The sequence below is a fragment of the Escherichia sp. Marseille-Q3837 genome (genome assembly GCF_916618735.1).
GTDB classification, from domain to species: domain Bacteria; phylum Pseudomonadota; class Gammaproteobacteria; order Enterobacterales; family Enterobacteriaceae; genus Escherichia; species Escherichia ruysiae.
The window spans coordinates 3,334,676-3,392,346 of sequence record NZ_CAKAKC010000001.1 but is presented as its reverse complement, the minus strand read 5'-3'; the positions used below and the strand labels follow the sequence as shown (position 1 = coordinate 3,392,346).

The 57,671-nt window shown below is 50.0% G+C and carries 53 protein-coding genes, 2 tRNA genes, 1 other RNA gene and 2 pseudogenes (2 of these 58 running past the window's edge); 27 read left to right on the top strand and 31 right to left on the bottom strand.

Annotated features, from left to right (window positions below; all coding sequences use genetic code 11):
• The 3 genes in view from LG381_RS16295 to LG381_RS16285 are tightly spaced (at most 54 nt apart) and all read right to left on the bottom strand, a layout consistent with a single transcriptional unit that may run on beyond the window.
• Positions 1–174: the beginning of an FAD-dependent oxidoreductase gene (locus tag LG381_RS16295; RefSeq protein ID WP_225762646.1), read on the bottom strand. 1,116 nt of this gene lie to the left of the window's left edge; 174 of the gene's 1,290 nt are visible here — the first part of the coding sequence; its start codon is at positions 172–174; the stop codon falls past the left edge of the window.
• 54 nt (positions 175–228) lie between these two features.
• Positions 229–1,167, bottom strand: a complete 939-nt coding sequence (locus tag LG381_RS16290; protein WP_222680533.1) for an electron transfer flavoprotein subunit alpha — start codon at positions 1,165–1,167, stop codon at positions 229–231.
• A 19-nt stretch (positions 1,168–1,186) separates the two neighbouring features.
• Entirely contained in the window at positions 1,187–1,951 is a 765-nt protein-coding gene (locus tag LG381_RS16285; protein ID WP_000692164.1) for an electron transfer flavoprotein, read from the bottom strand.
• Between the two features lie 315 nt (positions 1,952–2,266).
• Here LG381_RS16285 and LG381_RS16280 point away from each other — a divergent pair, with 315 nt between their 5' ends.
• Entirely contained in the window at positions 2,267–3,178 is a 912-nt protein-coding gene (locus tag LG381_RS16280) for an AraC family transcriptional regulator (RefSeq protein ID WP_000284824.1), read from the top strand.
• A 42-nt stretch (positions 3,179–3,220) separates the two neighbouring features.
• On the opposite strand, the gene LG381_RS16275 is transcribed toward LG381_RS16280, so the two are convergent.
• The 9 genes and pseudogenes from LG381_RS16275 to ydiK all read right to left on the bottom strand — a co-directional run bounded on the left by LG381_RS16275 (position 3,221) and on the right by ydiK (position 12,486).
• Complete coding sequence (locus LG381_RS16275; RefSeq protein WP_000347836.1) at positions 3,221–4,372, bottom strand: acyl-CoA dehydrogenase; 1,152 nt, start codon at positions 4,370–4,372, stop codon at positions 3,221–3,223.
• A gap of 13 nt (positions 4,373–4,385) precedes the next feature.
• A complete protein-coding gene (locus tag LG381_RS16270) occupies positions 4,386–5,981 on the bottom strand; it encodes an acyl CoA:acetate/3-ketoacid CoA transferase (protein ID WP_222680534.1) in 1,596 nt (531 codons plus the stop codon).
• Positions 5,982–6,125: 144 nt separating this feature from the next.
• Entirely contained in the window at positions 6,126–6,884 is a 759-nt protein-coding gene (gene aroD / locus LG381_RS16265) for a type I 3-dehydroquinate dehydratase (protein ID WP_000860207.1), read from the bottom strand.
• Positions 6,885–6,914: 30 nt separating this feature from the next.
• Positions 6,915–7,781 (bottom strand): quinate/shikimate dehydrogenase, encoded by an 867-nt coding sequence (gene ydiB / locus LG381_RS16260; protein WP_000383455.1) that lies wholly within the window; start codon positions 7,779–7,781, stop codon positions 6,915–6,917.
• An 11-nt stretch (positions 7,782–7,792) separates the two neighbouring features.
• A pseudogene (locus tag LG381_RS16255) lies at positions 7,793–9,047 on the bottom strand (MFS transporter).
• Positions 9,048–9,273: 226 nt separating this feature from the next.
• Positions 9,274–10,488 (bottom strand): MFS transporter, encoded by a 1,215-nt coding sequence (locus LG381_RS16250; RefSeq protein ID WP_222680538.1) that lies wholly within the window; start codon positions 10,486–10,488, stop codon positions 9,274–9,276.
• 99 nt (positions 10,489–10,587) lie between these two features.
• The gene (locus LG381_RS16245; RefSeq protein ID WP_105280476.1) at positions 10,588–10,944 is read right to left on the bottom strand and encodes a YdiL family protein; all 357 of its coding nucleotides are present in this window, start codon (positions 10,942–10,944) and stop codon (positions 10,588–10,590) included.
• Positions 10,945–11,079: 135 nt separating this feature from the next.
• Positions 11,080–11,187: antisense sRNA RprA (gene rprA / locus LG381_RS16240), an RNA gene on the bottom strand.
• Between the two features lie 186 nt (positions 11,188–11,373).
• A complete protein-coding gene (ydiK, locus tag LG381_RS16235; protein WP_135405841.1) occupies positions 11,374–12,486 on the bottom strand; it encodes an AI-2E family transporter YdiK in 1,113 nt (370 codons plus the stop codon).
• A gap of 388 nt (positions 12,487–12,874) precedes the next feature.
• On the opposite strand from ydiK, the gene LG381_RS16230 reads away from it, so the two are divergent.
• The 10 genes from LG381_RS16230 to ldtE all read left to right on the top strand — a co-directional run bounded on the left by LG381_RS16230 (position 12,875) and on the right by ldtE (position 23,841).
• Positions 12,875–15,931, top strand: a complete 3,057-nt coding sequence (locus tag LG381_RS16230; protein ID WP_225762645.1) for an FAD-binding and (Fe-S)-binding domain-containing protein — start codon at positions 12,875–12,877, stop codon at positions 15,929–15,931.
• Complete coding sequence (menI, locus tag LG381_RS16225) at positions 15,928–16,338, top strand: 1,4-dihydroxy-2-naphthoyl-CoA hydrolase (protein ID WP_085460677.1); 411 nt, start codon at positions 15,928–15,930, stop codon at positions 16,336–16,338. Before LG381_RS16230 ends, menI begins: the two co-directional genes overlap by 4 nt.
• Positions 16,339–16,437: 99 nt before the next feature.
• On the top strand, positions 16,438–16,626 hold the full coding sequence (locus LG381_RS16220; protein WP_001296104.1) for a YdiH family protein: 189 nt from the start codon (positions 16,438–16,440) through the stop codon (positions 16,624–16,626).
• 552 nt (positions 16,627–17,178) lie between these two features.
• Positions 17,179–17,547, top strand: coding sequence for a Fe-S cluster assembly scaffold SufA (sufA, locus tag LG381_RS16215; protein ID WP_225762644.1), 369 nt, complete (start codon positions 17,179–17,181; stop codon positions 17,545–17,547).
• A gap of 8 nt (positions 17,548–17,555) precedes the next feature.
• Complete coding sequence (gene sufB / locus LG381_RS16210; RefSeq protein ID WP_225762643.1) at positions 17,556–19,043, top strand: Fe-S cluster assembly protein SufB; 1,488 nt, start codon at positions 17,556–17,558, stop codon at positions 19,041–19,043.
• A gap of 9 nt (positions 19,044–19,052) precedes the next feature.
• The gene (gene sufC, locus LG381_RS16205; RefSeq protein ID WP_000948866.1) at positions 19,053–19,799 is read left to right on the top strand and encodes a Fe-S cluster assembly ATPase SufC; all 747 of its coding nucleotides are present in this window, start codon (positions 19,053–19,055) and stop codon (positions 19,797–19,799) included.
• On the top strand, positions 19,774–21,045 hold the full coding sequence (sufD, locus tag LG381_RS16200) for a Fe-S cluster assembly protein SufD (protein ID WP_225762642.1): 1,272 nt from the start codon (positions 19,774–19,776) through the stop codon (positions 21,043–21,045). The genes sufC and sufD overlap by 26 nt, the downstream gene beginning before the upstream one ends.
• Positions 21,042–22,262 carry a cysteine desulfurase SufS gene (sufS, locus tag LG381_RS16195; protein ID WP_000144611.1) on the top strand — a complete coding sequence of 407 codons (1,221 nt, stop codon included), beginning with the start codon at positions 21,042–21,044 and terminating at the stop codon, positions 22,260–22,262. The genes sufD and sufS overlap by 4 nt, the downstream gene beginning before the upstream one ends.
• Positions 22,263–22,274: 12 nt before the next feature.
• Positions 22,275–22,691, top strand: a complete 417-nt coding sequence (gene sufE / locus LG381_RS16190; RefSeq protein ID WP_000279732.1) for a cysteine desulfuration protein SufE — start codon at positions 22,275–22,277, stop codon at positions 22,689–22,691.
• Between the two features lie 148 nt (positions 22,692–22,839).
• Positions 22,840–23,841 (top strand): L,D-transpeptidase LdtE, encoded by a 1,002-nt coding sequence (ldtE, locus tag LG381_RS16185; protein ID WP_225762641.1) that lies wholly within the window; start codon positions 22,840–22,842, stop codon positions 23,839–23,841.
• A gap of 63 nt (positions 23,842–23,904) precedes the next feature.
• Here the strand turns inward: ldtE and lpp are convergent, their stop codons facing one another.
• The 3 genes from lpp to LG381_RS22390 all read right to left on the bottom strand — a co-directional run bounded on the left by lpp (position 23,905) and on the right by LG381_RS22390 (position 26,066).
• Entirely contained in the window at positions 23,905–24,141 is a 237-nt protein-coding gene (lpp, locus tag LG381_RS16180) for a murein lipoprotein Lpp (protein ID WP_000648420.1), read from the bottom strand.
• A gap of 310 nt (positions 24,142–24,451) precedes the next feature.
• Positions 24,452–25,864, bottom strand: a complete 1,413-nt coding sequence (pykF, locus tag LG381_RS16175; RefSeq protein ID WP_010346010.1) for a pyruvate kinase PykF — start codon at positions 25,862–25,864, stop codon at positions 24,452–24,454.
• Positions 25,865–25,871: 7 nt separating this feature from the next.
• Positions 25,872–26,066 (bottom strand): hypothetical protein, encoded by a 195-nt coding sequence (locus tag LG381_RS22390; protein ID WP_242664678.1) that lies wholly within the window; start codon positions 26,064–26,066, stop codon positions 25,872–25,874.
• 355 nt (positions 26,067–26,421) lie between these two features.
• Here LG381_RS22390 and fumD point away from each other — a divergent pair, with 355 nt between their 5' ends.
• From fumD to ydhT, 7 genes and pseudogenes are all read left to right on the top strand, one after another.
• A complete protein-coding gene (fumD, locus tag LG381_RS16170; RefSeq protein ID WP_000528337.1) occupies positions 26,422–26,631 on the top strand; it encodes a fumarate hydratase FumD in 210 nt (69 codons plus the stop codon).
• Positions 26,632–27,086: 455 nt separating this feature from the next.
• Positions 27,087–27,713 (top strand): annotated as a pseudogene (locus LG381_RS16165) (ferredoxin-like protein).
• A 20-nt stretch (positions 27,714–27,733) separates the two neighbouring features.
• Positions 27,734–29,836, top strand: coding sequence for an aldehyde ferredoxin oxidoreductase (locus LG381_RS16160; RefSeq protein WP_225762640.1), 2,103 nt, complete (start codon positions 27,734–27,736; stop codon positions 29,834–29,836).
• A gap of 12 nt (positions 29,837–29,848) precedes the next feature.
• Positions 29,849–30,499, top strand: coding sequence for a YdhW family putative oxidoreductase system protein (locus tag LG381_RS16155; RefSeq protein WP_032225272.1), 651 nt, complete (start codon positions 29,849–29,851; stop codon positions 30,497–30,499).
• A gap of 63 nt (positions 30,500–30,562) precedes the next feature.
• Positions 30,563–31,231: a 4Fe-4S dicluster domain-containing protein gene (locus tag LG381_RS16150; RefSeq protein WP_050545344.1), complete on the top strand. Its 669-nt coding sequence runs from the start codon at positions 30,563–30,565 to the stop codon at positions 31,229–31,231.
• Positions 31,228–32,013 (top strand): thiosulfate reductase cytochrome B subunit, encoded by a 786-nt coding sequence (gene phsC / locus LG381_RS16145; protein ID WP_225762639.1) that lies wholly within the window; start codon positions 31,228–31,230, stop codon positions 32,011–32,013. Before LG381_RS16150 ends, phsC begins: the two co-directional genes overlap by 4 nt.
• Positions 32,014–32,016: 3 nt before the next feature.
• On the top strand, positions 32,017–32,829 hold the full coding sequence (gene ydhT / locus LG381_RS16140; protein ID WP_225762638.1) for a protein YdhT: 813 nt from the start codon (positions 32,017–32,019) through the stop codon (positions 32,827–32,829).
• Here the strand turns inward: ydhT and LG381_RS16135 are convergent, their stop codons facing one another.
• The 4 genes from LG381_RS16135 to LG381_RS16120 all read right to left on the bottom strand — a co-directional run bounded on the left by LG381_RS16135 (position 32,830) and on the right by LG381_RS16120 (position 35,129).
• Positions 32,830–34,434 (bottom strand): FAD-NAD(P)-binding protein, encoded by a 1,605-nt coding sequence (locus LG381_RS16135; RefSeq protein ID WP_225762637.1) that lies wholly within the window; start codon positions 34,432–34,434, stop codon positions 32,830–32,832.
• A 125-nt stretch (positions 34,435–34,559) separates the two neighbouring features.
• Positions 34,560–34,865: a monooxygenase gene (locus tag LG381_RS16130; RefSeq protein ID WP_000212666.1), complete on the bottom strand. Its 306-nt coding sequence runs from the start codon at positions 34,863–34,865 to the stop codon at positions 34,560–34,562.
• A gap of 106 nt (positions 34,866–34,971) precedes the next feature.
• Positions 34,972–35,048: transfer RNA gene (locus LG381_RS16125), tRNA-Val, on the bottom strand.
• A gap of 4 nt (positions 35,049–35,052) precedes the next feature.
• A tRNA-Val gene (locus LG381_RS16120) sits at positions 35,053–35,129 on the bottom strand.
• A gap of 307 nt (positions 35,130–35,436) precedes the next feature.
• On the opposite strand from LG381_RS16120, the gene LG381_RS16115 reads away from it, so the two are divergent.
• Complete coding sequence (locus LG381_RS16115) at positions 35,437–36,693, top strand: AIDA repeat-containing protein (protein WP_105289735.1); 1,257 nt, start codon at positions 35,437–35,439, stop codon at positions 36,691–36,693.
• A 38-nt stretch (positions 36,694–36,731) separates the two neighbouring features.
• Here the strand turns inward: LG381_RS16115 and mdtK are convergent, their stop codons facing one another.
• Positions 36,732–38,105, bottom strand: coding sequence for a multidrug efflux MATE transporter MdtK (gene mdtK / locus LG381_RS16110; protein ID WP_225762636.1), 1,374 nt, complete (start codon positions 38,103–38,105; stop codon positions 36,732–36,734).
• A 215-nt stretch (positions 38,106–38,320) separates the two neighbouring features.
• On the opposite strand from mdtK, the gene LG381_RS16105 reads away from it, so the two are divergent.
• Entirely contained in the window at positions 38,321–38,947 is a 627-nt protein-coding gene (locus tag LG381_RS16105) for a riboflavin synthase (protein ID WP_000493959.1), read from the top strand.
• A 48-nt stretch (positions 38,948–38,995) separates the two neighbouring features.
• Here the strand turns inward: LG381_RS16105 and cfa are convergent, their stop codons facing one another.
• Positions 38,996–40,144, bottom strand: a complete 1,149-nt coding sequence (cfa, locus tag LG381_RS16100) for a cyclopropane fatty acyl phospholipid synthase (protein WP_000098889.1) — start codon at positions 40,142–40,144, stop codon at positions 38,996–38,998.
• 289 nt (positions 40,145–40,433) lie between these two features.
• The gene (punC, locus tag LG381_RS16095) at positions 40,434–41,645 is read right to left on the bottom strand and encodes a purine nucleoside transporter PunC (RefSeq protein WP_001182342.1); all 1,212 of its coding nucleotides are present in this window, start codon (positions 41,643–41,645) and stop codon (positions 40,434–40,436) included.
• 112 nt (positions 41,646–41,757) lie between these two features.
• Here punC and punR point away from each other — a divergent pair, with 112 nt between their 5' ends.
• Positions 41,758–42,690, top strand: coding sequence for a DNA-binding transcriptional activator PunR (gene punR, locus LG381_RS16090; protein WP_000269487.1), 933 nt, complete (start codon positions 41,758–41,760; stop codon positions 42,688–42,690).
• On the opposite strand, the gene purR is transcribed toward punR, so the two are convergent.
• A complete protein-coding gene (gene purR / locus LG381_RS16085) occupies positions 42,687–43,712 on the bottom strand; it encodes an HTH-type transcriptional repressor PurR (protein WP_000190978.1) in 1,026 nt (341 codons plus the stop codon). The two genes, punR and purR, sit on opposite strands and share 4 nt — an antisense overlap.
• A 297-nt stretch (positions 43,713–44,009) precedes the next feature.
• Here purR and cydH point away from each other — a divergent pair, with 297 nt between their 5' ends.
• Together cydH and LG381_RS16075 are read left to right on the top strand one after the other, a co-directional pair.
• A complete protein-coding gene (cydH, locus tag LG381_RS16080; protein WP_000102278.1) occupies positions 44,010–44,099 on the top strand; it encodes a cytochrome bd-I accessory subunit CydH in 90 nt (29 codons plus the stop codon).
• A gap of 165 nt (positions 44,100–44,264) precedes the next feature.
• Positions 44,265–45,434: an MFS transporter gene (locus tag LG381_RS16075; RefSeq protein ID WP_225762635.1), complete on the top strand. Its 1,170-nt coding sequence runs from the start codon at positions 44,265–44,267 to the stop codon at positions 45,432–45,434.
• Between the two features lie 145 nt (positions 45,435–45,579).
• On the opposite strand, the gene sodB is transcribed toward LG381_RS16075, so the two are convergent.
• Positions 45,580–46,161 (bottom strand): superoxide dismutase [Fe], encoded by a 582-nt coding sequence (sodB, locus tag LG381_RS16070; protein ID WP_000007278.1) that lies wholly within the window; start codon positions 46,159–46,161, stop codon positions 45,580–45,582.
• Between the two features lie 127 nt (positions 46,162–46,288).
• Positions 46,289–47,116 (bottom strand): peptidoglycan DD-endopeptidase MepH, encoded by an 828-nt coding sequence (gene mepH, locus LG381_RS16065; RefSeq protein ID WP_000101173.1) that lies wholly within the window; start codon positions 47,114–47,116, stop codon positions 46,289–46,291.
• A 334-nt stretch (positions 47,117–47,450) separates the two neighbouring features.
• On the opposite strand from mepH, the gene grxD reads away from it, so the two are divergent.
• A complete protein-coding gene (grxD, locus tag LG381_RS16060) occupies positions 47,451–47,798 on the top strand; it encodes a monothiol glutaredoxin 4 (RefSeq protein WP_000108172.1) in 348 nt (115 codons plus the stop codon).
• A 50-nt stretch (positions 47,799–47,848) separates the two neighbouring features.
• Here grxD and LG381_RS16055 read toward each other — a convergent pair whose 3' ends face one another.
• The 5 genes from LG381_RS16055 to nemR all read right to left on the bottom strand — a co-directional run bounded on the left by LG381_RS16055 (position 47,849) and on the right by nemR (position 55,531).
• On the bottom strand, positions 47,849–52,465 hold the full coding sequence (locus LG381_RS16055; RefSeq protein WP_225762634.1) for an ATP-dependent helicase: 4,617 nt from the start codon (positions 52,463–52,465) through the stop codon (positions 47,849–47,851).
• Between the two features lie 92 nt (positions 52,466–52,557).
• Positions 52,558–53,205 (bottom strand): ribonuclease T, encoded by a 648-nt coding sequence (rnt, locus tag LG381_RS16050; protein WP_225762633.1) that lies wholly within the window; start codon positions 53,203–53,205, stop codon positions 52,558–52,560.
• 102 nt (positions 53,206–53,307) lie between these two features.
• The gene (gene gloA / locus LG381_RS16045; protein WP_001237802.1) at positions 53,308–53,715 is read right to left on the bottom strand and encodes a lactoylglutathione lyase; all 408 of its coding nucleotides are present in this window, start codon (positions 53,713–53,715) and stop codon (positions 53,308–53,310) included.
• A gap of 80 nt (positions 53,716–53,795) precedes the next feature.
• Positions 53,796–54,893 carry an N-ethylmaleimide reductase gene (gene nemA, locus LG381_RS16040; RefSeq protein WP_000093630.1) on the bottom strand — a complete coding sequence of 366 codons (1,098 nt, stop codon included), beginning with the start codon at positions 54,891–54,893 and terminating at the stop codon, positions 53,796–53,798.
• 38 nt (positions 54,894–54,931) lie between these two features.
• Positions 54,932–55,531, bottom strand: a complete 600-nt coding sequence (nemR, locus tag LG381_RS16035) for a DNA-binding transcriptional regulator NemR (protein ID WP_032225259.1) — start codon at positions 55,529–55,531, stop codon at positions 54,932–54,934.
• Positions 55,532–55,633: 102 nt separating this feature from the next.
• Between nemR and LG381_RS16030 the strand changes: the two genes are divergently transcribed.
• The 3 genes from LG381_RS16030 to sodC all read left to right on the top strand — a co-directional run bounded on the left by LG381_RS16030 (position 55,634) and on the right by sodC (position 57,419).
• Positions 55,634–55,873 carry a DUF1289 domain-containing protein gene (locus tag LG381_RS16030; RefSeq protein ID WP_032225257.1) on the top strand — a complete coding sequence of 80 codons (240 nt, stop codon included), beginning with the start codon at positions 55,634–55,636 and terminating at the stop codon, positions 55,871–55,873.
• A 48-nt stretch (positions 55,874–55,921) separates the two neighbouring features.
• On the top strand, positions 55,922–56,818 hold the full coding sequence (locus LG381_RS16025; protein ID WP_225762632.1) for an aldo/keto reductase family oxidoreductase: 897 nt from the start codon (positions 55,922–55,924) through the stop codon (positions 56,816–56,818).
• 79 nt (positions 56,819–56,897) lie between these two features.
• Positions 56,898–57,419: a superoxide dismutase [Cu-Zn] SodC gene (gene sodC, locus LG381_RS16020; RefSeq protein WP_032225254.1), complete on the top strand. Its 522-nt coding sequence runs from the start codon at positions 56,898–56,900 to the stop codon at positions 57,417–57,419.
• Here the strand turns inward: sodC and LG381_RS16015 are convergent, their stop codons facing one another.
• Positions 57,420–57,671, bottom strand: the 3' end of a protein-coding gene (locus LG381_RS16015) for an FUSC family protein (RefSeq protein ID WP_225762631.1). The gene runs 1,761 nt beyond the window's last position; 252 of the gene's 2,013 nt are visible here — the last part of the coding sequence; the start codon falls outside the window, past its right edge; it ends in the stop codon at positions 57,420–57,422.

Genomic DNA, 57,671 nt, shown 5'->3' with positions numbered 1-57,671 from the left:
AATAGCCTCAAGCGTGTGGGCATAAAGACGCCCGCCAGTCATATTTTTGCATCCGGCGCTATCGCCACGTTCTATTACCAGGACATCCAGCCCGGCTCGCGCCATCACCAGTGCGGCGACGCTACCGGCAACGCCCGCACCGACCACAATGGTATCAAATTTGTCATCCGACATGCGTTATGCTCCCTTCCCGCTGCGTTTACAGCGGGAGATGTGGTTGAAAAGAAATTAGCGGCTCAACTGGCTAATCAGGGCGGGGACGACTTTGTAGATATCGCCCACCAGACCGTAGTCGGCATAGTTGAAGATTGGCGCGTTTTTATCTTTATTGATGGCGACAATCACTTTTGCGCCGTTGCCGCCGACCATATGCTGGATCTGCCCGGAAATCCCCAGCGTCAGGTAGAGTTCGGATTTCAGCAACACCCCGGAGACACCGATATAACGTTCACGTTCCATCCAATTCTCGCCTTCGGCAATCGGGCGTGAGCAGCCGACTTCAGCATTCAGTGCCGCCGCCAGTTCGTGAACCATTTTCAGGTCATCCTGCGCTGCCAGACCGCGACCGACGCCGACCACGCGTTTTGCTTTACTCAGATCCACACTGCTTGCCGCTTTCGCACGGCGTTCGCGACAGAGAATTTCATGACGCGGGGCAACGTAAGGCACCGTTTCAATCGGGCATTGATGAGAAGCATTGCTCGTGCACGGTTCCTGAACACCGGGCGCAAGGGTAATTATCGCCAGCGGGCTGGTGATCTTTTCCTGAGCGAACGCTAGCCCGCCATACATACGGTGTTCGGCGCAAATGTGACCATCGACAATATCCACCGCCGTGGCATCGTTCACCAGCGCCGCATTCAGTTGCACACTTAACCGTGCTGCCAGAGCTTTACCGCGTTTCGTCGCGGCCATCAGCAACATAGCGGGGTGTTTATCTTTAAGCAGGGCAGCAATGCTTTCAGCGTAATTTTCAGTGCGTTGCAGCGCATCGTTTTGCTCAAGAACATAAATACATTTTGGGCCATAAGGCATAACCGCCTGCGCCTGGTCGGCATTTTGCACAATGGCATACACCTGTTGCCCCCATTGCTGCGCACCGCCAAACAGTTCAGCATAACGATCAGGGTTATCGCTAAAGACCCAGACGCTGTTTAATTGACTCATCGTTTCTTCTCCGTTGGCTTTAGTTCAGGGCTTTCTTCAGGTGTTCCGCCAGCTCGGCAATCGCTTCCGGCGAATCGTTATCGAGAATGATGTGTTTACGTTCTGTTTGCGGCGGTACGCGAATGCCGGTTAGTTCAGCAAGTGGCGTGGTCTGGCTCCAGCCGATGTCACTCGCCTGCCACTGGTTCACCGGTTTTTTGCCTGCACCGAGAATGGCTTTCATGGAGGGGATACGTGGAACGTTGATATCAGACGTGACGCAAAGTACGGCGGGAAGCGAGAGTTCAATAACTTCAACTTCCTCTTCGAGTGTGCGTTCAACCACCAATGTATCGCCCTGACGCGCAATGGCACTCACTGCATTAATCACCGGAAGTTGCAAGATTTCCCCTACCAGCAGACCAACCTGCTGGGCATAGAGATCGCCGGAACCTTCGCCAAAGATCAGTAAATCAAAGCCGATTTTTTCTGCTGCGGTTGCCAGCGCCTTTGCGGTATCGACGGGCAGCGCGTGTTCAAGTTGGGCATCCTGCACCATATACAGGCTGTGTGGCCCGCGTGATAACACGTCTTTGCGCACCTTCGAGTTCTGCAATAACGAACCGCCAACGGTCAGCGCGGCTATCTCATCGTCATCTGTTGCAAGCTGGCTTGCAGCTTCAATGGCATTGAGATCGAACTGGCTGATTTTGGCGTCGGCATTGTCGAAATTAAGGGTGTATTCGGGAGTGACAACAATGTCCTGTTCTTCAGGCACCAGCTTAAAGCAGGTTATTATTTTCATGATTTCTCCTGTGGGTCGCATACGGAACCATCTCCGATGGAAGGTAAAAATGGCCTGAAAATAGTGTGCGATAGCAGGAAGGTGTTTTCGACGGAGCAAGCTGTTTTCCTTGCCAACAATCTTGCAAAAAAAATGCGATCGCTAAAACAAAAGTGCAGTGAGCGGCAATATTGTTATGCCGTGACCGTACAATCTTGCATTCGGTGTAAATAATCTTGTTTAGCTCTCGCTAAACGCGGTTGTATAACCGTAATACACGCCGTATTTTATCCGGCATATATTGCTTTTGCTTGCTCATGGAATAGGGAGGTTGTCATGTATCAACGCTGTTTTGATAATGTCAGCGAAACGCTGTTTGTCGCTGGAAAAACGCCACGGCTTTCACGTTTTGCATTTAGCGATGATCCAAAATGGGAGTCTGGACATCACGTTCATGACAATGAAACTGAGCTGATTTATGTCAAGAAAGGCGTGGCAAGGTTTACCATTGACTCCTCGTTGTATGTAGCCCATGCCGATGACATTGTGGTGATAGAACGCGGCAGACTTCATGCGGTGGCTTCTGATGTCAACGATCCTGCTACGACCTGTACCTGTGCACTGTATGGCTTTCAGTTTCAGGGGGCAGAGGAAAACCAGCTTCTGCAACCGCATTCTTGCCCGGTAATTGCCGCAGGGCAGGGAAAAGAGGTCATTAAAACCTTATTTAATGAGCTAAGCGTTATTTTGCCGCAAAGTAAAAATAATCAGACATCTTCATTATGGGACGCTTTTGCCTATACATTAGCAATTCTCTACTACGAAAATTTTAAAAATGCGTATCGTTCGGAGCAAGGATATATTAAAAAAGATGTGCTGATTAAAGATATTCTTTTCTATCTGAATAATAATTATCGCGAAAAAATCACTTTGGAACAGTTATCGAAAAAATTTCGTGCCAGCGTCAGTTATATTTGCCATGAATTTACCAAAGAGTATCGCATTTCCCCTATTAACTATGTTATTCAACGGCGTATGACGGAAGCGAAATGGTCACTCACCAATACTGAATTATCACAGGCAGAGATCTCCTGGCGTGTGGGTTATGAAAATGTCGATCACTTTGCCAAACTGTTTTTGCGCCATGTCGGCTGTTCGCCCAGCGATTACCGCAGGCAATTTAAAAACTGTTTTGCGGAACAAGAAATCTTATCTGAATTTCCTCAACCCGTAAGTCTTGCCGGATAAATCAGGCGGCGCAGTTTTGTAAGAAGCTGCGCCGCCTGGAGATTATTTATTCTGGTAATCTTTCAGAATCTGCCGACCTGCAACGTAAATCATAATTTCGTCTGTACCGCCGCCGATACGTTCACAGCGAACATCGCGCCAGAAGCGGGAGACGCGCGCCTCATCGGTATAGCCCAGACCACCCATGATTTGAATCGCATCATCAATGACTTCCATCGCGGTACGTGCGCAGTACAATTTTGCCAGCGCCGCGCTGGTGCGCAATGACTGATGCTGGTCAGCTTGCCATGCCACTTTCAGCACCATATTGCGCATGTTGTCGATCTTAATCGCCATCAGTGCCAGTTTTTCCTGGATCATCTGGTTATGCCCAATCGGCTTACCAAAAGCGATACGCTGGTTGGCATAGCGGGCGGCATCTTCAAAGGCACACTCGGCAAAGCCGGTGCTGCGCGCGGCGTTGATCAGGCGTTCCATCTCAAAGTTGTACATCACATTGAGGAACCCCATTCCTTCTTCGCCCACCATGTCGCTCTCTTCAACTTCCACGTTGTCGAGATAGACTTCGCAGGTGCTGAGCATATGCCAGCCGATTTTATGCAGCGGGTTAATCTTAATGCCGGGCTTACTGGAGTCGACCCACCACAGGGTGAAGGCCTTTTTCGGATCTTTCGGTTCTGGATCGCGCGCCAGCACCAGCATATACGGGTACTCTTTCGCACCGGTAATAAAGGTTTTCTGTCCGTTGATATAAACCTTGCCATTTTTACGCGTGTAAGTGGTAGTGGCACTGTTGTTGTCTGAGCCTGCGCCTGGCTCCGTCAACGCCAGGGCATAGGCGGGATCACCCGTTTCCAGTGTGCTTTCTGCCGTTTTGCGTAACTGCTCCGCAGAACCGAAACGGCGCATACTGTGAATACACTGACCGTTGGTAATCAAAAACGCCGGAGCACCGCATTTTGACACTTCCATCAGCGCCAGCATTTGGGTGACGTAATCCGCAGGGATACCACCAAATTCTTCCGGCACGCCAAGCATGGAAATACCGTTATCCGCCAGCGCCCGCATAAACTCACGCGGATATGTACCGTTTTGATCGCAGGTGCGGAAATACTCTTCCGGAAAGTTAGTCGTAATCAGTTCGCGAATACTGGCCAGCAGCAGTTCTTGTTCTTCAGTTAAAGAAAAATCCATCATTATACTCCTGTTAATGAGCCGCTTCAGGCAGGACAAAACCCATCGCTGCATCGATAAATAATCTCTCATCCATCAGTTTGAGTTCTGGTGAAATCACTGGGGTGAAATCCATTTTGTCGAGAATATCTTTTTGTAAATCGACGCCAGGAGCGATTTCGATTAAATGCAGTCCGTCTTCTTTCAGCGTGAATACTGCGCGCTCAGTGATATAACGAACATCTAGCCCTCGCTCGAGAGCGATTTTTCCGCTAAAAGTAATTTCCGGTAGTTCCCGAATAAATTTCTTCACCCGTCCTTCCTGGATAATATTTAATTTGCCGTTGGCAATTTCTGTTTTTAAACTTCCTGCGGTTAACGTGCCACAGAAAATAATTTTCTTCGAGGTGGCGCTGATATCAATAAATCCGCCGGTGCCCATGATTTTGCCATTGAATTTATGCACACCGACGTTGCCGTGCTGGTCGACTTCGGCAAAACTCAAATAACAAACATCCAGACCACCGCCGTGATAAAAATCGAACTGGGACGTCATATCCAGAATGGCGCGGGTATTAACATTTGCGCCAAAGGCGATACCTTGCGAGGTAATACCGCCAATCGGACCCGTTTCCACCGTCAGAATAAAGTCATCAGCACATCCTTCTTCACGGGCGACCAGGCCAATGCCGTCGGCAATACCGACACCGACATTTCCCACCGCGCCTTTGCGCATTTCGAATAATGCACGCCGCGCAACTAATTTACGTTGGTTTAGGGGCAGACTAAGTTTGGTGCTGTCATCAAGGGTGAAGTCACCAGAAATAAAGCGGTTAACCGGCGCACCGCCATACAGTTGGGTTTGATCCGGATCGACCACCACAATATCCACCAGATAACCCGGAATACGGACAGATTTAGGATGCAGCGTGGCTTTCTTAACCATTTTCTGCACCTGCATCATCACAATACCGCCGTTATTGTGTACCGCCTGGGCAATAACCAATGCGTCGAGATACATCACCTCATCTTCAAAAGTGGCGTAGCCTTCGCTGTCGCAGGTGGTAGCGCGAATAAAAGCGATATCCGGCGCAATCGCTTTGTAATAGAGATATTCTTTATTATCAAACTCGACCAGTTTAATCAGCTCTTCTTTGGTCACTTCATTCAGTTTTCCGCCTTGTTGGCGAGGGTCAACAAATGTACCGATACCAATATCGCTAATAATTCCCGGCTGGTGGGCAGCGGCGGCGCGCAATGTTTGGGTGAGTACACCTTGTGGATAGTTATAGGCAACAATTTTATTTTGTTCTGCGAGATCAGAAATACGCGGCGATTGTCCCCAGTGACCGCATAATGCCCATTTCACCAGACCTTCTTGCGCCAGCGGACTAATACCGCGATCGGCGCGATCGCCAAGCCCTGTTGGACTAATAATCGATAAATTACGTGGCGTTTGAGTCTGTTTATATTTATCAGCAAGAGCAGTAATTAACGTGGTGGCTTCCAGAATACCGCCGCCAGCGCCTAACACACAAAGTGTTGCTTCGTCGGGAATATAATTCACCGCTTCCTGTGCCGACAGGACCGGCACTCGTCCATTAATACGAGGTGGTTTTACAGGTTTCATTGTTAATTCCTGATTCAGGTGTGATTTTCCCTACACCAGATGGAGAATTAGCGCACAGAGACTCACGAAATATTTTTATTAAATACGGTTAAATATATTTTTTTAGTTCGGCGGGGGAGGATATTCCCGCCGAAATATTATTGCTTATGCCTGATGTAAAATAGTTAATACTGTGCGCAAATCATTTACCGAGATTTGCCCTGGTGCAGAGGCTTTTTTTACCGCACCAAAAGTTGCCGCCGAGCCAAATACTTCACCAGCCAGACGAGAAATTACGCCAGTTTTTGCCATTGACATCGTGATGATTGGACGATCGGCATACTGCTCCTGCATCTCCAGGGTCGCAGCAAGCAACGTCAGCACATCGCTGGTACTTTGCGGCATCAGCGCAATCTTAGGAATATCGGCATCGAAGGACTGCATTTTGCGCAGACGGGCAATGATTTCTTCGGCTTCAGGCGTTTTATGGAAGTCATGGTTGGACATGACAACTTTCACATCATGCGCGTGGGCGTAGGCGACGGTTTCTTTAACCTGATCATCGCCGGTAAATAACTCCAGATCGATCATATCAACCAGGCCGCTGTCGATGGCTGCACGATTGAGTGCAATATAAGCCTCGGTGGAAATCGCCTGCTCGCCGCCTTCTTTGGCACTGCGGAAGGTAAACAGCAGCGGTTTTTCTGGCATGGTCTCACGGAGAATTTTTGCCGCCGCCATGACCGACTCCACACAGGTGAGGTCGGCAAAGTGATCCACGCGCCATTCCAGAATATCAAAGTCCGCTTCACGATAGACAAGAGCTTCAGATTTCACGCTGGCGATATCTTTCGCCATCAGCGAGACGATGATTTTTGGTGCACCCGTGCCAATGACGAGATCTTTTACAGTTACGGTTTTCATTTCTTACCCTTTCTGCACGCGGTCAGCCTGTCAGGCGCCGAACCCCATGACCTGTTTAACGTATTCCAGAGGGAAATTTTTGCCAGTCCATAACGTGAACTGTTCAGCCCCTTGCCACAACAACATGCCGTATCCATCAATCGTTTTGCAACCTGCTTGTTGCGCCTGCTGCAATAACTTCGTCATATGCGGGTTATATACGCATTCGGTGACCAGAAGTCCTGGATGTAACAGACTGATATCATTAACCAATGATTCATTTTCAAGGGGTTTCATACCCACTTTAGTGCCGTTGGTTAAAATGTCGGCAGAAGCCAGCGCCTCGGCAAAGGCCTGCTGATCGGCGAGATCCGTCACTGTGACGACGCAATCGGTGTTTTCGTTGACCCGTTGCGCGAAGGCGAGGGCTTTATCGAAAAACTCATCCCGACGGTTAAAGAGTTTAATTTCTTTTAACCCTTCAATCGCACCCTGCGCGCCAATCGCCGTTGAGGCGCCACCGGCACCTAACAGCACCATCGTTTTTCCTTTGATATCAAAACCGCTCTCTTTTATGGCGCGAATATGGCCTGTGCCGTCGGTGTTATAACCACGCAGGTAGCCGTTATCATTAACGATGGTATTGATGGCGCCCACCAGTTTCGCCGCAGGCGTTAATTCATCAACATATTCACACGCCAGTTGTTTGTTCGGCATCGACACACCGGTGCCGCGCATTTTGAGGGCTTTTAATCCTTCAATTGCTCCGGCAAAGCTATCGTTATCCACTTCAAAGGCCATATAGGTAAATGGCAATCCCGCTTTTTCTAAGGCTTTATTCTGCATTTCAGGCGATAAACTGTGGCGGATAGGATAGGCCATCAACCCAATCAATTCGTATTTTGCGGTAACATCCATAATTCACTCCTTTAACCTCTGTGCTTAATTGTGTTTAAAATAACGTTCGCCTAACCGGATATCATTTTTGGGAATAATGAATACGCGGTAATAGCGAATGAAAACAATAATCGCGGTAATCAGAGCCAGCAACGCGAAAGTAAAATCGAGAACGATGATATATTGCAGGCCGATATTTGACAGATAACCGGTAATCAGTGGAATAATAAAGTTTGCCAGACCGCCCATCATCATATAAATACTGGTGACTTTGGCCTTGCTTTTGGGGAAAAACTCTGACATGACCGAAACACCGAGTTGTAAAATGCCGCCAGCCGCTGAGAAACCGATAACAAAGGCTCCGGCATTACACACCAATGGGGAAGGATACAAGTAGATAATGGCGGCGGTTACCGTTGCCAGTGCAGAGTTAAATACGTTAGCCCAGATGGGGCGTACTATTTTTTTCAGTAACGCGGCAAATATAAAGACACAGACCAGCGAACCCATACTGTAATAAGAGATGGTTTTTAATGCTTCGGCTTCCGACATACCAGCAAATGCCATTGCATATTTGGGCATCCACACCACAATCACATAAAAGGTCGAGAATGCGGCAACACCGAACAGTACCGACGAAACACCTTCCAGCCAGACTAACGGTTTACTGTTCATTATCGGCAATTCATTGGCAACACTGGCGTCCACCAACTGGCTGGGGAATTTGCTTTTCAACAGCATCAGCGTGATCAGTACAAACAGGATGCCAGGAATAATCAGCCCATAGCCGTACCAGATGTTATTCAGCAGCATATAACTCACCAGCATTGGATAGAACATTTGCCCGAATGACACCATTGCTTTAACCAGTATTACCGCCGACCCGGAGGCTTTCGGAAAGCATTCCATCAACGCCGGGTAACCACCGGTATCCAGCGCCGAGTTAGCGATACCTACGCACACTGCCAGACAGTAAGCGAGCGTTAAATTCGGGCAAGCGGGAATACCAAAGAAGAACAGTAGATACATTATTACTGCCATTAATATGACTGCGCGCCGTCCAAATTTGTCGGAGATTACACCGAAGAATAAAATACTGATCAGGCGACCCAGGCCAATACCGGAAATTAAATAAGCAATACCCGCGTTGTCCGTTGAAAATTTTTCTGCCAGAGATGACATGTTCTGTGCAAGTGTAATAACACTAATGCCGTGCAGGAAATAGCTGAAGTATATACAAAGAACAGCCAGGATAAATGGCGTGCTGAAAGCCTTATTTTGAGACATTTTCACAGCTCCTTGCTGAAAGATAATTTTGTTACTGTACGTATTGTTCTTCGACGGTTTACATAATCACTATACTGAAGATGATTTTCTCCGGATACATGGCATAAAGTTTATGTTTCCAGGTATATTGCATGAGATAGTTTGTTTTGGATCGTGATTTCCCTTAATTAGCGCAGAAAGATTAATTTATCCGTAAGATCTTGCATGTCCTGAAAAGAATATTGCATTACCCGCCCGTGGCGACATTTCCCTTTAGCGATGGATGTTGTGTTTCCTTGTGGCTGCGTAAGCCAATAAACAGCGCCAGTAAAAAACCGACGGCAGCGATGCCAGTATCGAACCACATAATATCGGCAATACTTCTTTGTGATAGATGAGCCGTAATCAACGGAATGGTAAAGGTCGCAATACTTCCCGCACTGTAATAAATCCCGGTTGCTTTACCTTTAGCGTAGGGAAAACGTTCAGCCATTAACGTCAGGCCAATTTGTACAACGCCTCCAGCGGAGGTAAAACCAATAACGAAAGCGAATGTTATTACCACATAAAATATGGGATACAGGCAAACGGTGAGCAGGGCAATAAATGAGATAAACGTGTACAGCATCAACAATGTTGTCGGGTGAATCGCTTTACGAATGAGCGGTGCACTAATAAATACGCAAAGCAGCGATCCCACGGTGTAGATGCTGAGTAATTTGATCGACATTGTGTATGACATGCCAGCGACAAATTGTCCGTATTGTGCCAGCCACTGGCTGACCAGATAAAACGTTGCCATTGATATATAGCCATATAAGGTATAACTGGCTAAATCGATTATTGAGCAGCGATGCCCCGCAGAAGTGGTTGTTTTATTTACTGCCGGTAAGCGACGACCCGGATGCGGTGGAAAGGTACTGCGGTATAAAAACAGACCGTTAATAATCATAATGCCTGCGGCAATCATAAAAGACCAACCAAACCACAGTTCGGCCCATACCAATAAACTAATGATTAACGGCAATAAAAATTGTCCGCAGGAAACAAACGCTTTAATTAAAATATTGGCTGTACCCGGTGAATGAGGAAAGGCTTCCATCAGGCTGGGATAAGTACCTGCATCGAGAAAACTGTTTGCCATTCCGGCCAGAAAGCCAAAAACATAAGCGATAATGATGTTATTGGTGTGCAGGATGCCAAAAAAGAAGGCGATATAGCAGCACATACCGAGAATGATAAACGGTCGGCGACCTAATCTATCGGATAATAAGCCAGAAAGAAACAGGACGCTTAGTCGACCAATGCCTAATGATGAGATAACAATCGAGACACCTGCCGCATTGGTATGCCAAAGTGTCTCCAGCGAGGCCATATTCAGGGTCATCAAAATGACGCCCATACCATGCACCAGGTAATTGAAATACAACCCCAGCGCGGTAGGGAGATAGGGATTTTTCATAAGATCCACTTAGCAACTGTGCTTTAAAAAATGTGGCGATATTGCGTCAATATCCGTTCATTATTTTTGTAATGATGACTGTTGATTCCCGTTAAAATATCAACAAAGGCGTTCAAGATCGTGCGCATATAACTCAGCGGCTACTGATTGATAAATCTTCCAGTCAATAAAATCGCCGTCAGGGTAGACACGTTGAAACGCGGTTAAGTCAGGGAAAAAACGCATGGTGTTATTGCCGATGCGGTTATTTATTTTCTCTATGATGGCGTGAAGATGTTTTTTTCTTTGCTGACGCATAGCCAGCAATTTTTCAACGACGCTATCAGGAATGGCGCTTTTGCCATTTTCCCACCGCCGCCAGCTTTCGCTGTCATCTGTCTGGGCAATCCAGGTCGCGCATTCATCAACAGTCATGGCAAAAATATGGCGTAGTGCCTGGAGTTCATAAGCGTTCATAGGTAATGGCTGCATCAAAAAATAGAATAAAATATAAATAACATTATCAGCCTGCTAACGGCTTGAAGAGAGTCACAGTATCTTGTGCAACATTATTGGAAAGAATGAATGGCGAGGTAAGGAAACGGAAAAATGTTAAAAAAAAGCCCATCGTGGGAGATGGGCAAAGACTACACACAGCAATTCGTTGTTTCACTCAGGGGATTTCCATGCTTATAAATCAATATGTTGATTTATAACCGTGAGCTAATAGTAGGCATACGGACTTTTTGCGTCGATCAGATTCGTCTCATTAGTTTAAAAACTGTAAAGAATTTGCGACAGGTACTACCAGCTGAATGGAGGTAAGCAGGGAAATACGAGGTTGAGAAATGAAATATCAATTAGCGATGGTTAACAATCAGGCGGCAGAGCCGCCTGATGAGAGAGTTACTTATTCGGCTTTTCAATTTCGCCCAGTTCTTCGAGAATTTCTTCCGGCTGGTCAGTCGGTGGCGGGACTTCTTCCACCCACGCAGCAAACAGACGCCAGGAAACGGCTAACAGAACCGGACCAATAAACAGACCAATCATCCCGAAGGCAATCAAACCACCGATAACCCCGGAGAGGATCAGGATCAGCGGTAAATCGGCGCCCATGCGAATTAACATCGGGCGAATCACGTTATCCAGTGTGCCAACCACACCACTCCACACCAGCAATACCGTGCCCCAGGTGGTATCACCGGTCCAGTAGAGCCAGATAATCGCCGGAATCAACACCGGCAGCGGGCCAAGCTGGACAAGGCAGGAGAGGATCATTAACACCGTCAGCAGCGTTGCGTAAGGAACGCCGGATACCGCCAGACCGATACCGCCAAGTACCGCCTGCACCAACGCTGTTACCACCACGCCCAGCGCCACCGCACGGATAGCCTGCGCCGCCAGCAGGACTGCGGCATCACCGCGAGCGCCTGCCAGACGAGTGGCAAAATGGCGAATGCCTTGCGCTACCTGTTCACCGCGCCAGTACAGCAGGGCGCTGAAGAGAAGCATTAATGCACAATGCACCATAAAGCGCCCGATATGCGCCGCCTGCCCAACAAACCAGGTGGTGGTGGTGCCAATATAAGGACGGACTTTCGCCATGATCGCCGTACCCCCCATATCCAGCAAATTGTGCCAGCCTGCATACAGCTTCGCACCAATCACCGGAATGGTATTAAGCCACGCCAGATCGGGTAACGTCATGTCGCCGCTGGAAATGGCTTTAATCAACGGCCCACTGCCATCGACGATACTGTTAACCAATAAGGCGATAGGGATGATAAACACCATCACTAATAACAGCGTCATCACCAGAACGGCGAGCGAACGGCGACCAAACATGATCTTTTGCAAGCGTAACAATACCGGCCAGGTAGCGATAACCACCGTACCGGCCCACGCAAAGCCGAGAATGAAGGGTTGAACAATCCACAGACATGCCACAATCATGATGGCTAAAAACAGCACCGAAAGCAGAATTTGTGCGACATCCCTGGGCTGACGAACATTTACCATAACTACTTTTCACCTTTTTTGTGCGTCAAATCGTCGACGCGACGTGAACACGCGAAACTCACCTGCATAATGATGAGCAATTTCAGCGGTTTTTAACAGGCCGATTCTGCCCTTAATTCTGATGGGCGTGTAAGAAAAAAATGTGGTACAACAATTCAGGCAACACGCAAACGGTTTACTCGTCGTATTTCAAGTTGCATGTGCTGCGGCTACGTTCGTTCACCCCAGTCACTTACTTTTGTAAGCTCCTGGCGTTCACTCGCTTGCCGCCTTCCCGCAACTCGAAATCCATAGAGTAAACATACATCACCTTTCAGTGCGCTATTGCAGTAGCCTGAAAGAACTGTGTATCGACCTACATCACAGACCGCAGGAAAGGGTCAATATAATGATTCCACAGATTTCCCAGGCACCCGGCGTCGTTCAACTGGTGCTTAATTTTTTGCAAGAGCTGGAGCAACAGGGTTTTACCGGCGATACGGCGACAAGTTATGCCGATCGTCTGACAATGTCGACCGACAACAGTATTTACCAACTTCTCCCCGACGCAGTGGTATTTCCGCGTTCGACCGCAGATGTGGCATTAATCGCCCGTCTGGCTGCGCAGGAACGCTATTCATCGTTGATCTTCACCCCGCGCGGTGGCGGCACCGGCACTAACGGTCAGGCGCTCAACCAGGGGATTATTGTTGATATGTCCCGTCATATGAACCGCATCATCGAAATTAACCCTGAAGAGGGCTGGGTGCGCGTTGAAGCGGGGGTTATTAAAGATCAGCTTAACCAGTACCTGAAACCGTTCGGCTACTTTTTTGCACCAGAACTTTCGACCAGCAACCGGGCAACGCTCGGCGGGATGATCAATACCGATGCTTCCGGTCAGGGCTCGCTGGTCTATGGCAAAACGTCAGATCACGTGCTCGGCGTGCGGGCAGTGTTGTTGGGGGGCGATATTCTCGATACGCAACCTTTACCCGTCGAGCTGGCGGAAACGCTGGGCAAAACCAATACAGCTATCGGGCGTATCTATAAAACGGTTTATCAACGCAGCCGTCAGCAACGGCAGTTAATCATCGACAAATTTCCCAAACTTAACCGCTTTCTTACCGGTTACGATCTGCGTCATGTCTTTAACGATGAGATGACCGAGTTCGACCTGACGCGCATTCTGACGGGTTCAGAAGGGACGCTGGCCTTTATTACCGAAGCGCGACTGGATATTACTCGCTTGCCGAAAGTGCGCCGTCTGGTGAACGTCAAATATGACTCTTTTGACTCCGCGCTGCGTAACGCGCCGTTTATGGTTGAGGCGCGCGCGCTTTCAGTTGAGACGGTGGATTCTAAAGTGCTGAACCTTGCGCGGGAAGATATCGTCTGGCATTCCGTCAGTGAGTTGATTACCGATGTGCCCGACAAAGAGATGCTCGGACTGAACATTGTGGAATTTGCTGGTGATGATGAGGCGCTGATTGACGAGCGGGTAAATGCACTCTGTACGCGGCTGGACGAACTTATCGCTAGTCAGCAAGCAGGTGTCATTGGCTGGCAGGTGTGCCGCGAGCTGGCGGGTGTTGAACGTATCTATGCGATGCGCAAAAAAGCTGTTGGCCTGCTTGGCAATGCTAAAGGCGCCGCTAAGCCAATTCCGTTTGCCGAAGATACCTGCGTGCCGCCAGAACACCTGGCGGATTATATTGCTGAATTTCGCGCGCTGCTCGACAGTCACGGCTTAAGCTACGGTATGTTTGGTCACGTCGATGCGGGGGTTTTGCACGTTCGTCCGGCGCTGGATATGTGCGATCCGCAACAAGAGATGTTGATGAAGCAAATTTCTGATGACGTGGTGGCGCTGACTGCGAAATACGGTGGTTTGTTGTGGGGCGAGCACGGCAAAGGTTTTCGCGCCGAATACAGCCCGGCGTTTTTCGGTGAGGAACTTTTTGCAGAACTGCGCAAAGTGAAAGCGGCATTTGACCCGCATAACCGACTCAACCCAGGAAAGATTTGCCCGCCAGAAGGTCTCGACGCGCCGATGATGAAAGTGGACGCGGTAAAGCGCGGTACATTTGATCGGCAGATCCCCATCGCGGTACGCCAGCAGTGGCGCGGTGCGATGGAGTGTAACGGCAACGGTTTATGCTTCAACTTTGATGCCCGCAGCCCCATGTGCCCGTCGATGAAGATCACCCAGAACCGGATTCATTCACCGAAAGGGCGCGCAACGCTGGTGCGTGAATGGCTACGTTTGCTGGCTGACCGTGGTGTTGATCCTCTAAAACTGGAACAAGAACTGCCGGAATCGCGAGCCAGTTTGCGGACGTTAATTGCCCGCACGCGCAATAGCTGGCACGCAAATAAAGGCGAATATGACTTCTCCCACGAAGTGAAAGAGGCGATGTCAGGCTGTCTGGCCTGTAAAGCCTGTTCGACCCAGTGCCCTATCAAAATAGATGTGCCAGAGTTCCGCTCTCGTTTCCTGCAACTCTATCACACCCGTTATTTACGCCCGCTGCGCGACCATCTTGTGGCGACGGTCGAAAGTTATGCGCCGCTGATGGCGCGAGCGCCGAAGACGTTTAACTTCTTCATTAACCAGCCTCTGGTTCGCAAACTGTCGAAAAAACATATCGGCATGGTCGACTTGCCGCTGCTTTCGGTGCCGTCGCTGCAACAACAAATGGTGGGGCATCGCTCGGCAAACATGACGCTGGAACAGCTTGAAGCTCTCAATGTTGAGCAGAAAGCGCGCACGGTGTTGGTGGTGCAAGACCCTTTCACCAGCTATTACGATGCGCAAGTGGTGGCGGATTTTGTGCGTCTGGTCGAAAAATTAGGTTTCCAGCCTGTGTTACTGCCATTCTCGCCGAATGGTAAAGCCCAGCACATCAAAGGGTTCCTCAATCGTTTTGTGAAGACGGCGAAAAAGACGGCGGATTTCCTCAACCGTATGGCGAAGCTGGGAATGCCAATGGTGGGTGTCGATCCGGCGCTGGTACTTTGTTATCGCGACGAATACAAACTCACTCTCGGCGAGGAACGCGGCGAGTTTAACGTTCTGCTGGCGAATGAATGGCTGGCAAGCGTACTTGAGTCACAGCCAGTGGCTGCGGTCAGCGGTGAACCGTGGTATTTCTTTGGTCACTGTACCGAAGTCACCGCCTTGCCGGGCGCGCCAGCACAATGGGCCGCGATATTTGCCCGTTTTGGCGCGAAGCTGGAAAATGTCAGTGTGGGTTGCTGCGGTATGGCGGGGACTTACGGACATGAAGCGAAAAATCATAAAAACTCGCTTGGGATCTATGAGTTATCCTGGCATCAGGCGATGCAGCGTCTGCCGCGAAATCGCTGTCTGGCGACCGGATATTCCTGCCGTAGTCAGGTAAAACGGGTTGAAGGTACGGGGGTACGCCATCCTGTGCAGGCATTACTGGAGATTATTAAATGATATGGAAACGTAAAATCACCCTGGAAGCACTGAATGCCATGGGTGATGGAAACATGGTGGGATTGCTGGATATTCGCTTTGAACATATTGGTGATGACACTCTGGAAGCGACAATGCCGGTAGATTCGCGGACAAAGCAACCTTTCGGGCTGCTGCATGGCGGTGCGTCCGTGGTGCTGGCCGAAAGTATTGGCTCCGTTGCCGGTTATTTATGTACCGAAGGTGATCAAAAAGTCGTTGGTCTGGAAATCAATGCTAACCATGTTCGATCAGCGCGAGAAGGGCGAGTTCGCGGCGTTTGCAAGCCGCTGCATCTTGGTTCACGTCATCAGGTCTGGCAGATTGAAATATTCGATGAGAAAGAGCGTTTGTGCTGTTCGTCACGATTGACGACCGCTATTTTGTGACGTTGTCACCAGAAAAGTGTGACGCATATTGCCTTTGGTTATTATCTGCACAGTAAACGGTGGTATACTGTGCAGGTCTTGTCTAAAAGCGAGGATGCTATGTCTACTCAACTTGATCCCACCCAACTGGCCATTGAATTTTTACGCCGTGACCAGAGCAATCTTTCACCTGCCCAATATCTCAAACGTCTGAAACAACTAGAACTTGAATTCGCTGATCTGCTTACTCTCTCTTCTGCTGAATTAAAAGAAGAAATCTACTTTGCCTGGCGTTTGGGCGTGCATTGATTCTGGCTGAACGCAGTTAGTGTGCCCCATCGACCTGGATTAACTCCAGTCCAGGTCTGACGACTTTCTTCTGACTTCTCCCATTTTTACCCGCTTGATTTTGTTCAAAAAGAATACAAATCGCAGGTTGTGTTAAAACGCTGGCTTAGCTTTATGAGATTATTCTTATCGTCCCTTCAAGAGCTAAGCCACTGTGAGTGCCGGAGATAAGCGCCGGATGGGGTAGAAACCCTTAAGCCTGTGTAGCACAGACTTAAGGGTTTTCTTATTTCTGAACGAGCCACTTTTTTACCTATCTCTTAAATAGTCATTTTCAATACAACTTTTTCTTTTCCATCACAGTCTTAAATGTCCTCCGGTAATAATCATTAACTAACAATGAGATACCTAATTCTTAGCGTGCCTGTTAAGCCGCACATCAGGGTCTATGCTTATTAAATGCAGGTAAAAAGCATGTTTTACGGTAAAGCCCCTGCGTTTGTCGGGTTGAACTGATAATCATTATCACTAACATGCTGTTATACGCTGAAAGCGATGAAGTGAGGTAAATCGATGGACATGCATTCAGGAATCTTTAATCCACAGGATTTCGCCTGGCAAGGCTTAACGCTGACACCCGCAGCGGCGGTGCACATCCGCGAGCTGGTGGCAAAGCAGCCAGGTATGGTCGGCGTGCGCTTAGGCGTGAAGCAAACGGGTTGCGCGGGCTTTGGCTATGTACTCGACAGTGTTAGCGAGCCGGACAAAGACGATCTGCTGTTTGAACACGACGGCGCGAAGCTGTATGTCCCGCTACAAGCAATGCCGTTTATTGATGGCACGGAAGTCGATTTCGTTCGCGAAGGACTCAATCAGATATTCAAATTTCACAACCCGAAAGCCCAGAATGAATGTGGCTGTGGCGAAAGCTTCGGGGTATAGGCGGTACTATGTCTCGTAATACTGAAGCAACTGACGATGTCAAAACCTGGACTGGCGGCTCGCTGAATTATAAAGAAGGATTCTTCACCCAGTTAGCCACTGATGAGCTGGCTAAGGGCATAAACGAAGAGGTGGTGCGCGCAATCTCGGCGAAGCGTAATGAACCGGAGTGGATGCTGGCGTTTCGTCTCAACGCCTTTCACGCATGGCTGGAGATGGAAGAGCCGCACTGGTTGAAGGCGCACTACGATAAGCTGAATTATCAGGATTATAGCTATTACTCCGCGCCTTCATGTGGTAACTGCGATGACACCTGTGTTTCTGAACCGGGCGCGGTGCAACAAACCGGCGCAAACGCTTTTTTAAGTAAAGAGGTTGAAGCGGCATTTGAGCAGTTGGGCGTACCGGTGCGGGAAGGCAAAGAGGTGGCGGTGGATGCCATTTTCGATTCTGTTTCGGTTGCCACCACTTATCGCGAAAAACTGGCGGAGCAGGGGATCATTTTCTGTTCCTTTGGCGAAGCGATTCATGAGCACCCGGAGCTGGTGAAGAAATATCTCGGCACCGTGGTGCCTGGGAATGACAACTTTTTTGCCGCGCTCAATGCGGCGGTGGCTTCCGATGGTACGTTTATTTATGTACCTAAAGGCGTGCGCTGCCCGATGGAACTTTCCACCTATTTTCGCATTAACGCAGAAAAAACCGGGCAGTTTGAGCGCACCATTCTGGTAGCCGACGAAGACAGCTACGTCAGCTACATTGAAGGCTGCTCCGCACCAGTGCGTGATAGCTACCAGCTACACGCGGCGGTGGTGGAAGTCATCATCCATAAAAACGCCGAGGTGAAATATTCCACGGTGCAAAACTGGTTCCCTGGCGATAACAACACCGGCGGTATTCTCAACTTCGTCACCAAGCGTGCTCTGTGCGAAGGCGAAAACAGCAAAATGTCGTGGACGCAATCGGAAACCGGTTCAGCCATTACCTGGAAATACCCAAGCTGCATTCTGCGCGGCGATAACTCTATCGGTGAGTTCTACTCGGTGGCGCTGACCAGCGGTCATCAGCAGGCTGATACCGGCACCAAGATGATCCACATCGGTAAGAACACCAAATCGACCATTATCTCGAAAGGGATCTCTGCCGGACACAGCCAGAACAGCTATCGCGGCCTGGTGAAAATCATGCCGACGGCAACCAATGCGCGCAACTTCACTCAGTGCGACTCAATGCTGATTGGCGCTAATTGCGGGGCGCATACCTTCCCGTATGTCGAATGTCGCAATAACAGCGCACAACTGGAGCACGAGGCAACGACATCGCGTATTGGTGAAGATCAGCTCTTTTACTGCCTGCAACGCGGGATCAGCGAAGAAGACGCCATCTCGATGATTGTTAACGGTTTCTGCAAAGACGTGTTCTCGGAACTGCCGCTGGAATTTGCCGTTGAAGCACAAAAACTCCTCGCCATCAGTCTTGAACACAGCGTCGGATAAGGAATAAACATGTTAAGTATTAAAGATTTACACGTCAGCGTGGAAGATAAAGCTATCCTGCGCGGATTAAGCCTCGACGTTCGTCCCGGCGAAGTTCACGCCATTATGGGGCCAAACGGTTCGGGCAAAAGTACCTTATCGGCAACGCTTGCCGGGCGAGAAGATTATGAAGTGACGGGCGGCTCGGTGGAGTTTAAAGGCAAAGATTTGCTAGAGCTGTCGCCGGAAGATCGTGCAGGCGAAGGGATCTTTATGGCTTTTCAGTATCCAGTGGAAATCCCTGGCGTCAGTAACCAGTTTTTCCTGCAAACGGCGCTCAATGCGGTGCGTAGTTATCGCGGTCAGGAAACCCTCGACCGCTTCGATTTTCAGGATTTGATGGAAGAGAAAATCGCCCTGTTGAAGATGCCGGAAGATTTATTAACCCGTTCGGTTAACGTTGGTTTTTCCGGTGGCGAGAAAAAGCGCAACGATATTTTGCAAATGGCAGTGCTGGAACCGGAGTTATGCATTCTTGATGAGTCGGACTCCGGGCTGGATATCGACGCATTAAAAGTGGTTGCCGATGGTGTGAACTCGCTGCGTGATGGCAAGCGTTCATTCATCATCGTGACGCACTACCAACGCATTCTTGACTACATCAAGCCTGATTACGTCCACGTGCTGTATCAGGGGCGAATTGTGAAATCCGGCGATTTCACGTTGGTCAAACAACTGGAGGAGCAGGGTTATGGCTGGCTTAGTGAACAGCAGTAACGTGCTGCAACAGTGGCATCACTTGTTTGAGGCTGAAGGGGCAAAACGCTCCCCGCAAGCGCAGCAGCATTTACAACAATTGCTGCGTACCGGTCTGCCGACGCGTAAACATGAGCACTGGAAATATACGCCGCTGGAAGGGCTGACCAATAGCCAGTTTGTCAGCATTGCGGGGGAGATATCCCCACAGCAGCGTGATGCCTTAGCCATAACGTTAGACGCCGTGCGACTGGTGTTTGTCGATGGACGTTACATGCCAGCACTTAGCGATGCAACTGAAGGCAGCGGATATGACGTGAGCATAAACGACGAACGCCAGGGGCTGCCCGATGCTATTCAGCCAGAAGTGTTTCTGCATCTGACGGAAAGCCTGGCGCAAAGCGTTACGCATATTGCGGTGAAGCGCGGTCAACGGCCTGCAAAGCCATTGCTGTTAATGCATATTACCCAGGGCGTGGTAGGTGAAGAGGTGAACACTGCCCATTACCGCCATCATCTGGATCTGGCGGAAGGCGCGGAAGCGACGGTGATTGAACATTTTGTCAGCCTTAATGATGCCCGCCATTTTACAGGCGCTCGCTTTACTATCAACGTCGCAGCGAACGCCCACTTGCAGCATATCAAGCTGGCGTTTGAAAACCCGGTCAGTCACCACTTTGCCCATAACGATTTGCTGCTGGCAGACGATGCCACCGCATCTAGCCACAGTTTTCTGCTTGGTGGCGCCGTGTTACGGCACAACACCAGTACGCAACTTAATGGCGAAAACAGTACGCTGCGGATTAATAGCCTGGCGATGCCGGTGAAAAATGAAGTGTGCGATACCCGCACCTGGCTGGAACACAATAAAGGTTTTTGTAACAGCCGCCAGTTGCACAAAACTATCGTCAGCGACAAAGGGCGCGCGGTATTTAATGGTTTGATTAATGTCGCGCAGTATGCCATCAAGACTGACGGCCAGATGACCAATAATAATCTGCTGATGGGCAAGCTGGCGGAAGTGGATACCAAACCGCAACTGGAAATTTATGCCGATGATGTGAAATGCAGCCACGGCGCAACGGTCGGGCGTATTGATGATGAGCAAATGTTCTATCTGCGTTCTCGCGGGATCAATCAGCAGGATGCCCAGCAGATGATCATCTATGCCTTTGCCGCCGAACTGACGGAAGCCTTGCGCGATGAGGGTCTTAAACAGCAGGTGCTGGCTCGAATCGGCCAACGGCTGCCGGGAGGTGCAAGATGACTTTTTCCGTTGAGAAGGTGCGGGCCGATTTTCCGGTGCTCTCGCGTGAGGTGAACGGTTTGCCGCTGGCTTATCTCGACAGCGCCGCCAGTGCGCAGAAACCGAGCCAGGTGATTGACGCCGAGGCTGAGTTTTATCGTCACGGCTACGCGGCGGTGCATCGCGGTATTCATACGTTAAGCGCCCAGGCGACCGAGAAAATGGAGAACGTGCGTAAGCGTGCATCGCTGTTTATCAATGCCCGTTCGGCGGAAGAGCTGGTGTTCGTCCGTGGCACGACGGAAGGGATCAATCTGGTCGCCAATAGCTGGGGCAATAGCAACGTGCGGGCAGGCGATAACATCATCATCAGTCAGATGGAACACCACGCTAACATTGTTCCCTGGCAGATGCTTTGCGCGCGCGTTGGCGCAGAGCTGCGGGTGATCCCGCTTAATCCGGACGGCACGCTGCAACTTGAGACGTTGCCTAATCTGTTTGATGAGAAAACCCGCCTGCTGGCGATTACTCACGTGTCTAATGTGCTGGGGACGGAAAATCCGCTGCCGGAAATGATCGCACTTGCGCACCAGCATGGCGCAAAAGTGCTGGTGGATGGCGCTCAGGCAGTGATGCATCATCCGGTGGATGTGCAGGCGCTGGATTGCGACTTCTACGTTTTTTCCGGGCATAAACTGTATGGCCCCACCGGCATTGGCATTCTTTATGTTAAAGAAGCCTTGTTGCAGGAGATGCCGCCGTGGGAAGGGGGCGGGTCTATGATTGCCACCGTCAGCCTTAGCGAAGGTACTACCTGGACCAAAGCACCGTGGCGGTTTGAGGCCGGCACACCCAATACGGGGGGGATTATTGGTCTTGGTGCGGCGCTGGAGTATGTATCAGCTCTGGGGCTTAACAACATTGCTGAGTACGAACAGAATCTGATGCATTACGCGCTGTCACAACTGACAGCAGTGCCGGATCTTACTCTGTATGGGCCACCGGACAGACTTGGCGTTATCGCCTTTAATCTCGGTAAACATCATGCCTATGATGTTGGCAGTTTTCTTGATAACTACGGTATCGCTGTGCGTACCGGCCATCACTGCGCGATGCCGTTGATGGCGTTTTATAACGTTCCGGCTATGTGTCGGGCGTCGTTGGCTATGTATAACACCCATGAAGAAGTGGATCGTCTGGTGACAGGATTGCAACGCATTCATCGTCTGCTGGGATAACAGGGAGGCTCTATGGCTGTATTGCCGGATAAAGAAAAATTGCTGCGTAATTTTTTACGCTGCGCCAACTGGGAAGAGAAATATCTCTACATTATTGAACTGGGTCAGCGTCTGCCGGAATTACGCGATGAAGACAGAAACCCGCAAAATAGTATTCAGGGCTGTCAGAGTCAGGTATGGATTGTAATGCGCCAGAATGCGCAGGGAATTATTGAATTGCAGGGCGACAGCGATGCCGCCATTGTGAAAGGGCTTATTGCGGTTGTTTTTATTCTCTATGACCAGATGACGCCGCAGGATATTGTTAATTTTGACGTGCGCCCGTGGTTTGAAAAAATGGCGCTTGCTCAGCATCTCACCCCATCTCGTTCACAAGGTCTGGAAGCGATGATTCGTGCAATCCGCGCTAAAGCCGCTGCACTTAGCTAAACTAAAGGAACAGCTTTCATCTGGATGACTCACATTGCCGGATGGTCGATGTTTACTCTGACCAGCACAGGAGTGTTTCGGCTTCAGGTAAGCAAAAGCACCATCCGACGTCTTAGCGTGAGTCTCCGGCAAATACAGGAGGTTTACAATGAAACGCGCGTCTCTGCTTACACTGACCCTTATTGGCGCGTTTAGCGCCATACACGCTACCTGGGCGGTAGATTATCCGCTCCCACCAACCGGCAGCCGACTGGTTGGGCAAAATCAAACGTATACGGTGCAAGAGGGGGATAAAAACCTTCAGGCCATCGCCCGACGTTTTGATACTGCGGCAATGTTGATTCTGGAAGCCAATAACACCATCGCCCCGGTGCCAAAACCAGGCACGACGATAACGATTCCTTCGCAACTGTTATTACCTGATGCGCCGCGTCAGGGGATTATCGTTAACCTTGCCGAGCTGCGTCTTTATTATTATCCGCCAGGAGAAAATATCGTGCAGGTCTACCCGATAGGCATTGGCTTGCAGGGGCTGGAAACGCCAGTGATGGAAACGCGGGTTGGGCAGAAAATCCCTAACCCTACCTGGACACCGACCGCTGGTATTCGGCAGCGTTCGCTGGAGCGTGGCATAAAATTACCGCCAGTCGTTCCCGCAGGGCCTAATAACCCACTAGGACACTACGCAATGCGCCTGGCGCACGGCAATGGCGAATATCTCATTCATGGCACCAGTGCGCCGGACAGCGTCGGTTTGCGCGTCAGTTCGGGCTGTATTCGTATGAACGCACCGGATATTAAAGCCTTGTTCTCCAGCGTGCGGACGGGGACGCCGGTGAAAGTGATCAACGAACCGGTGAAATACTCTGTAGAACCGAACGGAATGCGTTATGTGGAAGTACATCGCCCCCTGTCGGCAGAGGAACAGCAGAACGTTCAGACGATGCCGTACAAACTGCCTGTTGGCTTTACGCAATTCAAAGATAATCAGGCTGTTGATAAGAAGCTGGTGGATAAAGCTTTATATCGTCGGGCGGGATATCCGGTCGCGGTAGGCAATGGAACGGCACATGTCAGCAACTCGCCCGCAGTTGAGTCAGCTCAAAATGGCGAGCCTGAGCAGGGAAATATGTTACGCGCGACGCAATAACAGTAATTAGCAGGCAAAAAAAATGGCGCACAATGTGCGCCATTTTTCACTTCACAGGTACTATTACTTGCGGTATTTAGTAGCCATGTTGTCCAGACGCTGGTTAGCACGAGCTGCGTCATCTTTAGCAGCCTGAACGTCGGAACGCATTGCGTTCACGTCGTTGCTCAGCTGGTCAACTTTAGCGTTCAGAGTCTGAACGTCAGAAGACAGCTGATCGATTTTAGCGTTGCTGGAGCAACCTGCCAGCAGAGTAGAACCCAGGATTACCGCGCCCAGTACCAGTTTAGTAGCTTTCATTATTAATACCCTCTAGATTGAGTTAATCTCCATGTAGCGTTACAAGTATTACACAAAGTTTTTTATGTTGAGAATATTTTTTTGATGGGAAGGCACTTATTTTTGATCGTTCGCTCAAAGAAACATCGAACGCTGGGTTTTAGATAAAAAAATTGAGAGAAAACAGGATGCTTCCATCGGATTCATCTTAGATAAAGTGAGATTATATAGTGAAATCCGATTTGATTTTTTATTGCTTCTGGTTATCGATTAAATAAAAAAAGCGCCCATCAGGGCGCTTGGATATACAAATTAATTCACAAAAGCAATATTACAGGACGTGAACAGATGCGGTGTTGGTAGTGCCGCTCGGTACAAGTGCACCGGAAACCATTACTACAACGTCACCTTTGTGCGCCAGACCGCTCTGCAGAGCCAGTTCTTTACCCAGGCGGTAGAAATCATCAGTAGAAGTGATCTCTTTAACCAGCTGTGGCACAACGCCTTTGCTCAGCACTAGCTGATGTGCAGTTTTTTCGTTAGTGGTCAGCGCCAGGATGGTTGCATCCGGGAAGTATTTACGCACTGCACGAGCAGATTTACCGCCCTGAGTTGCTACGACGATCAGCGGAGCATCCAGTTTTTCAGCAGTTTCAACCGCACCACGGCAAACAGCTTCGGTAATGCGCAGTTTACGGTTGTCGTTGTTGAACTCGAGACGGCTGTTCATCACGCGGTCGGTACGTTCGCAAATGGTTGCCATGATAGAAACAGCTTCCAGCGGGTATTTACCTTTTGCGGATTCACCAGACAACATTACTGCGTCAGTACCGTCGAGGATGGCGTTCGCAACGTCACCGGCTTCTGCGCGGGTCGGACGTGGGTTTTTGATCATGGAATCCAGCATCTGGGTCGCAGTGATAACGACTTTACGTGCGCGGATACATTTTTCGATCATCATCTTCTGGGCGAAGATAACTTCTTCAACCGGAATTTCTACACCCAGGTCGCCACGTGCAACCATGATGCCGTCAGAAGCTTCGAGGATTTCGTCGAAGTTGTTGAGGCCTTCCTGGTTTTCGATTTTGGAGATGATTTGGATGTTTTCGCCGCCGTGCGCTTTCAGGTGCTCACGGATTTCGATAACGTCAGAACGCTTACGGATAAAGGAAGCAGCAACAAAGTCTACGCCTTGTTCGCAACCAAAGATGAGATCCTGTTTGTCTTTTTCAGCCAGTGCCGGCAGGGCAATAGAAACGCCTGGCAGGTTCACACCTTTGTTTTCGCCCAGGTCACCGTTGTTCAGTACCTTACAGATAACTTTGTTACCTTCAATGGCGGTAACTTCCATACCGATCAGACCATCGTCAACCAGTACGGTGTTGCCGACGGACAGGTCAGAAGTGAAACCTTCATAAGTTACCGCAACCATTTCGCTGTTGCCGATAACAGATTTGTCAGTGGTGAAAGTAAAGGTCTGGCCTGCTTTCAGAGAAACGTCATTACCGCCTTCCAGTTTCATGGTGCGGATTTCCGGACCTTTGGTATCGAGCAGGATAGCGGCAGTTTTACCTGTTTTGCTCATCACGTTGCGCAGGTTCTGAATGCGCTGACCGTGTTCTGCATAGTCACCATGAGAGAAGTTCAGACGCATGACGTTCATGCCCGCGTCCAGCATTTTAGCTAACATCTCTTCAGATTCGGTTTTTGGTCCGATGGTGCAAACAATTTTGGTCTTTTTCATGACAGTATTAGTCTTTAAGTTGAGAAGGATAGGAGAAACTTGCTTTCTGGGCGCACTGCCGGAAAGCGAATCCGGTATTACGAAAGTGATGGTGCCTCGCTCTAAGGATAGGTGACATCGAAAAAGCGTGCAGAGGAATGTGTGCTTGTGTCTCAGCCCAACGTGAGTGCCTGTTTTTGAGTCGTTGAGTTCTACAGTCCAAAGTGCTGAAACCATTCAAGAGTCAATTGGCGCGCATTATACGCTGAAATTAATCCAAAAGGAAAACAAAAACAGCGTTTCAAAAAAATATACAAGTCGCCAGACAATAAATTGTTATCAAAGATTTAACGTTCCTGGGAAAAGATTACGCAAAAACTTCGTTGTTTGCGCAACATCTGGAGGTGAGGTCGCCAGAGTGGGGAGGAGTGTATGTTCATCAGGTGTATAAATACACCATCGCTCAATCGCTACAGTCAAAATAATTTATCGCGTTATTTATATGATTTTATTTGGTTTTTGTTTAATTGATTAGATTGATATATGCTGATAGTTGGCATGATAAATAGGTATAAAGAATGGGAAATCGAACAAAAGATGACGAACTGTACCGCGAGATGTGCAGGGTAGTCGGTAAAGTTGTGCTGGAAATGCGCGATTTGGGACAGGAACCAAAACATATTGTCATCGCTGGCGTATTACGCACGGCTTTAGCCAATAAACGCATTCAACGTAGTGAACTGGAAAAACAGGCGATGGAAACCGTCATTAACGCGCTGGTAAAATGATCGTTCAGGATGAAGTGCAACGCTTCATCCTGATACGTTTCTTTCAATCGCAGTCACAGCTAATTTTCATAAATAGCAACTGATGAAATTATATCAGTTGCGATATGTATTAAAGTGTATAACGATAATGTTATTTTTATTTTCTGGAATGAATATCACAAATAATTGTCGCTTAAATGAAATTAATTTCAGATGATAATAAATATCAGTCCACTTTTAATTTTTCACTTTGTGATTTTAATTGATAACGATCAATGTTAAGAGCTCAGAATAATCACATTATTTTTTCTCCTAACCATAAAGGATTAGTTTATCAGCGTTAAATCTTTCTCATACACTATCGGGTTAGGGAAAATATCTGGTGTTGGGGACAGAGTCAGCAGCGTATTAGTTGAATGCTTAATATCAGGCTGCTGAATTGTCAGCACTGTGTTTGCGAAGAGGATGCGAAATAAATGAACCCGGTTGGACGTCCACTATTAGATATTGGCTTAACGCGATTAGAATTCTTGCGTATATCAGGAAAAGGCCTTGCTGGTTTAACAATTGCCCCTGCGTTACTGTCACTTTTGGGTTGCAAACAGGAAGATATTGATAGCGGCACGGTTGGGTTGATAAATACCCCCAAAGGGGTGCTGGTGACTCAGCGAGCGAGATGCACAGGCTGTCATCGCTGTGAAATCTCTTGTACTAACTTCAATGATGGCTCAGTGGGCACTTTTTTCTCCCGCATCAAAATTCATCGCAATTATTTCTTTGGCGACAATGGAATAGGGTCAGGCGGTGGCCTGTATGGCGATCTGAACTATACCGCTGACACCTGTCGTCAATGCAAAGATCCGCAATGCATGAACGTTTGCCCGATTGGCGCGATTACCTGGTAGCAGGAAGAAGGCTGTATTGTCGTCGATCATAAACGTTGTATTGGTTGTAGCGCCTGTACTACAGCATGTCCGTGGATGATGGCTACCGTAAATACCGAAAGTAAAAAATCCTCGAAATGTGTGCTATGCGGTGAATGCGCAAATGCCTGCCCAACAGGGGCGTTAAAAATTATCGAGTGGAAAGATATTACTGTGTGAATCTTGCAAAGGAAAAAATCATGGCTAACGGTTGGGCAGGTAATATATTAAGAGTCAATCTCACGACAGGAAATATTACCCTCGAAGATTCCAGTAAGTTTAAAAGTTTTGTCGGTGGCATGGGCTTTGGCTACAAAATTATGTATGACGAAGTGCCGGCTGGCACTAAACCTTTCGATGAAGCGAATAAATTAGTCTTCGCTACAGGGCCATTAACTGGCTCTGGTGCACCCTGTAGTTCTCGCGTAAATATCACCTCACTTTCCACTTTTACCAAAGGAAATTTAGTCGTCGATGCCCATATGGGCGGCTTTTTTGCCGCGCAAATGAAATTCGCTGGATACGACGTCATTATTATCGAAGGGAAAGCGAAATCACCGGTTTGGCTGAATATTAAAGATGACAAAGTTACCCTTGAAAAAGCAGATTTCCTATGGGGTAAAGGGACGCGAGCCACGACGGAAGAAATTTGTCGTTTGACCAGCCCGGAAACCTGTGTGGCAGCTATTGGTCAGGCTGGTGAAAACCTTGTGCCGCTCTCTGGCATGTTGAATAGCCGTAATCACAGCGGTGGCGCGGGAACTGGCGCAATAATGGGGTCGAAAAACCTCAAGGCGATCGCAGTTGAAGGGACTAAGGGGGTCAACATTGCCGATCGTCAGGAAATGAAACGTCTCAATGACTACATGATGACCGAACTTATCGGGGCTAATAACAACCATGTGGTGCCAAGTACACCGCAATCGTGGGCGGAGTACTCCGATCCCAAGTCTCGCTGGACGGCGCGTAAAGGTTTGTTCTGGGGAGCGGCGGAAGGCGGCCCGATTGAAACAGGAGAGATCCCGCCGGGAAATCAGAACACGGTCGGTTTTCGCACCTATAAATCCGTTTTTGACTTAGGTCCGGCGGCAGAGAAATACACGGTAAAAATGAGCGGCTGCCACTCTTGCCCAATTCGTTGTATGACCCAGATGAACATTCCTCGGGTCAAAGAGTTCGGCGTGCCCAGCACCGGCGGTAACACTTGTGTAGCAAACTTTGTCCATACCACCATCTTCCCGAACGGGCCGAAAGATTTTGAAGATAAAGACGATGGTCGTGTCATTGGTAATCTGGTTGGTCTGAATCTGTTTGATGACTATGGTCTGTGGTGTAACTACGGGCAGCTACATCGAGATTTTTCGTATTGCTACAGCAAAGGCGTGTTCAAACGCGTTCTGCCTGCTGAAGAGTATGCGGAAATTCGCTGGGATCAGCTGGAAGCGGGTGACGTTAACTTCATCAAAGATTTTTACTACCGTCTGGCGCATCGCGTGGGTGAGTTGAGCCACCTGGCTGATGGCTCATATGCCATTGCGGAACGCTGGAATTTGGGCGAAGAGTATTGGGGTTACGCGAAAAATAAACTCTGGTCACCATTTGGCTATCCGGTTCACCATGCTAATGAAGCCTCGGCGCAAGTTGGTTCCATTGTTAACTGCATGTTCAACCGCGATTGCATGACGCACACCCACATTAACTTTATTGGTTCCGGTCTGCCGTTGAAATTGCAGCGTGAAGTGGCGAAAGAGCTTTTTGGCTCTGAAGATGCTTACGACGAAACCAAAAACTACACGCCGATCAATGACGCAAAAATTAAATATGCCAAATGGTCACTGTTGCGGGTCTGTTTGCATAACGCCGTCACCCTGTGCAACTGGGTCTGGCCAATGACCGTTTCGCCGCTGAAGAGCCGTAATTACCGTGGTGACCTTGCTTTAGAAGCCAAATTCTTCAAAGCGATCACCGGTGAAGAGATGACCCAGGAAAAATTAGATTTAGCCGCTGAACGTATCTTTACACTGCATCGTGCTTACACGGTAAAACTGATGCAAACCAAAGATATGCGTAATGAGCACGATCTTATTTGCTCCTGGGTATTCGACAAGGATCCGCAGATCCCGGTCTTTACCGAAGGAACTGACAAAATGGATCGCGACGATATGTACGCGTCTCTCACGATGTTCTACAAGGAAATGGGCTGGGATCCACAACTCGGTTGTCCGACACGTGAAACGTTGCAGCGTCTGGGGTTGGAAGATATTGCCACCGATCTGGCTGCACACAATCTGCTTCCGGCGTAAGGAATAGGTGAGATGAGCCATCAGGATGAGCTGCCGCTACCCGGCGTCAGCGAAGTTGATGAGGTGAAGCGTCAATGGTTGCAGGGGATGCGTCACACCGGTGACACGGTCAGTGAAGACATCGCAGAACCAGAACCTACAGACGTCCTGGCAGAGTTTATCCGCCAGCATTCGGTAGCGGGTCAACTGGTGGCGCGCGGCGTGTTTCTCTCGCCACCCTATTCGGTTGCTGAAGAGGATCTGTCTGTTTTGCTGGAAGGCATAAAACAGAACAGAGACTACGCGGATATCGCCTGTATCACGGGAACTCACGATGATTACTATTACTCAACGCAGGCCATGAGCGAAAACTACGCGGCGATGTCTTTGCAAGTTGTGGAGCAGGACATTTGTCGCGCCATTGCTCATGTCGTTCGTTTTGAGTGCCAGACGTATCCGCGACCCTACAAAGTCGCCATGCTGAGGCAAGCGCCATATTACTTCCAGGACGCGCAGATTGAAGCCGCGATAGCCGCGATGGATGTTGCCCCTGAATATGCCGATATACGCCAGGTTGAGTCATCGACAGCGGTGCTGTACCTGTTTAGTGAGCGGTATATGAGCTATGGCAAGGCTTATGGCTTATGCGAATGGTTCGAGGTAGAGCAGTTTCAGAATCCCTGAAATTTCAGGGAAATGTCATGGACAGGGTGGACAGTTGCAGCCACTGCATTAGGGGATAATCAGATGTCCTTCACTCGACGCAAATTTGTTCTGGGGATGGGAACAGTAATCTTTTTTACTGGTTCTGCGTCTTCGCTGTTAGCGAACACCAGGCAAGAAAAGGAAGTTCGGTATGCCATGATTCACGATGAGTCACGGTGCAATGGTTGTAATATTTGCGCCCGTGCATGTCGCAAGACCAATTACGTTCCTGCTCAGGGAAGCCGTTTATCGATAGCACACATTCCTGTCACCGATAACGACAACGAAACGCTGTATCACTTTTTTCGCCAGTCATGCCAGCACTGCGAAGATGCTCCTTGCATTGACGTTTGCCCAACAGGGGCGTCGTGGCGTGATGAGCAGGGGATCGTGCGGGTAGAAAAATCACAGTGCATCGGCTGCAGTTATTGCATTGGCGCTTGTCCGTACCAGGTTCGTTACCTTAACCCTGTGACTAAAGTAGCGGATAAATGTGATTTCTGCGCCGAGTCCCGGCTGGCAAAAGGGTTTCCGCCCATTTGCGTCAGCGCCTGCCCGGAACACGCATTGATCTTTGGCCGCGAAGATAGCCCAGAAATTCAGGCGTGGTTACAGGAAAATAAATACTATCAATATCAGCTACCTGGTGCCGGGAAACCGCATTTGTATCGCCGGTTCGGTCAACATTTGATTAAGAAGGAAAATGTATGAACCCGTCGCAAAATGCTGAACAGTTTCAGAGCCAATTGGCGAACTATGTACCACAGTTCACCCCTGAATTTTGGCCGGTGTGGCTGGTCATCGCCGGGCTATTGCTGGTTGGGATGTGGTTAGTCCTGGGGCTGCACGCTTTGCTTCGTGCTCGTGGTGTGAAGAAATCAGCCACCGATCATGGTGAGAAGATTTATCTTTACAGCAAGGCGGTCAGATTATGGCACTGGTCGAACGCATTACTCTTCGTATTGTTGCTGGCAAGTGGGCTAATTAATCACTTTGCGCTGGTGGGCGCAGCTGCGGTCAAAAGTCTGGTTGCTGTGCATGAAGTTTGTGGATTCTTGTTACTGGTATGCTGGCTTGGCTTTGTTCTGATTAATGCCGTTGGGGGTAATGGTCACCACTATCGCATTCGTCGTCAAGGGTGGCTGGGGCGAGCGGCGAAACAAACGCGATTTTATCTGTCTGGCATTATGCAGGGGGAAGCGCACCCTTTTCCGGCGACAATGCAGTCTAAATTTAATCCCTTACAGCAGGTAGCCTATGTCGGGGTGATGTATGGATTACTGCCGTTGTTAATGGTGACGGGGCTGTTGTGTCTCTATCCGCAAGTCGTGGGCGATGCGTTTCCTGGCGTAAGATACTGGTTATTACAAGCGCATTTTGCTCTGGCATCTATTAGCCTCTTTTTCATCTTCGGTCATCTCTATCTTTGCACTACGGGGCGTACTCCGCACGAAACCTTTAAATGTATGATCGATGGCTATCACCGACATTAACGTATGATCATTACGCGAGAGAACCTGCGAGAGTGGCGTGTAGGAGCGGTCATATACCGCTGGTTTTTGCGCCATTTTCCGCAGGACGGCAGCTATGCCGATGTTCACCATGCGCTGCTCGACGAAGGGTATACGGATTGGGCAGATAGTCTGGTTGAGTATGCATGGAACAAATGGCTGACAGACGAAAACTTTGCCCGCCAGGAAGTTTCTTCTATGCAAAAACTGGTCACAGAACCAGAGGAACCGACATTTTGCCGCCAGTTCTCCAGTGCCGAGGATAACGCACGCGTCGGGTGTTGCGACGATAACGCCAGAATAGTTACAGCAGGTTATGCGGCGCAAATTGCCAGCACGGGCTACAGCGTACGGATGGCTAGTGTGGGTTTTAACAGCCATATTGGCAGCTCAGGCGAGCGTGCCCGCGTGGCAGTGGTGGGTAACTCGACTCGAATCAGCAGTGCCGGAGATGGTAGCCGTATTGCGAATGCCGGGATGCGAGTACGCGTCTGTACTCCAGGTGAAAGGTGTCATGTCGCCAGTAATGGCGATCTGGTACAAATTGCCAGCTTTGGCGCAAACGCGAAAATTGCTAACAGCGGTGATAATGTTCACATCATTGCCAGCGGTGCTAACTCAACAGTAGTCAGTACGGGCGTGGTTGACTCGATTGTCCTCGGGCCTGGTGGCAGCGCCGCACTGGCATATCATGATGGCGAAAGAGTGCGCTTCGCCGTCGCCATTGAAGGTGAAAACAATATCCGTGCCGGAGTCCGCTATCGTCTCAATGCACAGCATCAGTTTGTTGAGTGCTGATTAATCAACCGAAAGACGCCGACGTGCACGGGATGCAGGTTTTACAATGGCCTGCGCCATAGCCTCGCCAATTTCTGCACAAGCCGTAAGTCCCTGGACGAAAGGCCGGTTGTGCATCAGCCAGGGTAAAGCACCGAACGCCACGCGACCACGAACTTCTTCAGGTTGCTGTAGCGTATAATCTTCACCAACATCAGGGATTTCCTCGCCTGTTTTCTGCAATTGTTCGCGTAGCCCAGGGAAAGGAATATCTTTCACTTTGAGTGGACGTTGACCTCGGGCATCAATAAAAACATCAAACGAGTAGCTGTTATCCGCTGTTTTCAGAATTGTGCGCGTTTCGTTGTTTTCCATCTCGTAGTCCTCACCGAGGGCGAGAATATGAATGATCCCGGCTTCGCGTAAGGCCAGTAATCGTCTTATAGATTCTGAAGGGATTGCCGCATAATTATCGATAAAGACTCTGGCAAGACCTTTACTGAATCGCTTATGGTCGTGTTCATTCAGATGCGGCACAATTTCCTGTACAGCTTCATGCAAACGCAGAATGACATAACGCCAGGGGACGGTATGTTTTTGCCGTTTATGTTGCTCGACTTCGGCTAAGTTTTCTTCCGCCCAGCCAAAAGGGTCATGCTGTTTACGCTCGGCAAACCAGGTTTGCGCAAAGGTATCGACATTGAGGCGCTCTAACGCTATGCGTTGGCTCCAGTCTGGATCGGCAGAATTAATTTCTTGCTGTATCAATTTGAATATCCGATCCAACAGGCCTTCTGCTCCTTTTTCTATTTCTGTATTTAAGGCCTGTTCTGTGACGATGCGTAACGGTTCGTAGGGGATGGGGCAATAGAAATCGGCTTCCGGTAAAATGCCCGTGCGCGACATCAACGTAATGTGCAGATTTTCACTGTTGCTATCACGTTGAAAGATAACTCGTTGTTTATCTTCTTCAATAAACGAACCATGCTGAATAGCCACTGCCATTGCCGCATCCAGTCCGCTCAAGGATGTTCCCATAATGCCCACGTTACAGGCATCGATCTTTGCTTCCATCAGACCCGACCACGGGCTGGGAAAATACGTTCGGGTTGCTTCTTCTTCATCAGGCCAGACGTGACCGGTGGCTATTACCGCTAAATCAAACGTCTCTGTGTGTAAATCCTGATTTGTAGCAAGTATCACGCCAGCATTTGTAATTTGCAGATCGGTAACCTGGCATGATTCATAAATAGCCACTTCAAATTTTTGCTGTCGCGCCTGATCTACTAATCGTAAAAATCGATCGCGGAAATATTCTCCCAGCAAAATACGCGGTAAAAACTGACGATCGTGCAAGGTTTCTTTTTTAACGCCGTAACGTTGTAGATGGCTGGCATCTTGCTTTTGTAGCCATTCGAGATACGTACAATAAATCGGCGGTATTTCAATGCTGGCAATATTTGCCAGCATTAATTTAGAGTTTTCTTCGTCGTTGTACGGCATTCCGACACCAGCCTCGTCAGCCTGTTCGAAGATGGAAATAGAAAGCGGCGTTGGTTGCTGTAAAAGCGAGAAGAGAGTGTAGATCCCTGTTGGCCCGGCACCCACAATGGCAATTTTTTTCATTGTTACTTACCTGAATGTATTCTTTTGAATTTAGTGTTATCAGATAAGTTTGGTTGATATTTTTAGAATTTGGGAAATTTCAGACAGAGATGAAAAGGGCGCTAACCGCCCTTCATGGAGACTTGTCAGGCGAGTTTTGCTTGATTGATTTGACTCAGTGGCTCATTGATATCGAAAACTTTGGCGATAACTTCTGCAACGCCGAGGTTCTTCAGACGGGCAGTATGTTTATCCAGATAGGCAAGGGCGCTTTTTTCATCAGTGAAAAGGTAGATCCCACCGGCTTCGCGGTTCTTTTCACTTTCCGTCCATACCTTCCACAGAAAACCAGGTTCCTGATTAATCGACTCGGCAAGCGGTTTAAGCTGCTCAGCCATTGCGTCGCCAAATGGGCCATTAAAAGCAAAATGAAGTTGTAACAAAGTTGCCATAGCGATTCTCCTTCTGATAACGCATACGAAGACAGTGTAAATCTTTTAACGTATTGGATACAGAGAAGAAACAGAGGGAAAAGGGAGAAGACCAGATTAAGAAATCTGGTGCGTCCGAGTGGACTCGAACCACCGACCCCCACCATGTCAAGGTGGTGCTCTAACCAACTGAGCTACGGACGCAGGATGGTGCGTTCAATTGGACTCGAACCAACGACCCCCACCATGTCAAGGTGGTGCTCTAACCAACTGAGCTATGAACGCAACGTTGTAGGTGACAACGGGGACGAATATTAGCGGCAGAGTGGGAAGGTGGCAAGAGGCAAAACGTAATTTTCTGCGGTATTTCGACCGTTTGCAGAGCTTTTAAGCAAATTGGCTATATTTTGTTGATTTGCAAGGGCGATTTTTATTCAGGATCGCATTTACATCTGACACAACCCACTATCTCGCGCATCAGGATATAAACCGAGTCGTTTGCCAGCAAATCAATTCTGTCGTGGATAAATCCTCCGTAGCCTTTACACTTAGGTAGCGATAAGGGCACACAGATGCAGCAAAGGAATAAATCATGGGATCTGATGCAAAAAACTTGATGAGCGACGGGAAAGTGCAAATTGTTAAGACCGGCGAGGTCATTGGCGCGACTCAACTTACTGACGGTGAGTTGCTCGTTGAGACAGGCGGAAGAGCAGAAAACACCGTAGTGACAGATGCGGGTTGGCTGAAAGTGGAAACGGGTGGGATCGCCAAAGGCACACAATATGGCAACAATGGCACGCTATCGGTCAGTGACGGTGCAATTGCCACAGACATTGTTCAATCTGACGGTGGAGCAATTAGCCTCTCAACGCTCGCTACTGTTAATGGTCGCCATCCCGAAGGTGAATTTAGCGTTGATAAGGGCTATGCCTGCGGTTTGTTGCTGGAGAATGGCGGAAATTTGCGCGTACTGGAAGGTCATCGGGCAGAAAAAATTATTCTCGATCAGGCTGGTGGTTTATTGGTCAACGGGACGGCTTCATCAGCAATAGTGGATGATGGCGGTGAATTGTTGGTGTATCCGGGTGGGGAAGCCGGCAATTGTGAGATTAATCAGGGCGGTGTCTTTATGCTGGCGGGGAAAGCCAGTGATACGTTGCTTGCTGGTGGCACCATGAATAATCTCGGTGGTGAAGACGATAATACCATTGTTGAAAATGGAGCCATTTACCGTCTGGGGACGGATGGCCTTCAGCTTTATAGTTCCGGTAAGACGCAAAACCTGGCCGTTAATGCTGGTGGTCGGGCTGAAGTGCATGCTGGTACGCTGGAAAACGCGGTCATACAAGGTGGGACGGTGATCCTGATGTCACCCACCAGCGCGGACGAAAATTTTGTTGTAGAAGAAGATCGAGCACCGGTTGAACTGACCGGGAGTGTTGCCGTTCTGGACGGTGCTTCAATGATTATTGGCTATGGTGCAGATCTGCAACAATCAACGGTTACGGTACAGCAGGGTGGCGTGTTGATTCTCGATGGCAGTACGGTAAAAGGTGACAACGTCACTTTAAATGTTGGCAACGTCAATCTCGATGGCGGAAAAGTGTGGCTGATCACTTCTGCGGCAACACATGTGCAACTGAAAGTGAAACGCCTGCACGGAGAGGGAACGATTTGCCTGCAAACCAGCGCGAAAGAAATTTCACCTGACTTCATCAATGTGAAAGGGGAAGTTAGTGGCAATATCCTCGTTGAGATAACGGATGCCAGTCGGCAACCAATTTGCAGTGCGCTTAAACTGCAACCTGACGAAGACAGGATTGGCGCAACGCTCCAGCCCGAATAAAAACTAAGGCGCAATCTGTGAAGGTTGCGCCTTGTTTTTTAGCGAGCTGCGCGTTGCAGAATGATGGCTGATGGCAGACGTTGCAGGAAACGCATACGCAGCATCATCATAATAGCGGCAGAAGTCAGGCCAATAATAAAGCCGATCCAGAAACCTGCTGGCCCCATTGGCTCAACCACCAGATCGGTCAGCGCCAGAATGTAGCCGCTCGGCAAGCCTAATACCCAATACGCCGTAAAGGTAATATAAAAAATCGACCGCGTATCTTTATAACCACGCAAAATCCCACTGCCGATAACCTGTATGGAATCAGAAATCTGATACACCGCCGCCAGCAACATCAAATGTGCCGCCAGCGTTACGACCTCAGGATTATCGTTATACAGCAGGGCAATCTGCTCTCGTAGTGAAACCGTGAAAATTGCGGTCAGAGTTGCCATACAAACGCCAACCATAAGCCCTGTTCTCGCGGCTGTTTGTGCATCCAGCGTTGAACCCTGACCCAGACGATAACCAACACGGATGGTTACCGCTGCGGCCAGCGACATTGGAAGCACGAACATCAGTGAACTAAAGTTCAGTGCAATCTGGTGGCCTGCCACATCGATAATACCGAGTGGGGATACCAACAGCGCCACTACAGCAAACAGTGTCACTTCAAAGAACAACGCCAGCGCGATAGGTAGACCAAGCTGCACCAGTCGTTTCAATGCGGCGGAATCGGGTTTCGCGGTGCCTTTTTCGTTGCGGATATCGCGCATGGAACGGGCATGTTTAATATAAGAAACCATGGCGAGGAACATCACCCAATACACAGCCGCCGTCGCTACACCACAACCGACGCCACCGAGTTCAGGCATTCCGAAATGACCATAAATAAAGATATAGTTAACCGGAATGTTCACCAGCAGGCCAATAAAACCCATCACCATCCCTGGTTTGGTTTTTGCCAGACCTTCACACTGGTTACGCGCGACCTGAAAGAACAGATAGCCCGGAGCACCCCACAGCAGTGCACGCAGGTAACCTACCGCTTTATCGGCGAGCGCCGGATCGATATTTTGCATGGAGCGGATGATATAACCCGCATTCCACAGAACCACCATAATGAGCACCGAGACAAAGCCGGCTAGCCAGAAACCTTGTCGTACCTGATGCGCTATGCGTTCACGGCGACCAGAACCATTCAATTGCGCGATCACTGGCGTCAACGCAAGCAGCAGTCCGTGACCGAAAAGAATAGCCGGGAGCCAGATAGATGTACCAAGGGCGCCCGCCGCCATGTCGGTGGCGCTATAGCCGCCCGCCATGACAGTATCGACAAAACCCATCGCTGTTTGGGCGATTTGCGCGAGAATCACCGGGATTGCTAATGCTAATAACAGACGCGCTTCACTGATATACTTCTGCACGTGAACACCTTTTATATTGTTGTTATATGAGAGACTAAAAAGCCGCCTGAATGGGCAGCAAAAAGAAGAAGCAGGGGAAATTCAGTCTATTGTAGCGAGGATTTATTAATTCTCCAGTGAAAAAATAACCATTCAGCCCCCTTTACTGGTAAGGGTGTTTCCCACCTGCTATTGTGCTGAACAGAATGCCTTAACTGATTTCAGGAGTTGTAAGTATGTTTACGGGGATAGTGCAGGGCACTGCAAAACTGGTGTCGATTGACGAGAAACCAAATTTTCGTACTCATGTGGTTGAGTTACCTGACTATATGCTGGATGGTCTGGAGACCGGTGCGTCTGTGGCACACAACGGTTGTTGCCTGACCGTGACGGAAATCAACGGTAACCATATCAGTTTTGATCTGATGAAAGAGACGTTACGCATTACTAATCTTGGCGATTTACAGGTTGGGGATTGGGTAAACGTAGAGCGTGCGGCTAAATTCAGTGATGAAATTGGCGGGCATTTAATGTCGGGTCATATTATGACCACCGCTGAAGTAGCGAAAATATTAACCTCTGAAAATAATCGCCAGATCTGGTTTAAAGTGCAGGATAGTCAGTTGATGAAATATATCCTGTACAAAGGATTTATCGGCATCGACGGTATTAGCCTGACCGTCGGCGAAGTAACGTCAACACGTTTCTGCGTGCATTTAATTCCAGAAACGCTGGAACGTACCACCCTCGGTAAGAAAAAACTCGGTGCACGCGTCAATATTGAAATCGATCCACAAACTCAGGCAGTGGTAGATACGGTAGAACGTGTGCTGGCGATGCGGGAAAAGGCGTTGAATCAATAACGGACTGAAATATGATATCGCCCCCAAACGGGGGCGATAGAATAACATTTAGCGTGCAACCCGAAGACCGTTTTCGACTCCTCGAGAGAACACCACTTGCCAGAGTTGAATATCACGGGCGCGGAAAGCACCAGCGCAAGCATTCAGATAATAGGTAAACATCCGTTTAAAGCGTTCACTGTAATTATCCGCAATTTCCGGCCAGGCGGCGAGGAATCGTTCATACCAGGCCATCAGCGTGGTATCGTAATCGGCGCCAAAGTTATGCCAGTCTTCCATCACAAAGTGTGGTTCGCTGGATTGAGCGATCTGGCGCACAGAGGGCAGGCAACCGTTCGGGAAAATATATTTATTAATCCACGGATCAACATTCAGATCGGTTTTTTTCGAGCCGATAGTATGTAACAGGAAAATACCTTCCGGTTTCAGATTGCGATCTACCACCTCAAAATAGGTGTTGTAATTTTTCGGCCCGACGTGTTCGAACATTCCCACTGAAACAATGCGGTCAAATTGATCGTTCAGGTCACGGTAATCTTGCAGCAATATGGTGACATCCAGACCTTCGCAGCGATCCTGAGCCATTTTCTGCTGTTCAGCAGAAATGGTGACACCCACCACACTTACGTCATAGTTAGACGCCATGTAGTGCGCCAGTCCGCCCCAGCCGCAGCCAATATCCAGTACGCGCATCCCTGGTTTCAACTGCAATTTTTCACAGATCATTTTAAGCTTCGCTTGTTGGGCAGATTCCAGATTATCGGCATCTTTCCAGTAAGCGCAGGAATACTGCATGAAGGGATCAAGCATACGGCTGAACAGGTCATTACCCAGATCGTAATGCTCTTTGCCGACTATCCAGGCACGTTTTTTACTCTGCAAATTGAAGAGACGAGCGCCTGCTATGCGCAGAGTGTCTTTGAAATGATGGGGGAGTTGGTTTTCGAGACCTGCGCGTAAGACTTTGCTAAAAAACATATCCAGTCGGTCACATTCCCACCAGCCATCCATATAACTTTCGCCTAACCCCAACGATCCTTCCTGCAGAACGCGTTTAAAAAAATCGGGGTTTTTAACACGAATATCCGCCGGGGCAGAACCGTTGATGGCTATACCTGCGCGGCTAAGTAATTCGTTGGCGATTCTGTACCAGTTGTCATCCGGTACGCTGACTTCTTCTATACACGATGAACTCATAGTTTCTCCATCACTGGTCGGTGATCAGAACCTTAAAACAGCGTAGACGCTTTTTGGGCTTTGTGAGAAATCTCGCAGAAAATCCGCGAGTCTATAATCCGACGTAGAACAGAGGGAAAGGAGGAACCCTTGCCGAAATGACCATCCATAGCAATCCGGGAACGCTCCTGTCCCCGTAAAAACATAATATTTATCGTAATCTTAACAACTGGAAATTAGTATAGGCCGCTAATTTCAATCATACAACAAAATTTTGTTAGCAGCCTAAGTATAAAGATGTCGATATAGATCAATGTGATTCGCTATGAGCGACTTCGGCATTGCCATGATTCTGGCAACCAGGTTCTTCACAACGTTGCATCATGTAACCCAGAGAAGCCAGTACCACGGTCGATAACATCACGCAGGTGGTGGTGAGCAGTGGTGTGCTAACGCTGATGAGCCAGGAAACCACAAGGCTTGCGAGGAAGCACAGTCCCAGTTGCAGTGTGTTCTGCAATGCTGCAGCGCGGCCGGTCGCATGTGGGAAGGGGCGCAGCGCCTGGGCGACAACAATCGGGTAGATTGCGCCGTTAGCAATAGCCATCACACAGAATGGGATCAGGATTTCGACCAGCGAAACATGGCTAATGAAGCCAGCAGCCCAGGTCGCCACGACACTGACAGCAAACAGCGCCAGCAGCCACGGTAATAATTGTTTGCCTTGCCATTTTTGCAATGCTGCGCGACAGCCATAACCACCAATCAGAAACGCGATGGTTTGTGGTACATAACTTAAACCAATGACTGCCGGGCTGTAGCCCATCTCGCTAAGGATGAACGGTGAACCGGTCAGCCAGGCAAAGAAACTGGCTGAACAGGCTGCATAAATCAGCACGTTGCCGCGATAAGTTTTTGAACGCAGCAGATCGGTAAAGGTCAGTCCATCCTGACTATCGTTACGTGCTTTAGTCGTGGGTTTAAGCCAGAAAATGGGCAGAATCAGCACCACTGTAATGGCAAACAAGGTGGCGAAAATCGCCTGCCAGGAAAAATGAACCAGCAGCCAGCTACCTAAAAGAGGAGCAAGGGCAGGAGAGAGTCCCACTAATGGCATGATAGTGGCGAAAATACGATTCACTTTTTGTGAAGGATAGTAATCCGTCACCAACGCCTGCCAGATAACTGCGGCGGCACAGACACCAACCGCTTGCACAAACCGTAATACCAGCAGAGTGATGGCGTTATCCACCCATAACATCCCCAGACTACCTAACGCAAAAATTGTCAGGCCGATTAATAACACCGGTTTACGACCATAACGGTCGGAGAGCGGCCCCCACAGAAGTTGGGCTGCGGCAAAACCGGCAAGGAACAGACTAAGGCTGGCACTGACAGCAGACGCAGGCGTTTGCAAATCGGCCTGAATGGCGGCGAAAGCGGGCAGATACATATCGGTTGCCAGAAAACCGAGTACGCTCAAACCCGCCAGCCAGACTAAAAATCTTTTCCCAGGTTGCATGTATATTCTCTAAATTTCTCAATTAAACACCGTCGCAAAGTGTAGGGAGTGAAATTCCTGTTGTGAAACGGTAATATTTGATGACTGGTTTCAAAAATTTTGCAGGCAAACTATGTGGTCTGAGTATTCTCTCGAAGTGGTTGATGCGGTAGCGCGTAATGGCAGTTTTAGTGCTGCGGCTCAGGAGTTGCATCGCGTTCCTTCAGCGGTCAGCTATACCGTGCGTCAGCTGGAAGAGTGGCTGGCGGTGCCGCTTTTTGAACGGCGTCATCGTGATGTGGAACTGACCGCTGCCGGGGCGTGGTTTCTCAAAGAAGGGCGCTCTGTTGTCAAAAAAATGCAGATCACTCGCCAGCAATGTCAGCAGATTGCGAACGGCTGGCGCGGTCAGTTAGCCATTGCGGTGGATAATATCGTCAGGCCAGAACGTACACGGCAGATGATCGTTGATTTCTATCGCCATTTTGATGACGTTGAACTTCTGGTATTTCAGGAAGTATTCAATGGTGTCTGGGATGCGCTTTCCGACGGGCGCGTGGAACTGGCGATTGGCGCGACACGAGCGATTCCGGTGGGCGGTCGTTACGCCTTCCGTGATATGGGGATGTTGAGCTGGAGTTGTGTTGTTGCCCGTCATCATCCGCTTGCGTCAATGAATGGGCCATTCAGCGATGATACGTTGCGCAACTGGCCATCGCTGGTGCGCGAAGACACCTCGCGGACGCTACCAAAACGTATTACCTGGCTGCTGGATAACCAAAAGCGCCTTGTTGTACCGGACTGGGAATCATCGGCAACGTGTATTTCGGCTGGGTTATGCATCGGTATGGTGCCGACACATTTCGCCAAACCGTGGCTTAATGAGGGGAAGTGGGTAGCTCTAGAACTGGAAAATCCATTCCCTGATTCAGCATGTTGTCTGACCTGGCAGCAGAATGATATGTCGCCTGCTTTAACCTGGTTGCTTGAGTATCTCGGCGATAGTGAGACGCTGAATAAGGAGTGGCTGCGGGAGCCTGAAGAGACTCCCGCAACGGATGATTAACGACGATAGTCGCGGAACGGGCCATCAGCCACGGAGCGACGTTCAATCAATCGTGGATGAACTTCAATTGACTGCGGTTCTTCGCGTTTGTTGACGATACGATCCAACAGCATATTGAACGCCGTTTCACCCAGCGAATCTTTTGGCTGATGGATAGTGGTCAGTGCCGGGGTAAAGTAGCGAGCGTTGCGCACGTTATCATAACCGATCAGCGAAACATCCTGCGGGACGCGCAGCCCCATTTCATCAGCGGCACAGAGTGCGCCCATTGCCATAATATCGCCGCCACAGAAGACAGCGGTAGGTCTGTGTGGTTGCGACAGGATTTGCTGCATGGCGCGATAACCTGATTCAGGCTCAAAGTCACCTTGCACAATCCAGTTTTCCGGCACTTTGATCATGGCTTCTTCCATCGCTTTCATAAAGCCCGCCAAACGACCTGCACCGGTGTTACGCTCCAGAGGACCAGGAATAACGCCAATTTCGCGGTGACCGCGTTCAATCAGATAGCGCCCGGCCATGTAACCGCCTTCAAAAGCGTTATCGATAACCGCATCGGTAAAGTCTGCTTTTGCTTCACCCCAGTCCATCACCACCATCGGGATATGGCGATACTCTTCCAGCATCGCCAGCAACGGTTCCGGATACTCCGAACACATCACCAGCAGGCCATCGACGCGTTTTTGCGCCATCATCGACAGATAAGCCCGCTGTTTCTCAAGATTGTTCCACGCATTGCCCAGAATCAGCGTGTAGCCTTTCTGGAAGCAATTTTTTTCTACCGCTTCAATGATCTCGGCGAAATAGGCCGCTTCGCTGCTGGTCGCCAGCAAACCGATAGACTTGGTGTGGTTAACCTTCAGGCTACGCGCCACCGCGCTAGGGGAGTAGTGTAATTCTTTGATCGCTGCCCACACAGCATTGCGCGTTTCTTCAGCGACGAAACGTGTTTTGTTGATTACGTGTGACACAGTTGTAGTGGAAACGTTTGCTCGTTTCGCTACATCTTTTATTGTTGCCATTCCATTTCACTCCAGACCCTAACTTCAGCTCCTGCAAAATCGCAAGGTAAACGTTTGCCTTTACACACCTTACGCACAACAAAAGTGTTGCGGTACGCCGGGAAAATGACACAGAGCGTCAGGAAGGGGTCAATGGCCAGTACGCAAATAGTGTAAGCGTGGAATTTTGGCCGATCTTGATGAAAAGGGGAAGTAGTAAAAACACTTATCATTATAAATGGCGGGAGATTTTTTCATCACAGTATGTAAAAATGCGTAATATCACTTTTTGTGGGGTAATAAAAAGGAGAAAACTTGATGAGCACCGACCTTAAATTTTCACTGGTAACAACCATTATCGTTCTTGGTTTGATCGTGGCCGTGGGTTTGACTGCCGCGCTACACTGATTTCCCCTCGAGGGAGCGCGTTCTCCCTCACATCTCCTTCCTCTTTGTTAGCAAAATGGCAAAAGTGTTTTCTCTTTTTGTTATTTTCATTCTTTTGTGATTGATGTCATGCTTTCGCCACTTTGATGAACATCGCGTGATGACGCGAAGAGGTGGAGATTAGGCATGAAAATCAACTATCCGTTGCTGGCGCTGGCAATTGGCGCATTTGGTATCGGGACAACGGAGTTCTCGCCAATGGGTTTGTTGCCCGTTATTGCGCGTGGTGTGGATGTCTCGATTCCCGCTGCCGGAATGTTAATCAGCGCCTATGCGGTTGGCGTGATGGTTGGCGCGCCATTGATGACGCTTCTGCTTTCTCATCGTGCCCGCCGCAGTGCGCTGATTTTCCTGATGGCGATTTTCACCCTCGGTAACGTACTTTCTGCCATCGCACCGGATTATATGACGCTGATGCTTTCACGCATTTTAACCAGCCTGAATCACGGGGCGTTTTTTGGCCTGGGGTCTGTCGTGGCAGCAAGCGTGGTGCCAAAACATAAACAGGCCAGCGCAGTTGCAACTATGTTTATGGGCTTAACCCTCGCGAATATCGGTGGCGTTCCGGCGGCAACCTGGCTTGGGGAAACTATTGGCTGGCGTATGTCATTTCTGGCAACGGCGGGGCTGGGTGTGATTTCAATGGTGAGCCTGTTCTTCTCTTTACCTAAAGGTGGCGCAGGGGCGCGGCCTGACGTGAAAAAAGAGCTGGCGGTACTGTTGCGTCCACAGGTGCTGTCTGCATTGCTGACGACGGTGCTGGGCGCTGGCGCAATGTTCACCCTCTACACCTATATTTCTCCGGTACTGCAAAGTATTACCCACGCAACGCCGGTGTTCGTCACGGCAATGCTGGTGCTGATTGGCGTCGGGTTCTCTATCGGTAACTTTCTCGGCGGCAAACTTGCAGATCGTTCAGTTAACGGCACGTTGAAAGGCTTTTTGCTGCTGCTGATGGTGATTATGCTCGCGATCCCGTTCCTGGCGCGAAATGAGTTTGGCGCGGCTATTAGCATGGTGATGTGGGGCGCTGCAACCTTTGCTGTCGTACCGCCGTTGCAGATGCGTGTGATGCGCGTTGCCAGCGAAGCGCCGGGTTTGTCTTCATCAGTAAATATTGGTGCCTTTAACCTTGGAAATGCGCTGGGTGCCGCAGCCGGTGGTGCAGTGATTTCCGGTGGTCTGGGATACAGTTTTGTGCCGGTGATGGGGGCGATTGTCGCGGGGCTGGCATTGTTGCTGGTATTTATGTCAGCCAGAAAACAACCTGAAGCAGTTTGCGTTGCCAACAGCTAATAAACAAAAACGCAGAAGGATAACCTTCTGCGTTACAGTTTGCAGGCAAAGTGCGATTTATCTTGCCGGATGTGGTGTTAATGCCTCATCCGCGTAGGCCTGATAAGCGTAGCGCATCAGGCAATGCTGCATTTGCCATCAGTGATTATGCGGCGAGATTTTTCGCTACAAATTCCCAGTTTACCAGCGCCCAGAAGTGCTCCAGATAACCCGGACGTGCATTGCGATAGTCGATGTAATAAGCGTGTTCCCAGACATCAACGGTCAGCAGTGGAGTCGCATCGGTGGTCAGCGGAGTACCTGCGTTAGAAGTGGAAACGATAGCCAGTTTGCCATCGCTGTTTTTCACCAGCCAGGTCCAGCCAGAACCAAAGTTTTTGATCGCAGCATCAGTAAACTGAGCTTTGAAATCGGCAAAGCTGCCAAAAGAAGCGGCGATAGCTTCAGCCAGTTCACCCGTCGGTTCGCCACCCGCGTTTGGCGCCAGGCAGTTCCAGTAGAAAGTGTGGTTCCAGACCTGAGCGGCGTTATTGAATACACCACCTTCAGAGCTGCGAATAATCTCTTCCAGTGATTTACCTTCAAACGCAGTACCTTTGATCAGGTTGTTCAGGTTAGTGACATAAGTCTGATGATGTTTGCCGTAGTGATACTCGATAGTTTCCGCAGAAATGTGCGGTGCCAGAGCATCTTTAGCATATGGTAGTGCAGGTAATTCAAATGACATTGCTACTCTCCTTTATTATTAATTGGCATACGTACAATAGCCTTATTGTGCGTATGGATAGGGTAGCAAATTAAAAGGTGATACAAAAGATGAACTTACCCTGTTGCCGTAACAACAGGGTAAAGTTTTAGCGAAGTGTTTTTGGGGTCATCACCCGACGAGCGCCAACATAGTGGCGTTGCCAGTAATCTTCACTTAACGAAGTGATTTTAATTTCCTGACCACTGCGTGGTGACTGAATAAATTTGCCGTTGCCGACATACACGCCAACGTGATCGGCGGTTCCGCGCCCCTGAGTGCGGAAGAAGACAAGGTCGCCGTTTTTCAGTTCGCTGCGATCGATCGGCGCGGCGTCACGCAGGTGATACATTTCGTTAGCCGTGCGTGGAATACGGATCTTCACCAGATCTTTATACGCGTAATAAACCAGTCCGCTGCAATCAAAACCGGTACGCGGTGAGCTGCCGCCCCAGCGATATGGTTTGCCAATTTGCTGCATCAGCTTATTCATAGCCACTTTTGTGGCTTTCTGTACTTTTGCTTTATGCGCGTCGGCGATGGTTCCCTGTGTGGCATTCTTGACTTTCACACAACGTGACTTATAGCCTTTACGTTTGGTGCATTTTTCCGTAAAGCTGACTGACGCCGTTTTATTGACGGCTTGTTTGCTGCGAGTTTTGGCGTTTTTAGAAGCTGTAATGGAGGATTTTTTAACGGAAGAAGCAGTTTTATTTTTAGTAGTACTTTTACTGGCGGCTTTTTTCGCTGTTTTCTGGCTGGCTTTATTGGTCTTTTTGGTGGTTGCCGTGCTTTTCTTTTTATCTGCTTTTTTGGTGATGTGAGTGGTAGCAGAACTCTCCCTGGCTTGCTTTGAAGCATGTGCCATAGGCGTTAAAGGCAGGGTGGTAAAAAGTAAAGCACAGAGCGTGATCGAAATACGGTTTATCCGCGCCACTGAGCGTCCCTCTGTTAAGGCAGGTCTATCATGCCTGCGTCTGATTTACAAAACTTGATGATTCTAATGCATAGAAGAAGAGAAAGTTAATAGCTTTTATTGTTAAAAAATACGTTTCGTCGGCGAGCGCAAAAAAATGCAGCAGGCAAAGCTAAAAATGGTTATAAAAACACCACGTTGCTGCGTGCCAGAGAAGAAAAGAATATTTGAAATGCAACATATAGAGCAAAGGGATAAAATAGCAAAAGCGTGATGAAAATGTTATTTTCCGTTGCCGCACTGACCCGCTACAATGTCAGATTACTGCCGTAAAGAAGTTTGAGGAAGCAAGACAATGAGCACCACTATCGAAAAAATCCAACGCCAGATTGCTGAAAACCCGATCCTGCTGTACATGAAAGGTTCACCGAAACTGCCGAGCTGCGGTTTCTCTGCCCAGGCAGTCCAGGCGCTTGCCGCATGTGGCGAACGTTTTGCCTATGTTGATATCCTGCAAAATCCGGACATTCGTGCGGAACTGCCGAAATACGCTAACTGGCCGACTTTCCCACAACTGTGGGTTGACGGCGAACTGGTAGGCGGCTGTGATATCGTGATCGAAATGTATCAGCGCGGCGAACTGCAACAGCTGATCAAAGAAACTGCCGCTAAATACAAGTCTGAAGAGCCGGACGCGGAGTAATCCGTCCTGCAATACTGACGGATGCAAACAAGCATCCGTCAGTGCTTTATCTATCCCCAATCCAGCCCTTGTGGCGAACTTGAAAATCCCGCTTCACGCAGCAGCGTAAACATCGGCGTTTGCCGGACGGGTTGATCATTCACTTCTGTCAGCGTAAAGCGCAGCCGTGGTTCGCGACGCAGTGCGGTAGTCAGCGCCTGGAAAACCTCTGGGGCGAGTAATTCCTCTTTTTCCTGCCAGACCAGCATTTTTTTGCCACCTTGCGCCAGATAGAGTAACAATTTGCCGCCAGAAACGACCACCAGCGCACCCGCCCGACGCGTTGGAACCAGCGTTGCCGGATGTGCAGGCCAGGGCAGGAGAGTTCCCCACACATTAGCCGGATCGTTGGCAGAGAGCGCCACTGGCGTATAGTGCCGCGTCTGCGTGGCTTGTGTCGCCAGATCGCGCAATCGGTCAATAGTCAGGCGATCAGCAAATTGCGCGCCGCCAAGACCTTCAACAAAACGACCACGCATAATTCGCCCGGAGTCTTCCATGCTGCGACAAAGCGTTTGCATTGACGGAAATCCGCCAGGGATATTCTCGGCTATCACCGCCTGACGACTGACGATGCCGTAGCGGTCGAGCATATTTTCCGCCAGCGCCAGCATCCTTTCAGTATCGTTAAGTGGCTCCACCTGTAATAACGACCAGCGTCCAGCCAGCTTCGGCGTGTTGTAAGATACCAGTGGCGAGATGGACGACGTATAGGCAGGACGTCCACGCCGGGTCCGGTGACTGCGGCGAGTTGAGGGACGCGCGCTGGTACTGCTGCGGGTGAGGGCGCGTAACGGTGCCCAAATATCGCAGGAAATGACGCCTTGCCAGACCAGCTCCCATAACGCTTCTTGCAGGGGCGAAGCATCTACCGGTTGACCGATTTTCTCGCCTACCCGTTGAGCGATTTGTTGCGCAAACCAGGCGCCGCCGTCAGCCAGAACCGCGATAATCGCTTGCTGAATCGCTGAACGTTTTGCGTGATCATTTTCTACTGGTGTTAACGATTCTGCGGCGTATTCCTGCAAATGCAGAGCCACCAGACCGTCATCATCGCCCAGTTTTTTTTGCCCCGACCAGATAACTGCGCCGGTTGCCAGCAGTTCATCGAGCATTTCTGGCGAATAGTCGCGCACGCGGGCTGGCAGGATCTGGCTTTCCCAGAGCGAGGCGGGTAAACCAACACCGGCAAGTTGTTCGATTACCCGCATGACACCATCCACCCCCTCATAAACGCCTGTAGATGTTGCGGCAAAAAGCGCCGGGCTGCCATCGGTAGCGGGCAACACGCCCTGACGTTCCAGCAGCAATCGCGCATAGACTGTAGACGGAACTGGACGCGTCGCTTCTCTGGCAGCCTGCAGCGAGCGTAAGCGCAGACGACGGAAAACTTCGTCGCTCACCCAGACGTCTTGTTGCAGATTCATCACCAGCCCCCGTTCGCGCAGTTGCTGAAGTTGCTCTTCGACAATGGCAATACCGAGGCCAAAATCACGGGCAAGTTGTTCCGCCGTGACCAGAGCATGAGTCCGGAGATAGCGCAGAAAGAGATCGCGAAGCGGGTAATTTACGCGGTGCAGGTAGATTTCGGGTAGTGAGTGCGGCAATGGTACACCGAGGGCGTCTCGTAGCCTGGCTGCGTCATCCATGCAGGCAAGGTGCTTCTGACCTGCAATCATCGCCGGGAAGATTCGTTTTGCCGCGAGAAGGTTTTCCACATACGTCTCAATCTCTTCACTGCTGCCTGTATGCCGTTGTACCAGATCCTCAACGGTCATTGGCCCCAGTTCGCGTAGCAGGTCAAACAAACCTTCTTCACCTTTCGCTTCTCTGCCAGCCGCTAGCCGCTGTAACTCTTCTTCCACCTGGCGTATGACCTGCGGGTCGAGTAATTCACCCGGATCGACCTGACCGAGTAGATTGCGCAGTAACTCGCTGTCCAGCGACAGTACGGATGCCCGGCGCTCTGCCAGCGGGGCGTCGCTCTGGTACATAAATTCCGCGACATAGCCGAACAATAAACTGGCGGCGAAAGGCGAGGGCGTAGTAGTCGTTACATCGGATATTTGTATTTCGCCACCGTTCAGGCGACGCATCAAACGTTCCAGCGCGGGAAGATCATAAACATCTTGCAGGCATTCACGTAGGGTTTCGAGAATGATCGGAAAATCAGGATAACCCTGGGCGATTTCCAGCAACTGGCTGGCTCGTAGTCGTTGTTGCCACAGTGGCGTGCGATGCCCCGGCGTGCGGCCGGGCATCAGCAATGCCCGCGCGGCACATTCACGGAAACGAGCGGCGAAAAGAGCCGAGCTGCCTACCGCTTCGCGGACAATTTGCAGCAATTTTTCTGGTTCAAACAAGAAAATGGCGGCGTCAGGCAATTTACCATCGGTGTCAGGAATGCGCGCAACAATGCCGTCATCACTGGCAACTACTGAGGCGTCAGCGCCCCATAGTGCATGTATTCGTCCTGCAATCGCCAGCGCCCAGGGTTCATGCACGCGTCTCCCATAGGGAGAGTGCAAAATAATACGCCAGTCGCCAATTTCATCACGGCACCGTTCGAGAACCAGATGACGGCTGCCAGGAACAATGCCCGTTGCTTTGCGCTGCTCGTCAATCAGTCCCTTAATATTGGCGAGCGTATTTTCTTCTGCCAGCCACGGGGGAATACTCCCGGAAAAGAACGCGCCATCCGCCAGCAAATGAAGAAAATCGCCGATCATCTCGCCTAATTCAGACGGACGTCCGTTTCCTTCGCCGCGCCAGAAGGGAAGTCTGGCGGAGCGTCCGGGCGCAGGCGTCACAATCACCTGATCGCGGGTAATTTGCTGGATCCGCCAGGAGGTAGCACCGAGGGTGATAATGTCATTCACCCGCGATTCATACACCATCTCTTCATCCAGTTCTCCTACCCGACGAGATCCGGCCTGTTCTTCACCTTCCGGTAATAACACGCTGTACATGCCACGATCCGGAATGGTGCCACCGCTGGTCACCGCCAGCAGTTGGGCGCCTGGACGCGCAGTTAATATTCCACTTTCCCGATCCCAGATAAGTTTTGGGCGAAAAGCGGAAAAATCACCAGAAGGATAGCGCCCGGAAAGCATATCCAGCGTGGTGTCAAAAACGCGCCTCGGTAGATCTTTCCACGGTGCGGCACGGCGCACGCGGGCGTACCATTCGTCCACCTGTAATGCGTCCATCGCCGCAGCGGCAACAGTTTGCTGCGCCAGAACGTCGAGTGGATTATGCGGTGGTGTCAGGTTTTCCAGCCTGCCTGTGAACATACACTCTACAATGACTGCGGAATCGACTAAGTCACGTCGGGTTCGGGGGAAAAACAGCCCTTTGGAGATACCTCCTACCTGGTGTCCGGCACGTCCAATGCGTTGTAACCCACTGGCAACAGAAAGCGGCGTTGCCACCTGAATCACCAGATCCACCGCGCCCATATCAATCCCCAGTTCGAGACTGGAGGTTGCGACCACGCAGCGTAATTCACCCGATTTCAGCGCCTGTTCGGTGATTGCTCGTTGTTCTTTAGAGACGGAGCCGTGGTGTGAGCGGGCAATATAAACGTCGCTACTTTGCACGCGGTTAGAGGTTGCGCCGGAGGTAGACTCAAAATTTGCCGCATCAACGGCGATAGTCGGGGAACGCTGTAATCGTGCAGCGTAAAGCTCATTTAGTCGTGCCGTCAGTTTTTCCGCCAGTCCGCGAGAATTGGTGAAAACAATGGTCGAGCGATGGCGCAACACTTCATCAAGGATACCCGTTTCAATATATGGCCAGATGGAGCCTTCCCGGCCGGCATGGCTGTCTTCGCCGGTGCCGCTGGCGACCGATGAGACATCATCCATATTGGCGACAGGAACGACAATCCGGATTTGCGGATGGCGCATTGCGGGCGGGTTGACTACCGTGACCGGGCGATCGCCACCCAGAAATTCCGCCACATCGCTGGCTGAGCGCACAGTGGCAGAAAGGCCAATTCGCTGTGCTGAGGTGTGGAGCAGCGCATCGAGTCGCTCCAGACTTAACGCCAGATGCGCACCACGTTTACTGCCCGCTACCGCGTGGACTTCATCAATAATTACCGTTTCGACGCCGCGTAGCGTTTCGCGTGCGCGGGAGGTTAGCATCAGGTAGAGTGATTCGGGCGTGGTTATCAGAATATCCGGCGGATTACGGGTCAGTTTGCTGCGTTCTTGTGCGGGAGTATCGCCAGTGCGGATACCCACACGAATGTTGACTTCCGTTTCGCCACGCCGCCGCCGCTCATCCGCAATGCCCTGTAACGGGATCTGTAAGTTGCGTTGAACGTCGGTGCCTAAGGCTTTAATTGGTGAAATATAGAGGATGCGCGAGGTTTTACGCTTATGCGCTTCGCTTGCATGTTCTCCGCCTTCGCGGAAGAGTTGATCGAGGGCGTAGAGAAAAGCTGCCAGCGTTTTTCCGGAACCTGTCGGTGCAATCACCAGCGCATGTTCACCGTGTGCCGCCACATGCCAGGTTTGTGACTGAACAGCGGTCGGCTGTTTAAAGGCGCGAAGAAACCAGTCGCGGGTCGCCGGTGAAAAAACGTCCGGCAGCGACGATGAAGGATTTGGGTTATCTGCCATTAACGCTATTCCCCGTGAATATCATGCATGATGCGTGGAATAGCCTCACTATAGATGCCTGAATCATTGCATGTCATCAGGCATCGACTCGATTACACCTCTTCGGCGGCAGGTAGCGGCCAGCCTCCCAGACGTTTCCAGCGGTTGACGATTTCACAAAACAGCACAGCAGTGCGTTCGGTGTCGTACAGCGCGGAGTGTGCCTGAGTGCTGTCAAACTCCATGCCAGCGGTCTGGCAGGCTTTTGACAATACGGTTTGTCCGAGTGCCAGCCCGGCCAGTGCAGCAGTGTCAAAAGTGGCAAAAGGGTGGAACGGGTTACGTTTCAGTGAGGCGCGTTCTGCGGCGGCCATCATAAAGCTGTGGTCGAAATTGGCATTGTGCGCCACCATAATGGCACGGTTACAGCCGCTCGCTTTAATGCCTTTACGTACAACTTTGAAAATCTCATGCAGTGCCTCGTATTCACTGACCGCGCCACGATCGGGATCGTTCGGGTCAATGCCGTTGAAGGCGAGGGCTTCTGGTTGCAAATTAGCGCCGACAAACGGCTTGACGTGGAAATGTAATGTGGTGTCCGGCATCAGCCAGCCTTGTTCATCCATTTTCAGGGTGATGGCGGCAATCTCAAGCAGCGCATCGGTTTTGGCGTTAAATCCGGCTGTTTCAACATCGATCACAACAGGATAAAAACCACGAAAACGGTCGCACAGACCGGTAAGTTGAGCGTTATCGGACATCTGATTCTCTTAATACGGATAAATTGCAGCGCGCATTATGACAAATATTACTTGCCGATGCAGTAAAGATGCGGGCGTGATGAGTGCACGCCCGGCAGGAGATTAGTTGCCCAGACCGCGACCGGCGTCTTTCTCTTCGATCAATTCAATTTTATAACCGTCCGGATCTTCCACAAATGCGATAACCGTAGTACCGCCTTTTACCGGACCGGCTTCACGGGTCACGTTACCGCCGTTCTGACGGATTTTTTCGCACGCTTCAGCGGCGTTATCAACGCTAAGGGCGATGTGACCATAAGCGGTGCCGAGTTCGTATTTATCCACGCCCCAGTTATAGGTCAGCTCAATCACCGCTTCTTCGGTTTCCGGGCCGTAGCCAACAAACGCCAGTGAGTATTTATATTCCGGGTTTTCGCTGGTACGCAGCAGTTTCATGCCCAGCACGTTGGTATAAAAATCGATGGAGCGTTGCAGATCGCCAACGCGCAGCATGGTGTGAAGAAGACGCATCTTTATATCCTCAAAATGGCTAACAGATTCAAAATGTTGTTTTAGTATAGCGGCGGCTTTGCGCCGCTCGCAATGTTAGATCACAGCGTAGGGTAATCGGTATAACCTTCTGCGCCGCCGCCGTAGAAACTTTCGGCACGCTGTGGGTTAAGTTCGGCTTTGCGCTGCAGGCGAGCAACCAGATCCGGATTCGCAATCCAGTCGCGACCAAATGCCACCGCATCAATTAACCCTTTGCCGATCAGCGTTTCCGCTTTTTCTACCGTATATGCACCAGCCCCGATAATCGGGCCGTGGAAACGGGCGCGTACTTTTTCGCGGAAAGCCTCGGTATATGGTTTGCCGCCTGCCCAGTCAGGTTCGGACATATGCAGATAAGCAATGCCGCGTTTGCCCAGTTGTTCAATCAGATACAGTGCATCGGCTTCTTCATTCGGGCCGTTATCCGTATTCTGGAAAGTACCGATTGGCGAAACGCGAATGCCAATGCGATCGGCACCCCATTCTTCAATCCCGGCATCAACAACTTCCAGTACCAGACGTGCGCGATTTTCCACGCTACCGCCGTACTGATCGGTACGATGGTTTGAAGAAGGCGACAGGAACTGATGCAGTAAATAACCGTGAGCGGAGTGAAGCTCTACCAGATCAAAACCGGCTTCACGCGCGTTAGCAATGGCCTGACGGAAATCATTGACGATCCCCGGAATCTCTTTCAGCTCCAGTGCACGCGGCATAGATGTCTCGACGCGGATCGCCTGACCATTTTCATCGCGCAGAGAAGTACGCGTTCCCGCACTAAGTGCCGAAGGTGCTACCGGAGCCTGGCCGCCAGGTTGCAGGCTGGCGTGAGAAATGCGCCCCGTATGCCAAAGCTGTACGGCGATATGACCATTTTCAGCATGAACACCAGCGGTGATTTTTTTCCATGCCGCGATTTGCTCCGGGCTATGAATACCTGGTGCGCCCGCATACCCTTTTGCCTGAGCGGAAACTTGAGTGGCTTCGCTAATAATCAAGCCGGCACTGGCACGTTGGCGATAGTATTCCGCCATCAACGGAGTAGGGATGTCACCCGGCTCAATGCTGCGCAGACGTGTCAGAGGGGCCATAAAAATACGGTTTGCCGCCGTGATCGCGCCCACTTGCAGTGGGGAATACAGTTTTTCAGATGACATAAAGGCTCCCGGTCGTCTGGTGATGAAAAAAATGCCTGCTAAACGGCAGGCGTCGCAATAATGGTTTTTACATGTGTTAGCGCGTTTTCCAGCGGCCCGGAACTGCGCGAAATTTTGGCCTGCAGATTGGCGCCCAGCCACAGCGCGTAAAGTACTTGCGCTTGTTGTAGCGGTTCACCACAAAAGGTTAAACAGTGGCTGGCACGGCCATTTTCCAGTGCCTGAGAGAGCAGGGCGATCACGCCACGAGCGCCTTTATCCATCGCGCTGCGCATATCTTCTGACAGATCGCACACTTCGGCAGAGAGCTTTACTGTCAGGCATCCGCTGATAGTTCCATGCTGGCTAAACTGGTTCAGTGTCTGCTGGTAATAAGCCAGTATGCGGTCGCGGTAGTTACCTTCGCCGGATTGCAGCAACTCCGCTAGTCGCAGGTGATACGCCGCGTAATGACGCTCAAGCATGGCAACGCCAAACGCTTCTTTAGAGCGAAAGTAGTGATAGAACGACCCTTTCGGCACTTCAGCGATTTTCAGTAACTCGCTTAATCCCATCCCGGTGAATCCACGTTGCAGGCAAAGCTGCTCACCCGTAGCCAGGAGGTGTTCGCGAGTATCATGTTCGGTGTGTTTGTTCATGTGTTCGAGTGTAGTAGACCGGTCGGTCTAGTGCAAGTAAAGTTGCTACTTTGGGCATTAACAGCTTCAATAGTGGTAATAATCTTATCTTAGGAGGGCGAAGTGGCGGAGCAATTAGAGTTCTTTCCCGTCCAGAGCCCGTGCCGGGGAATTTGCCAGTCCGATGAACGCGGATTTTGCCGTGGCTGTTATCGTAGCCGGGATGAGCGTTTTAACTGGAATAAAATGAGCGATGGCGAAAAACAAGAAGTGTTGCGCCTTTGTCGGCAACGACTTATGCGTAAATTACGCGCGAATAAGCCAGCGCCATCAGACGAACCTGAGCAACCATCACTCTTTTGAGCCTAATCTTGCGTATACTCCTCTCATATCTGATAAGAGGAAGCGATTATGGTTCAGCGTATTACTATTGCGCCGCAAGGCCCGGAGTTTTCCCGTTTTGTGATGGGCTACTGGCGATTGATGGACTGGAATATGTCCGCCCGCCAGTTAGTCAGTTTTATTGAAGAGCATCTGGATCTCGGCGTGACTACTGTGGATCACGCTGATATTTATGGTGGCTATCAGTGCGAAGCGGCGTTTGGCGAGGCGTTGAAACTGGCGCCTCATTTGCGTGAGCGAATGGAAATTGTCAGCAAATGCGGTATCGCGACGTCCGCGCGTGAAGAAAACGTCATTGGTCATTACATCACTGACCGCGACCACATCATTAAGAGCGCCGAACAGTCGCTGATTAATCTTGCGACCGATCATCTGGATCTGCTGCTGATCCATCGCCCCGACCCGCTAATGGATGCCGATGAAGTGGCAGATGCGTTTAAACATCTGCATCAGAGCGGAAAAGTACGCCATTTTGGCGTCTCCAACTTCACGCCTGCGCAATTTGCGCTGTTGCAATCGCGCTTGCCGTTTACCCTTGCCACTAATCAGGTGGAAATATCCCCGGTGCATCAGCCGTTACTGCTGGATGGCACGCTCGACCAACTGCAACAACTGCGTATTCGCCCGATGGCCTGGTCTTGTCTTGGCGGTGGTCGTCTGTTTAATGATGATTATTTCAGGCCGCTACGTGATGAACTTGCTGTGGTGGCGGAAGAATTAAACGCGGGCTCTATCGAGCAGGTGGTTTATGCCTGGATATTGCGTCTGCCATCGCAGCCGCTGCCGATTATCGGCTCCGGTAAAATTGAGCGCGTGCGGGCTGCTGTCGAAGCGGAAACATTGAAAATGACCCGCCAACAATGGTTCCGTATCCGTAAAGCGGCACTGGGTTACGACGTACCGTAAACACTTTTAGGAATAGCCGCCGTTCAAATATGTGTCACTGGTTTACACTTAACGGGTATGCACATTGAACGGAGGTCCTATGAAACGTTTTAGTCTGGCCATTCTGGCGCTGGTTGTTGCAACCGGCGCACAAGCTGCCAGTGAAAAAGTCGAGATGAACCTCGTCACGTCGCAAGGGGTTGGGCAGTCAATCGGTAGTGTAACAATTACTGAAACCGATAAAGGTCTGGAGTTTTCACCCGATCTGAAAGCATTACCACCCGGTGAGCATGGCTTCCATATTCATGCCAAAGGAAGCTGCCAGCCAGCAATGAAAGATGGCAAAGCCAGCGCCGCAGAATCCGCAGGCGGGCATCTTGATCCACAAAATACTGGTAAGCATGAAGGGCCAGAAGGTGCAGGACACTTAGGCGATCTGCCGGCACTGGTGGTTAACAATGACGGTAAAGCAACCGATGCCGTCATTGCGCCTCGTCTGAAATCACTTGATGAAATCAAAGACAAGGCGCTGATGATCCACGTTGGCGGCGATAATATGTCCGATCAACCAAAACCGCTGGGCGGTGGCGGTGAACGCTATGCCTGTGGTGTCATTAAGTAATTAAGAGGTCAGCGTACCTTGCGGCGGCGCTTGCTCAAGTTGCGAAAGCGAGCAGTACAGACGCCAGACAATCGCCGCCAGCTCACGGGCTGCGGGTTGATGATGGTGGGCAAGGCTGTCGCATATCCGCTGTAATTCTTCAAGTGTGGCCGCCAGTGATTTTTGCTGAACGCCACGCTCACTCATCACTCCCCGCAACAGTGAAATACAGTTATCCCGTACTCGCGATAACGGATCGGAACGCGATTCCCA

Coding starts and splice junctions, on each gene's coding strand:
- LG381_RS16290 (WP_222680533.1), bottom strand. CDS start 1,167: ATGAGTCAATTAAACAGCGTCTGGGTCTTTAGCGATAACCCTGATCGT.
- LG381_RS16285 (WP_000692164.1), bottom strand. CDS start 1,951: ATGAAAATAATAACCTGCTTTAAGCTGGTGCCTGAAGAACAGGACATT.
- LG381_RS16280 (WP_000284824.1), top strand. CDS start 2,267: ATGTATCAACGCTGTTTTGATAATGTCAGCGAAACGCTGTTTGTCGCT.
- LG381_RS16275 (WP_000347836.1), bottom strand. CDS start 4,372: ATGGATTTTTCTTTAACTGAAGAACAAGAACTGCTGCTGGCCAGTATT.
- LG381_RS16270 (WP_222680534.1), bottom strand. CDS start 5,981: ATGAAACCTGTAAAACCACCTCGTATTAATGGACGAGTGCCGGTCCTG.
- aroD (WP_000860207.1), bottom strand. CDS start 6,884: ATGAAAACCGTAACTGTAAAAGATCTCGTCATTGGCACGGGTGCACCA.
- ydiB (WP_000383455.1), bottom strand. CDS start 7,781: ATGGATGTTACCGCAAAATACGAATTGATTGGGTTGATGGCCTATCCT.
- LG381_RS16250 (WP_222680538.1), bottom strand. CDS start 10,488: ATGAAAAATCCCTATCTCCCTACCGCGCTGGGGTTGTATTTCAATTAC.
- LG381_RS16245 (WP_105280476.1), bottom strand. CDS start 10,944: ATGAACGCTTATGAACTCCAGGCACTACGCCATATTTTTGCCATGACT.
- ydiK (WP_135405841.1), bottom strand. CDS start 12,486: ATGGTAAATGTTCGTCAGCCCAGGGATGTCGCACAAATTCTGCTTTCG.
- LG381_RS16230 (WP_225762645.1), top strand. CDS start 12,875: ATGATTCCACAGATTTCCCAGGCACCCGGCGTCGTTCAACTGGTGCTT.
- menI (WP_085460677.1), top strand. CDS start 15,928: ATGATATGGAAACGTAAAATCACCCTGGAAGCACTGAATGCCATGGGT.
- LG381_RS16220 (WP_001296104.1), top strand. CDS start 16,438: ATGTCTACTCAACTTGATCCCACCCAACTGGCCATTGAATTTTTACGC.
- sufA (WP_225762644.1), top strand. CDS start 17,179: ATGGACATGCATTCAGGAATCTTTAATCCACAGGATTTCGCCTGGCAA.
- sufB (WP_225762643.1), top strand. CDS start 17,556: ATGTCTCGTAATACTGAAGCAACTGACGATGTCAAAACCTGGACTGGC.
- sufC (WP_000948866.1), top strand. CDS start 19,053: ATGTTAAGTATTAAAGATTTACACGTCAGCGTGGAAGATAAAGCTATC.
- sufD (WP_225762642.1), top strand. CDS start 19,774: ATGGCTGGCTTAGTGAACAGCAGTAACGTGCTGCAACAGTGGCATCAC.
- sufS (WP_000144611.1), top strand. CDS start 21,042: ATGACTTTTTCCGTTGAGAAGGTGCGGGCCGATTTTCCGGTGCTCTCG.
- sufE (WP_000279732.1), top strand. CDS start 22,275: ATGGCTGTATTGCCGGATAAAGAAAAATTGCTGCGTAATTTTTTACGC.
- ldtE (WP_225762641.1), top strand. CDS start 22,840: ATGAAACGCGCGTCTCTGCTTACACTGACCCTTATTGGCGCGTTTAGC.
- lpp (WP_000648420.1), bottom strand. CDS start 24,141: ATGAAAGCTACTAAACTGGTACTGGGCGCGGTAATCCTGGGTTCTACT.
- pykF (WP_010346010.1), bottom strand. CDS start 25,864: ATGAAAAAGACCAAAATTGTTTGCACCATCGGACCAAAAACCGAATCT.
- fumD (WP_000528337.1), top strand. CDS start 26,422: ATGGGAAATCGAACAAAAGATGACGAACTGTACCGCGAGATGTGCAGG.
- LG381_RS16160 (WP_225762640.1), top strand. CDS start 27,734: ATGGCTAACGGTTGGGCAGGTAATATATTAAGAGTCAATCTCACGACA.
- LG381_RS16155 (WP_032225272.1), top strand. CDS start 29,849: ATGAGCCATCAGGATGAGCTGCCGCTACCCGGCGTCAGCGAAGTTGAT.
- LG381_RS16150 (WP_050545344.1), top strand. CDS start 30,563: ATGTCCTTCACTCGACGCAAATTTGTTCTGGGGATGGGAACAGTAATC.
- phsC (WP_225762639.1), top strand. CDS start 31,228: ATGAACCCGTCGCAAAATGCTGAACAGTTTCAGAGCCAATTGGCGAAC.
- ydhT (WP_225762638.1), top strand. CDS start 32,017: ATGATCATTACGCGAGAGAACCTGCGAGAGTGGCGTGTAGGAGCGGTC.
- LG381_RS16135 (WP_225762637.1), bottom strand. CDS start 34,434: ATGAAAAAAATTGCCATTGTGGGTGCCGGGCCAACAGGGATCTACACT.
- LG381_RS16130 (WP_000212666.1), bottom strand. CDS start 34,865: ATGGCAACTTTGTTACAACTTCATTTTGCTTTTAATGGCCCATTTGGC.
- LG381_RS16115 (WP_105289735.1), top strand. CDS start 35,437: ATGGGATCTGATGCAAAAAACTTGATGAGCGACGGGAAAGTGCAAATT.
- LG381_RS16105 (WP_000493959.1), top strand. CDS start 38,321: ATGTTTACGGGGATAGTGCAGGGCACTGCAAAACTGGTGTCGATTGAC.
- cfa (WP_000098889.1), bottom strand. CDS start 40,144: ATGAGTTCATCGTGTATAGAAGAAGTCAGCGTACCGGATGACAACTGG.
- punC (WP_001182342.1), bottom strand. CDS start 41,645: ATGCAACCTGGGAAAAGATTTTTAGTCTGGCTGGCGGGTTTGAGCGTA.
- punR (WP_000269487.1), top strand. CDS start 41,758: ATGTGGTCTGAGTATTCTCTCGAAGTGGTTGATGCGGTAGCGCGTAAT.
- purR (WP_000190978.1), bottom strand. CDS start 43,712: ATGGCAACAATAAAAGATGTAGCGAAACGAGCAAACGTTTCCACTACA.
- cydH (WP_000102278.1), top strand. CDS start 44,010: ATGAGCACCGACCTTAAATTTTCACTGGTAACAACCATTATCGTTCTT.
- LG381_RS16075 (WP_225762635.1), top strand. CDS start 44,265: ATGAAAATCAACTATCCGTTGCTGGCGCTGGCAATTGGCGCATTTGGT.
- sodB (WP_000007278.1), bottom strand. CDS start 46,161: ATGTCATTTGAATTACCTGCACTACCATATGCTAAAGATGCTCTGGCA.
- grxD (WP_000108172.1), top strand. CDS start 47,451: ATGAGCACCACTATCGAAAAAATCCAACGCCAGATTGCTGAAAACCCG.
- LG381_RS16055 (WP_225762634.1), bottom strand. CDS start 52,465: ATGGCAGATAACCCAAATCCTTCATCGTCGCTGCCGGACGTTTTTTCA.
- rnt (WP_225762633.1), bottom strand. CDS start 53,205: ATGTCCGATAACGCTCAACTTACCGGTCTGTGCGACCGTTTTCGTGGT.
- gloA (WP_001237802.1), bottom strand. CDS start 53,715: ATGCGTCTTCTTCACACCATGCTGCGCGTTGGCGATCTGCAACGCTCC.
- nemA (WP_000093630.1), bottom strand. CDS start 54,893: ATGTCATCTGAAAAACTGTATTCCCCACTGCAAGTGGGCGCGATCACG.
- nemR (WP_032225259.1), bottom strand. CDS start 55,531: ATGAACAAACACACCGAACATGATACTCGCGAACACCTCCTGGCTACG.
- LG381_RS16025 (WP_225762632.1), top strand. CDS start 55,922: ATGGTTCAGCGTATTACTATTGCGCCGCAAGGCCCGGAGTTTTCCCGT.
- sodC (WP_032225254.1), top strand. CDS start 56,898: ATGAAACGTTTTAGTCTGGCCATTCTGGCGCTGGTTGTTGCAACCGGC.